The sequence below is a fragment of the Citrobacter sp. Cpo071 genome (assembly GCF_030332765.1).
GTDB lineage: Bacteria > Pseudomonadota > Gammaproteobacteria > Enterobacterales > Enterobacteriaceae > Citrobacter > Citrobacter portucalensis.
Map to the genome: position 1 here is coordinate 1 of NZ_JAOWHE010000065.1, position 57,318 is coordinate 57,318.

General features: G+C 50.9%; 56 protein-coding genes. 24 read left to right on the forward strand and 32 right to left on the reverse strand.

The genetic code is table 11. The features are described from left to right. Positions 1-245: 245 nt before the first annotated feature. The 5 genes from yqaB (at position 246) to OGY09_RS03165 (ending at position 5,251) form a co-directional block, all read left to right on the forward strand. Complete coding sequence (gene yqaB, locus OGY09_RS03145) at positions 246-812, forward strand: fructose-1-phosphate/6-phosphogluconate phosphatase (protein WP_150388443.1); 567 nt, start codon at positions 246-248, stop codon at positions 810-812. After that, a complete protein-coding gene (locus tag OGY09_RS03150) occupies positions 809-1,237 on the forward strand; it encodes a YqaA family protein (protein ID WP_003825961.1) in 429 nt (142 codons plus the stop codon). The genes yqaB and OGY09_RS03150 overlap by 4 nt, the downstream gene beginning before the upstream one ends. Before the next feature lie 77 nt (positions 1,238-1,314). After that, positions 1,315-2,871, forward strand: coding sequence for a glutamate--cysteine ligase (gene gshA, locus OGY09_RS03155; RefSeq protein ID WP_032944711.1), 1,557 nt, complete (start codon positions 1,315-1,317; stop codon positions 2,869-2,871). A 148-nt stretch (positions 2,872-3,019) separates the two neighbouring features. Further along, positions 3,020-3,535, forward strand: coding sequence for an S-ribosylhomocysteine lyase (gene luxS / locus OGY09_RS03160; RefSeq protein ID WP_003037312.1), 516 nt, complete (start codon positions 3,020-3,022; stop codon positions 3,533-3,535). A 345-nt stretch (positions 3,536-3,880) separates the two neighbouring features. After that, positions 3,881-5,251 (forward strand): carbohydrate porin, encoded by a 1,371-nt coding sequence (locus OGY09_RS03165; protein WP_032945484.1) that lies wholly within the window; start codon positions 3,881-3,883, stop codon positions 5,249-5,251. Between the two features lie 48 nt (positions 5,252-5,299). Here the strand turns inward: OGY09_RS03165 and emrB are convergent, their stop codons facing one another. The 14 genes from emrB to OGY09_RS03235 form a co-directional block, all read right to left on the reverse strand. After that, complete coding sequence (gene emrB / locus OGY09_RS03170; protein WP_003825966.1) at positions 5,300-6,838, reverse strand: multidrug efflux MFS transporter permease subunit EmrB; 1,539 nt, start codon at positions 6,836-6,838, stop codon at positions 5,300-5,302. A gap of 16 nt (positions 6,839-6,854) precedes the next feature. Further along, positions 6,855-8,027, reverse strand: a complete 1,173-nt coding sequence (emrA, locus tag OGY09_RS03175; protein ID WP_003825968.1) for a multidrug efflux MFS transporter periplasmic adaptor subunit EmrA — start codon at positions 8,025-8,027, stop codon at positions 6,855-6,857. Between the two features lie 129 nt (positions 8,028-8,156). After that, the gene (gene emrR, locus OGY09_RS03180) at positions 8,157-8,687 is read right to left on the reverse strand and encodes a multidrug efflux transporter EmrAB transcriptional repressor EmrR (protein WP_003037300.1); all 531 of its coding nucleotides are present in this window, start codon (positions 8,685-8,687) and stop codon (positions 8,157-8,159) included. 90 nt (positions 8,688-8,777) lie between these two features. Continuing rightward, a complete protein-coding gene (ygaH, locus tag OGY09_RS03185) occupies positions 8,778-9,113 on the reverse strand; it encodes an L-valine transporter subunit YgaH (RefSeq protein WP_003825969.1) in 336 nt (111 codons plus the stop codon). Then, the gene (locus tag OGY09_RS03190) at positions 9,103-9,840 is read right to left on the reverse strand and encodes an AzlC family ABC transporter permease (RefSeq protein WP_032944708.1); all 738 of its coding nucleotides are present in this window, start codon (positions 9,838-9,840) and stop codon (positions 9,103-9,105) included. Before OGY09_RS03190 ends, ygaH begins: the two co-directional genes overlap by 11 nt. A gap of 122 nt (positions 9,841-9,962) precedes the next feature. Then, entirely contained in the window at positions 9,963-11,147 is a 1,185-nt protein-coding gene (locus OGY09_RS03195) for an MFS transporter (RefSeq protein ID WP_032944707.1), read from the reverse strand. A gap of 190 nt (positions 11,148-11,337) precedes the next feature. Next, positions 11,338-12,333 carry a glycine betaine/L-proline ABC transporter substrate-binding protein ProX gene (proX, locus tag OGY09_RS03200; protein WP_003825976.1) on the reverse strand — a complete coding sequence of 332 codons (996 nt, stop codon included), beginning with the start codon at positions 12,331-12,333 and terminating at the stop codon, positions 11,338-11,340. Between the two features lie 189 nt (positions 12,334-12,522). Then, positions 12,523-13,587, reverse strand: coding sequence for a glycine betaine/L-proline ABC transporter permease ProW (gene proW, locus OGY09_RS03205; protein ID WP_032944705.1), 1,065 nt, complete (start codon positions 13,585-13,587; stop codon positions 12,523-12,525). Then, on the reverse strand, positions 13,580-14,782 hold the full coding sequence (proV, locus tag OGY09_RS03210; protein WP_003825980.1) for a glycine betaine/L-proline ABC transporter ATP-binding protein ProV: 1,203 nt from the start codon (positions 14,780-14,782) through the stop codon (positions 13,580-13,582). The genes proW and proV overlap by 8 nt, the downstream gene beginning before the upstream one ends. A 354-nt stretch (positions 14,783-15,136) precedes the next feature. Continuing rightward, complete coding sequence (gene nrdF / locus OGY09_RS03215; RefSeq protein WP_032944704.1) at positions 15,137-16,096, reverse strand: class 1b ribonucleoside-diphosphate reductase subunit beta; 960 nt, start codon at positions 16,094-16,096, stop codon at positions 15,137-15,139. 10 nt (positions 16,097-16,106) lie between these two features. Further along, positions 16,107-18,251: a class 1b ribonucleoside-diphosphate reductase subunit alpha gene (gene nrdE, locus OGY09_RS03220; protein ID WP_032944703.1), complete on the reverse strand. Its 2,145-nt coding sequence runs from the start codon at positions 18,249-18,251 to the stop codon at positions 16,107-16,109. After that, the gene (nrdI, locus tag OGY09_RS03225; protein WP_003825987.1) at positions 18,224-18,634 is read right to left on the reverse strand and encodes a class Ib ribonucleoside-diphosphate reductase assembly flavoprotein NrdI; all 411 of its coding nucleotides are present in this window, start codon (positions 18,632-18,634) and stop codon (positions 18,224-18,226) included. Before nrdI ends, nrdE begins: the two co-directional genes overlap by 28 nt. Next, entirely contained in the window at positions 18,631-18,876 is a 246-nt protein-coding gene (gene nrdH / locus OGY09_RS03230) for a glutaredoxin-like protein NrdH (protein WP_032944700.1), read from the reverse strand. The genes nrdI and nrdH overlap by 4 nt, the downstream gene beginning before the upstream one ends. A gap of 281 nt (positions 18,877-19,157) precedes the next feature. Then, positions 19,158-19,589 carry a carboxymuconolactone decarboxylase family protein gene (locus tag OGY09_RS03235; RefSeq protein ID WP_003825991.1) on the reverse strand — a complete coding sequence of 144 codons (432 nt, stop codon included), beginning with the start codon at positions 19,587-19,589 and terminating at the stop codon, positions 19,158-19,160. Positions 19,590-19,679: 90 nt separating this feature from the next. On the opposite strand from OGY09_RS03235, the gene pdxR reads away from it, so the two are divergent. Further along, positions 19,680-21,014, forward strand: coding sequence for a MocR-like pyridoxine biosynthesis transcription factor PdxR (pdxR, locus tag OGY09_RS03240; protein ID WP_032944698.1), 1,335 nt, complete (start codon positions 19,680-19,682; stop codon positions 21,012-21,014). 123 nt (positions 21,015-21,137) lie between these two features. Further along, entirely contained in the window at positions 21,138-21,488 is a 351-nt protein-coding gene (locus OGY09_RS03245; protein WP_003037262.1) for a DUF2002 family protein, read from the forward strand. 36 nt (positions 21,489-21,524) lie between these two features. On the opposite strand, the gene alaE is transcribed toward OGY09_RS03245, so the two are convergent. Further along, positions 21,525-21,974 carry an L-alanine exporter AlaE gene (gene alaE, locus OGY09_RS03250; RefSeq protein WP_003037259.1) on the reverse strand — a complete coding sequence of 150 codons (450 nt, stop codon included), beginning with the start codon at positions 21,972-21,974 and terminating at the stop codon, positions 21,525-21,527. 557 nt (positions 21,975-22,531) lie between these two features. On the opposite strand from alaE, the gene stpA reads away from it, so the two are divergent. After that, a complete protein-coding gene (stpA, locus tag OGY09_RS03255; RefSeq protein ID WP_032944695.1) occupies positions 22,532-22,933 on the forward strand; it encodes a DNA-binding protein StpA in 402 nt (133 codons plus the stop codon). A 36-nt stretch (positions 22,934-22,969) separates the two neighbouring features. On the opposite strand, the gene OGY09_RS03260 is transcribed toward stpA, so the two are convergent. From OGY09_RS03260 to OGY09_RS03270, 3 genes are all read right to left on the reverse strand, one after another. Continuing rightward, the gene (locus OGY09_RS03260; protein ID WP_003825999.1) at positions 22,970-23,149 is read right to left on the reverse strand and encodes a GDFGVC terminal motif YodC-like protein; all 180 of its coding nucleotides are present in this window, start codon (positions 23,147-23,149) and stop codon (positions 22,970-22,972) included. 90 nt (positions 23,150-23,239) lie between these two features. After that, positions 23,240-23,767 (reverse strand): rhodanese family protein, encoded by a 528-nt coding sequence (locus OGY09_RS03265; RefSeq protein ID WP_032944694.1) that lies wholly within the window; start codon positions 23,765-23,767, stop codon positions 23,240-23,242. 9 nt (positions 23,768-23,776) lie between these two features. Beyond that, the gene (locus OGY09_RS03270; RefSeq protein ID WP_003037247.1) at positions 23,777-24,076 is read right to left on the reverse strand and encodes an ArsR/SmtB family transcription factor; all 300 of its coding nucleotides are present in this window, start codon (positions 24,074-24,076) and stop codon (positions 23,777-23,779) included. 183 nt (positions 24,077-24,259) lie between these two features. Here OGY09_RS03270 and OGY09_RS03275 point away from each other — a divergent pair, with 183 nt between their 5' ends. Continuing rightward, entirely contained in the window at positions 24,260-24,418 is a 159-nt protein-coding gene (locus tag OGY09_RS03275; RefSeq protein WP_003037242.1) for a YqaE/Pmp3 family membrane protein, read from the forward strand. A gap of 95 nt (positions 24,419-24,513) precedes the next feature. Then, positions 24,514-24,963, forward strand: a complete 450-nt coding sequence (lysM, locus tag OGY09_RS03280) for a peptidoglycan-binding protein LysM (RefSeq protein WP_003037241.1) — start codon at positions 24,514-24,516, stop codon at positions 24,961-24,963. A gap of 12 nt (positions 24,964-24,975) precedes the next feature. Here the strand turns inward: lysM and csiR are convergent, their stop codons facing one another. The 7 genes from csiR to OGY09_RS03315 form a co-directional block, all read right to left on the reverse strand. Further along, positions 24,976-25,662, reverse strand: a complete 687-nt coding sequence (gene csiR, locus OGY09_RS03285; RefSeq protein ID WP_032944692.1) for a DNA-binding transcriptional regulator CsiR — start codon at positions 25,660-25,662, stop codon at positions 24,976-24,978. 45 nt (positions 25,663-25,707) lie between these two features. Further along, positions 25,708-27,108 (reverse strand): GABA permease, encoded by a 1,401-nt coding sequence (gene gabP, locus OGY09_RS03290; protein ID WP_032944690.1) that lies wholly within the window; start codon positions 27,106-27,108, stop codon positions 25,708-25,710. 147 nt (positions 27,109-27,255) lie between these two features. Further along, complete coding sequence (gabT, locus tag OGY09_RS03295; RefSeq protein WP_008785600.1) at positions 27,256-28,539, reverse strand: 4-aminobutyrate--2-oxoglutarate transaminase; 1,284 nt, start codon at positions 28,537-28,539, stop codon at positions 27,256-27,258. A gap of 25 nt (positions 28,540-28,564) precedes the next feature. After that, the gene (gene gabD / locus OGY09_RS03300; RefSeq protein WP_032944689.1) at positions 28,565-30,013 is read right to left on the reverse strand and encodes an NADP-dependent succinate-semialdehyde dehydrogenase; all 1,449 of its coding nucleotides are present in this window, start codon (positions 30,011-30,013) and stop codon (positions 28,565-28,567) included. Between the two features lie 23 nt (positions 30,014-30,036). After that, positions 30,037-31,305, reverse strand: a complete 1,269-nt coding sequence (gene lhgD, locus OGY09_RS03305; RefSeq protein WP_032944687.1) for an L-2-hydroxyglutarate dehydrogenase — start codon at positions 31,303-31,305, stop codon at positions 30,037-30,039. A gap of 17 nt (positions 31,306-31,322) precedes the next feature. Then, positions 31,323-32,300 (reverse strand): glutarate dioxygenase GlaH, encoded by a 978-nt coding sequence (glaH, locus tag OGY09_RS03310; protein ID WP_003826020.1) that lies wholly within the window; start codon positions 32,298-32,300, stop codon positions 31,323-31,325. Positions 32,301-32,548: 248 nt separating this feature from the next. Then, positions 32,549-33,151, reverse strand: a complete 603-nt coding sequence (locus OGY09_RS03315; RefSeq protein ID WP_032944684.1) for a short chain dehydrogenase — start codon at positions 33,149-33,151, stop codon at positions 32,549-32,551. A 98-nt stretch (positions 33,152-33,249) separates the two neighbouring features. Between OGY09_RS03315 and OGY09_RS03320 the strand changes: the two genes are divergently transcribed. Beyond that, complete coding sequence (locus OGY09_RS03320) at positions 33,250-34,146, forward strand: LysR substrate-binding domain-containing protein (protein WP_286589937.1); 897 nt, start codon at positions 33,250-33,252, stop codon at positions 34,144-34,146. Between the two features lie 91 nt (positions 34,147-34,237). On the opposite strand, the gene OGY09_RS03325 is transcribed toward OGY09_RS03320, so the two are convergent. From OGY09_RS03325 to OGY09_RS03335, 3 genes are read right to left on the reverse strand one after another with little or no spacing between them, the layout of a single operon-like run. Then, positions 34,238-35,752: a tripartite tricarboxylate transporter permease gene (locus tag OGY09_RS03325; RefSeq protein ID WP_003826025.1), complete on the reverse strand. Its 1,515-nt coding sequence runs from the start codon at positions 35,750-35,752 to the stop codon at positions 34,238-34,240. 10 nt (positions 35,753-35,762) lie between these two features. Beyond that, positions 35,763-36,197 carry a tripartite tricarboxylate transporter TctB family protein gene (locus OGY09_RS03330; RefSeq protein WP_095533105.1) on the reverse strand — a complete coding sequence of 145 codons (435 nt, stop codon included), beginning with the start codon at positions 36,195-36,197 and terminating at the stop codon, positions 35,763-35,765. Between the two features lie 14 nt (positions 36,198-36,211). Next, complete coding sequence (locus tag OGY09_RS03335) at positions 36,212-37,189, reverse strand: Bug family tripartite tricarboxylate transporter substrate binding protein (protein WP_008785593.1); 978 nt, start codon at positions 37,187-37,189, stop codon at positions 36,212-36,214. Between the two features lie 153 nt (positions 37,190-37,342). Between OGY09_RS03335 and tctD the strand changes: the two genes are divergently transcribed. The 13 genes from tctD (at position 37,343) to OGY09_RS03400 (ending at position 52,995) form a co-directional block, all read left to right on the forward strand. Further along, a complete protein-coding gene (tctD, locus tag OGY09_RS03340; protein ID WP_003826032.1) occupies positions 37,343-38,017 on the forward strand; it encodes a transcriptional regulator TctD in 675 nt (224 codons plus the stop codon). Next, positions 38,004-39,416, forward strand: a complete 1,413-nt coding sequence (locus OGY09_RS03345) for a sensor histidine kinase (RefSeq protein WP_032944678.1) — start codon at positions 38,004-38,006, stop codon at positions 39,414-39,416. The genes tctD and OGY09_RS03345 overlap by 14 nt, the downstream gene beginning before the upstream one ends. A gap of 454 nt (positions 39,417-39,870) precedes the next feature. Next, a complete protein-coding gene (locus tag OGY09_RS03350; protein WP_008785590.1) occupies positions 39,871-41,286 on the forward strand; it encodes an undecaprenyl-phosphate glucose phosphotransferase in 1,416 nt (471 codons plus the stop codon). Continuing rightward, complete coding sequence (locus OGY09_RS03355; protein WP_032944676.1) at positions 41,276-42,562, forward strand: outer membrane beta-barrel protein; 1,287 nt, start codon at positions 41,276-41,278, stop codon at positions 42,560-42,562. Before OGY09_RS03350 ends, OGY09_RS03355 begins: the two co-directional genes overlap by 11 nt. Before the next feature lies 1 nt (position 42,563). Further along, entirely contained in the window at positions 42,564-43,121 is a 558-nt protein-coding gene (locus OGY09_RS03360) for a polysaccharide biosynthesis/export family protein (RefSeq protein ID WP_003826038.1), read from the forward strand. Between the two features lie 2 nt (positions 43,122-43,123). Beyond that, complete coding sequence (locus OGY09_RS03365; RefSeq protein ID WP_032944675.1) at positions 43,124-45,253, forward strand: GumC family protein; 2,130 nt, start codon at positions 43,124-43,126, stop codon at positions 45,251-45,253. After that, positions 45,250-46,461 (forward strand): lipopolysaccharide biosynthesis protein, encoded by a 1,212-nt coding sequence (locus OGY09_RS03370; protein WP_032944673.1) that lies wholly within the window; start codon positions 45,250-45,252, stop codon positions 46,459-46,461. The genes OGY09_RS03365 and OGY09_RS03370 overlap by 4 nt, the downstream gene beginning before the upstream one ends. After that, positions 46,458-47,828, forward strand: a complete 1,371-nt coding sequence (locus OGY09_RS03375) for a hypothetical protein (RefSeq protein WP_008785587.1) — start codon at positions 46,458-46,460, stop codon at positions 47,826-47,828. The genes OGY09_RS03370 and OGY09_RS03375 overlap by 4 nt, the downstream gene beginning before the upstream one ends. 4 nt (positions 47,829-47,832) lie before the next feature. Then, positions 47,833-48,822 (forward strand): glycosyltransferase family 2 protein, encoded by a 990-nt coding sequence (locus OGY09_RS03380; RefSeq protein WP_008785586.1) that lies wholly within the window; start codon positions 47,833-47,835, stop codon positions 48,820-48,822. Between the two features lie 14 nt (positions 48,823-48,836). Continuing rightward, positions 48,837-50,048 (forward strand): glycosyltransferase family 4 protein, encoded by a 1,212-nt coding sequence (locus OGY09_RS03385; protein WP_008785585.1) that lies wholly within the window; start codon positions 48,837-48,839, stop codon positions 50,046-50,048. 1 nt (position 50,049) lies between these two features. Next, complete coding sequence (locus OGY09_RS03390) at positions 50,050-51,162, forward strand: glycosyltransferase family 4 protein (protein ID WP_032944672.1); 1,113 nt, start codon at positions 50,050-50,052, stop codon at positions 51,160-51,162. Positions 51,163-51,164: 2 nt separating this feature from the next. After that, entirely contained in the window at positions 51,165-51,572 is a 408-nt protein-coding gene (locus OGY09_RS03395) for a hypothetical protein (RefSeq protein WP_032944671.1), read from the forward strand. A gap of 31 nt (positions 51,573-51,603) precedes the next feature. Next, complete coding sequence (locus OGY09_RS03400) at positions 51,604-52,995, forward strand: DUF4832 domain-containing protein (RefSeq protein ID WP_032944669.1); 1,392 nt, start codon at positions 51,604-51,606, stop codon at positions 52,993-52,995. Between the two features lie 46 nt (positions 52,996-53,041). On the opposite strand, the gene galE is transcribed toward OGY09_RS03400, so the two are convergent. The 4 genes from galE to OGY09_RS03420 all read right to left on the reverse strand — a co-directional run bounded on the left by galE (position 53,042) and on the right by OGY09_RS03420 (position 57,219). Beyond that, positions 53,042-54,058: a UDP-glucose 4-epimerase GalE gene (galE, locus tag OGY09_RS03405; RefSeq protein ID WP_032944667.1), complete on the reverse strand. Its 1,017-nt coding sequence runs from the start codon at positions 54,056-54,058 to the stop codon at positions 53,042-53,044. Positions 54,059-54,110: 52 nt separating this feature from the next. Beyond that, complete coding sequence (locus OGY09_RS03410; RefSeq protein WP_032944665.1) at positions 54,111-55,049, reverse strand: glucosamine inositolphosphorylceramide transferase family protein; 939 nt, start codon at positions 55,047-55,049, stop codon at positions 54,111-54,113. Between the two features lie 207 nt (positions 55,050-55,256). After that, positions 55,257-55,892 (reverse strand): carbonic anhydrase, encoded by a 636-nt coding sequence (locus tag OGY09_RS03415; RefSeq protein WP_003826059.1) that lies wholly within the window; start codon positions 55,890-55,892, stop codon positions 55,257-55,259. Between the two features lie 154 nt (positions 55,893-56,046). Then, the gene (locus tag OGY09_RS03420) at positions 56,047-57,219 is read right to left on the reverse strand and encodes a MalY/PatB family protein (RefSeq protein WP_032944664.1); all 1,173 of its coding nucleotides are present in this window, start codon (positions 57,217-57,219) and stop codon (positions 56,047-56,049) included. Positions 57,220-57,318: the final 99 nt, after the last annotated feature.

Genomic DNA, 57,318 nt, shown 5'->3' on the forward strand with positions numbered 1-57,318 from the left:
AGCTCAGCTGGATAGAGTACTCGGCTACGAACCGAGCGGTCGGAGGTTCGAATCCTCCCGGATGCACCATCTTCTCCGAGATAACAGCGAAACTGTTTTTTCATGGTCTGCGAGATAATCGGCAGCACCATCTCCCCCTCAAATCATTTCCACATACTCTCTGAACACCCCTCAATTCGCTGTCAGCGACAAAATCAATCAATTACGATAAAATAACGTCTGGTCACTCGGCTTGTGAGAAGACGATGTACGAACGTTATGCGGGTTTGATTTTTGATATGGATGGTACCATCCTGGATACCGAGCCTACGCATCGTAAGGCGTGGCATGAGGTATTGGTGCATTATGGACTACGGTTTGATGAACATGCCATGGTCGCCCTCAATGGCTCCCCAACGTGGCGTATTGCGCAGTCGGTAATTGAATTGAACCATGCCGATCTTGATCCTCATGCACTGGCACGTGAAAAAACCGACAAGGTGAGAAGCATGCTGCTGGATAGCGTCCAGCCTTTGCCGTTGGTTGATGTCGTGAAAGCCTGGCATGGTCGTCGTCCTATGTCGGTAGGTACGGGTAGTGAAAGCGCAATTGCAGAAGCGCTGCTCGCTCACCTTGGTCTGCGTCGCTATTTTGATGCTGTAGTCGCAGCAGATCACGTACAACACCATAAACCGGCTCCTGATACGTTTTTGCTTTGTGCCGAACGTATGGGGGTTGTTCCGGCTCGTTGCGTCGTGTTTGAAGATGCCGATTTTGGAATACAGGCGGCGCATGCCGCGGGAATGGATGCCGTGGATGTCCGGTTATTGTGAGTGATGGACTGTCGCTCCTGTCACTGTTTGCCAGCAGTTTTCTCAGTGCCACGCTATTACCCGGCAATTCTGAAGTTGTTCTGGTTGCTTTGTTGGTTTCCGGGGTCAGTCATCCCTGGGTCTTAGTCTTAACAGCAACAATGGGTAATAGCCTTGGAGGGTTAACTAACGTTATCCTTGGGCGTTTCTTTCCATTGCGTAAAACATCGCGCTGGCAAGAAAAAGCCACAGGCTGGTTGCGGCGCTATGGCGCTGTCACACTATTATTAAGCTGGATGCCGGTTGTGGGGGATTTGCTGTGCCTGTTAGCCGGGTGGATGCGCATCTCGTGGGGCCCAGTTCTCTTTTTCTTATGCCTTGGCAAGGCGCTGCGCTATGTTGTTGTCGCAGCGGTTACGACACAAGGCATTATGTGGTGGCACTAATTGTGTTGTGGGATAGCCTTCAGGGTAACCAATACCATTATGCTAATTAAAACGATTTTGACAGGCGGGAGGTCAATTTGATCCCGGACGTATCACAGGCGCTGGCCTGGCTGGAAAACCATCCTCAGGCGTTAAAGGGGATTCAACGTGGTCTGGAGCGCGAAACGCTGCGTGTTAATGCAGATGGGTCATTAGCAACAACAGGCCATCCTGAGGTGTTAGGCTCAGCGCTAACGCATAAGTGGATAACCACTGACTTTGCCGAAGCATTGCTGGAGTTCATTACTCCACCCGGTGACGACATTGAGAAAATGCTCACGTTCATGCGCGACTTACATCGTTATACCGCCAGAAACCTTGGCGACGAGCGTATGTGGCCGTTGAGCATGCCTTGCTATATTGCCGAAGGTCAGGATATCGAACTGGCACAGTATGGTACGTCGAATACCGGTCGCCTGAAGACGCTGTACCGTGAAGGCCTCAAAAACCGCTATGGCGCGTTGATGCAGACAATCTCGGGCGTACACTACAACTTCTCGCTGCCTATGGCTTTCTGGCAGGCGAAATGCGGTGTAACCGAAGGTGAGGATGCAAAAGAGAAAATCTCCGCGGGCTACTTCCGTCTGATCCGCAACTACTACCGTTTTGGTTGGGTGATTCCGTATTTGTTTGGTGCCTCCCCGGCCATTTGTTCCTCATTCCTGCAAGGAAAACCAACAACTCTGCCGTTTGAAAAAACCGACTGTGGGATGTATTACCTGCCGTACGCAACGTCGCTGCGTCTGAGTGATTTGGGCTATACCAATAAGTCGCAAAGCAATCTCGGAATTACGTTTAACGATTTGCATGAGTATGTGGCAGGATTAAAGCGCGCGATTAAGACGCCTTCCGAGGAGTACGCGGCGATCGGTCTGGAGAAAGACGGTAAGCGTCTGCAAATTAACAGCAATGTTCTGCAGATTGAAAATGAGCTGTATGCGCCTATTCGCCCGAAACGCGTCACTCGTCGTGGAGAAACGCCATCAGATGCGCTTCTGCGTGGCGGTATCGAGTACATCGAAGTACGCTCGCTGGATATCAACCCGTTCTCGCCTATCGGCGTGGATGAGCAGCAGGTGCGCTTCCTCGATCTGTTTATGGTCTGGTGTGCGCTGGCTGATGCCCCGGAAATGAGCAGCGATGAATTGCTGTGTACGCGTAAAAACTGGAATCGCGTGATTCTCGAAGGGCGTAAGCCTGGGCTGACGTTAGGTATTGGCTGTGAAACAGCCCAGTTCCCGCTGCCGAAGGTTGGGAAAGATTTGTTCCGCGATCTGAAACGCGTGGCACAAACGCTGGACAGCATCGATGGGGGAGAGGAGTATCAGAAGGTCTGTGATGAACTGGTTGCCTGTTTTGACAATCCTGAACTGACTTTCTCTGCCCGGATCCTACGGTCTATGATTGATGAAGGCATTGGCGGCACGGGCAAAGCGTTGGGTGAGGCTTACCGAAATCTGCTGCGTGAAGAGCCGTTAGAAATAGTGCAGGAAGCTGAATTTATTGCTGAAACCGAGGCTTCAAAGCGTCGTCAGCAGGAGATCGAAGCGGCTGATACTGAGCCGTTTAGCGTGTGGCTGGAAAAGCACGCTTGATACAAAAGAAAAAGGCCACTCGGGAGTGGCCAAAATTTCATCTCTGAAAACAGGGATGATGATAACAAATGCGCGTCTTTCATATACTCAGACTCGCCCCGGAACAAAGAGTTCAGATTATTTTTAAAAATTTATCGGAGGTGGCTAAATGCCGTTGTTAGATAGTTTTACTGTCGATCACACCCGGATGGAAGCTCCCGCGGTCCGGGTTGCAAAAACGATGAACACCCCGCATGGCGACGCAATCACCGTGTTTGATCTGCGTTTCTGCATTCCGAACAAAGAAGTGATGCCTGAGAAAGGTATCCATACGCTGGAACACCTGTTTGCAGGTTTTATGCGTAACCACCTTAACGGTAACGGCGTTGAGATTATCGATATCTCTCCGATGGGATGCCGTACCGGCTTCTACATGAGCCTGATTGGTACGCCGGACGAACAGCGCGTAGCCGACGCGTGGAAAGCGGCAATGGCGGACGTGCTGAAAGTACAGGATCAGAACCAGATCCCGGAGCTGAACGTTTACCAGTGCGGTACGTATCAGATGCACTCTCTTAGCGAAGCACAGGATATCGCGCGTCATATTCTGGAGCGTGATGTACGCGTGAACAGCAATGAAGAGCTGGCGCTACCGAAAGAGAAACTGCAGGAACTGCATATTTAGTCTTATTGATTAGCTGTTCCAGTATTTAAATTAACCCCGGTTTATGTCCGGGGTTTTTTATTGCTTAATATAATGTGTGTTTATTATATTTGCGGCGAGAATATATTTTAATTTAAATGATGCCTGACCTGTTAAATAATAAAATGTGATCTGGCAAGCAGAAAGCGGTGGATAATTAACGATGCCAGAGTGTATTGATCACATAAACTAAAAAACATAAATAATTAATAGAAAAACATAATGGAATGCGCCAGATATCCGGGTAATAACAAGACTCTTTTAATAGCCGGTAGATAGGGTTTTTATCAAATCTTATCTGGTATACATTAAACTTTAGGGATGAAAATGAAGGCTAAATATTTGGCGCTGATGATCGGTGCTTGCTTTTCTCATAACCTTTGGGCAGCAAATAATATCACTATTGAGCAGCGTCTGGCTGAACTGGAGCAACGTGTTGTTAATGCCGAAAAACGGGCATCCGATGCTGAGGCGCAAATTCGCTCGCTGAAGCAGCAGCAGGTCGCCGCTACGCCGACGGTGAATGTCCAGTCTGCCGAACCGATTGCAGCAGGTGAAACTCCGCCTAAGCTGACATTATCTGGCTTCAGCGATATTAAGTTCTATGGCGATGTCGAATTTAATATGGATGCGGCAAGCCGTTCCGGTAGCCTGACATCGACGAGAACGTCAGCGAATAAAGATTGGGCACCAGGAACCAATGAACGCTGGGATATTAACGGACGCCTGTTGCTGGGCTTTGATGGCTACCAGCGGCGGGACAACGGTAATTTTGCAGGGTTCTCGGTACAGCCTCTGGCGGACCTGACCGGAAAAATGAACCTCGATGATGCCGTTTTCTTCTTTGGTCGTGAGAATGACTGGAAAATTAAGGTTGGTCGTTTTGAAGCCTACGATATGTTCCCGCTGAATCAGGATACGTTTGTTGAATATTCGGGGAATACAGCGAACGATCTCTACAGTGACGGTTACGGCTATATCTATATGATGAAAGAAGGACGGGGACGTAGCGATAGCGGGGGTAACTTCCTGCTGAGCAAAACCATCGACAACTGGTATTTCGAAGTTAACACATTGCTGGAAAATGGCAGTACGTTATATACCGAGAAGCAGTACCACGGAATGGATTTAACCAACGATAAAAACGTGGTTTACGTCCGTCCGGTTATCGCCTGGCAAAACGGGCGTTTTTCAACGGCGATAGCGATGGAAAGTAACGTCGTTAACAACGCCTACGGTTATTACCAAAATGGGACGTGGATCGATCAGTCAGATCGTACGGGCTATGGTTTTACCATGACCTGGAATGGTCAAAAAACGGACCCGGAAGATGGCGCAGTGATTAACCTGAATACCGCCTATATGGATGCGACCGATGAGACAGATTTTACCGCTGGGGTGAATGCGTTGTGGCATCGATTTGAACTGGGTTATATCTATGCGCATAACAAAATCGAAGCCTTCAATGCTACCAATATCGATGCCGTTTGTGAGGACGATTGCTGGCTCACCGATCCCGGCAATTATGACATTCACACTATTCATGCCTCATATTTATTCCCCAATGTGATGGATATGAAAAACTTTAACATCTACCTCGGTGCCTATGCTTCATGGGTAGAGGCCAATCCGAATAATGGTGATAACAGCGAAGATGCGCGTTACGGCGGGCGTCTGAGATTCAAATATTACTTCTGATTGTAGGTCTAATAAAAAAGGGATCCGCAGATCCCTTTTATCAGATAGTTAGTGTGCGCCACCGCCGCCACCGCCCGCACCGAAGGGCGGTTTGGCGAACCACACCAGGCCAAGCAGGACCAGGAAGATCCCCGCCGACATCCAGAAGATTTCGTTAGCGGAAATAATCAGCCCCTGATTGGTGATCTGCTGAGCTATCCAACCTGAAGCCTGCTGGTGCGTCATCCCTAAATCTTGCAGCTTATCGTACATAGCCTGTGCATTTGGGTTGTAGGGGTTAACAGATTCCGTTAGCTGCGCATGATGCAGCGACTCGCGGTTTGTCCACATTGTCGTCGTAATCGATGTGCCAATGGAACCTGCCAGCGTTCGCGTAAAGTTCGACAAGCTGGATGCCGCCGCCAGACGCTCTGGCGGTAAGCCGGACAACGTAATGGTGGTTAGCGGCATAAAGAAGCAGGCTACCGCGAACCCCTGAATAAACTGCGGCCAGGCCGATGCGCCAAAGTCCATACCCGGCTCGAACGTCCACGCACGCCAGTAGAAACAGACGGCGTACATAATAAAACTGAACGTTACCAACCGACGCATATCCAGCTTATGCGCGAAGCGGCCGATAATCGGAGACAGGATCACCGGAATCACCCCAACCGGCGCTGACGCCAGACCAGCCCAGGTTGCCGTATAGCCGTATACCTCCTGCAACAGCTGCGGCAGCAGGACGATTGCGCCGAAGTAGAGCATATAGGCCAGACTGATACACAGACAGCCGATGGTAAAGTTGCGCGACTTAAACAGCGAGAGATCGACAATGGGGTGCTCGTCGGTAAGCTCCCAGACGATCAGGAAGCTGATAGCGACAACGGCGACCACCGTCAGGATGATAATCTCCTGCGAGGCGAACCAGTCCAGCTCTTTGCCGCGGTCTAGCATAATCTGCAAACTGCCGATACCGATGACCAGCAGTGCCAGACCAATGGCGTCAATGCGCCGCTGCTCGGTTTTGGTTTCCCGACCGCGCAGGGTTTGCAGGGTCATCAATACCACCACAGCCCCGATTGGCACGTTGATAAAAAATATCCACCCCCAGTGATAGTTGTCGCTGATATAGCCCCCAAGAATAGGACCACATATCGGGGCAACAATCACCGTCATCGACCATAGCGCGAGGGCGATGGAACGCTTGGCGGGTGGATAGTTATTCAGCAACAGGCTCTGTGACAGCGGAATTAATGGACCGGCGACAATACCCTGGATTACGCGGAAGAAAATCAGCATGTTCAGGCTGGTGGACATCCCGCATGCCCATGACGCAATGACGAAGGCGATAGTTGACCACATAAAGAGTCTTACTTCGCCAAAGCGTTTTGCCAGCCAGCCGGTGATCGGAATAGAGATAGCGTTCGCCACCCCGAATGAGGTGATCACCCAGGTTCCCTGGCTCAGTGAAGAGCCGAGGTTCCCGGCGATAGTGGGGATCGCCACGTTAGCAATGGTGGAGTCCAGCACCTGCATGAATGTCGCCAGGGACAGCGCGATCGTCATAATGACGAGCTGCGCGCCTTCCAGCGGTTTTTGCTGTTGCATCACACGCACCTTTGAATTAGCCCGCGTTGGCCCGCACGATCTCTTCGATCATCTTATTGACCGGAGCAAGGTTGATTTCACGTGCATTACTTTCTGATACCGGCGTGGTACGAACCTGGCTTGCCAGAATTTGTCCGTCACGATTTGAGGTATCTACCGTAACCAGCGTAGACAAACCAATACGTAATGGATGCTGTGCCAGTTGCTGCGCATCCAGTTCGATACGTACCGGCAGACGCTGGACGACTTTGATCCAGTTGCCGGTTGCGTTTTGCGCCGGCAGCAGGGAGAAGGCGCTGCCCGTACCCATATCGAGACCGACAACTTTACCGGTATATTTTACGTCATCGCCGTAAATATCGCTGATAACGGTCGCCGGTTGGCCGATACGCATGTGTGCGAGCTGTGTTTCTTTGAAGTTGGCATCTACCCACAGGTTAGTGGCCGGAACAACCGCCATCAGCGGCGTGGTTGGGCTAATTTGTGCACCAGGCTGTACGGCGCGACGGGATACATAACCGGTCATTGGGCTGACAATTCTGGTACGTTCCAGCGCCAGCCAGGCATTGCGCACTTCGGTGGCAGCCTGTTGCACAGCGGGCTGATCTTCCAGCTTGCTACCCAGAATCATCGCCTGGTTAGCATTATATTGTTGGATCGCGACATCAAGCTGGGCCTGAGCGCTGGCGACGGCATCACGAGCGTGTTGCAGCTCTTCGCGGCCAATCAGGTTGGCATTGCCCAGCGGGACTCGGCGATTAAAGTCGCTTTGTGCCTGCGCCAGTGCGGTTTTCTGCACTTCAATGCTTGCCTGTAACTGCTTGCTGTTGATCATCAACTGGTGCGTCTGACGCACGCTGGAAGCCAGCGCAGTTTTGGCTTTTTCAAATGCCTGCTTTGCGTCTGTCTGGTCGAGGGTGACCAGCACATCGCCTTGTTTTACAAAGTCAGTGTTATCAGCCCAGACTTTCGTCACGCTGCCTGATACCTGAGCCATGATTTGAACCTGGTTCCCTGCCACGTACGCATCGTCTGTCTCTTCGACATGACGAAGTACTAAAAACCAATAAATCCCATATGCCACGGCAATGATAATAAAGAGCAAGGTCAGAAGGAGTAGCATACTTTTACGTTTGCCATTCTTCTTGACCGGTTGCTGCGGGGTTTGAGTCTCCGCATTTGCGCTCATGTTGTTCTCCACGATCTTATTTTTTTCACATCGGCTGAGCCGACCTGTTTATCAGACAGGCCAGCAGTATGCGTGCTGGCCTGTCGGTTTTTTCATTTATAAATCTGGATTTCTGAGCGAGTCAGCGCGTTAGCGCAGCGCTTCTAACACCGCGCCATCCTGCTCCATCTGATCAAGACGGGTCAGAAGTTTACGGGTAATTTGCTCAAGCTGATCTTTTTCGGTGGTGCTAAGAGACGACCAGAGCTGATGCAGGCAGTTATGCTGAGGCGGTAACACCTCTTGCAAAAAAGCATGGCCTTTCTCGGTCAATTGCAGATGCAGACAGCGGCGATCGTTATCGCTTTCACGACGTTCGATCCAGCCACGTTTTTCTAACTCATCCGCAATGCGGGTAGCGTTAGTGCGTGACGAGCCAAGCGCGCAACTCAGTTCAGAAGGCTGAATACTGTGGTTTTCCTGAGACTCCAGCGTAATCAACGCCATAAACAATGTCTCGTTAATCCCTTGAGCTTTCAGCATCTTATTGCGGTTTTCCAGCAACTTGCCCTGCATGTGCATACAGAGGCGAGTCAGAAGCACTTCCTGATAAGGGAACTCTTCGTAGCGGCTGGCGCGAAATTTTAGCATTTGTTCAATGGGCGTAAACGAACTATCCATTTGGGTATAACCTCATTAATTTCAGCCGATATAGTAACGACAGTGACAAATAAAGTAAATGTATTATTTCTTTAAAATGATTGTTTTTATCTATAAGCCAACAAGCATTTTCCAGGCTAATCCATAGCCCAGAGCACTCAGTAACGTTGGAATGATGATGCTGCGGGTCTTATAGAAGCTTGCGCCCAGTATGACAAACCCCACCAGCGTAGGCACGAACCGACGAGCGTCGTGCATAACTTCTGGTGCGGTAGACACCACCAGCAGGGCGCAAATAGATGCAATGCCAATAGTGTCGAGTAGTATGCCCGTCGCTCCGCGCTTCGTCGGGCGAACATTGCCTACCCCAAGACGGAGTGGCAAATAGCGAAAACAGTAATTAACGCAGCCGACCAACAGGCCAAGTAGCAGAACCTCATAGCTCATCAGGACCTCCCTGCCAAAATGACTGGATGAGCGCCGTCAGGCATCCGCAGACAATACCTGCAAGGATAGCGGCAGGTATGGAAAACAGCATGACGCTAGCCAGCGCCCCAGCCAGGGAGGCAGTCACGCAGAGCGCTTGTTTACGTTGGAATGACGCGAGCAGGAAGCTCATAAACAGCGCCGGGAGCATGAATCCCAGTGCCGCTTCAACCGCCGGGTAATCCTTGAGTAAACCACTGCCGGAAAACGCGCCGATCACCGTACCAAACACCCAGGAGGCCCAGGAGCACAGTGCGATGCCGATCATCCAGTTTTCACTCCAGCGCCGATTATCCCGGACCAGTTTTGCCGTTGCAGCGGCAAAGACTTCATCGGTAAGGCCAAAAGCCCACAGTGCACTTTTGGGTTTACTCAGTCGCTGGGCTATTCGGCTGCGCAGGGAAGGGCCGTACAAAACATGACGGACATCCATGGCCATGACGGTAAGGGCGGCGACCCACAGCGAACTGCCCGCAGCGAGCATGGTGGTAATGACAAACTGGCTGGCTCCCGCATAGATAATGCAGGAGAAAAAGACGCTTTCAACCGGCGTAAAGCCAAGGCGAGTGGCATTGAGACCAAATGCAAAAGCGACCGGAATATAGCTGATGACTATTGGCAGGCTGTCTTTGAATCCTTCCGTTAACGTTGCCGAACAGGATTCAGACTGGGGTACAGGGCTTTCCATAGGGTTATAGGTTTCATTACCGAAATTAATATAACTTGGTTCAATGAGTTATAACCTTAGCAGACTGATGGGCTCCTTAACACCCTGTGGAGCCCAATCAGCGGTAAACATGCGCTATACGCTTAATTTACGGCTTCCTGACGGTGAAAACCTCGCCACCAGACCACCAGGTTGAGTACGGCAACGGTCGTACCCGCCAGACAAACGCCAGCCCACCCGGCATGCTGCCAGGCAGAGGCTGAAATTAGCGAACCTGCCGCTCCGCCAATAAAATAGCTGGTCATGTATCCGGCGGTCAGGCGATTACGCGCATCCGGATGAATGCGATAGATAACCGTCTGGTTGGTGATGTGTACTCCCTGAACGGTGAGGTCCAACACCAGAATACCGATAATCAGCATGGGGACGGAAGCGTGCCCAAGCCAAATAGCAAGCCAGGAGAGCAGCAGTAATAGCAGCCCCATGGTTGTGGTCAGGTGGGATTTACCTTTATCGGCAAAACCGCCCGCAGGACGTGCACCTAACGCCCCTGCGGCACCCGCCAGACCGAACAGACCAATCATTCCTTCCGAATAGTTAAACGGCGGCGCGGCGAGCAAAAACGCCATCGAGGTCCACAGGATACTGAAATTGGCAAAAGTCAGGCAGCCCAGCATCGCGCGGGTACGCAGCAATTTATCGTGAATAAACAGGCTGAATACCGAGCCTAACAGCTGAGGATAGTTAAGATGAGTATCGGATTTCATCTTCGGCAGGCCGCGCCACAGAGCAACCGCCATCAGCGCCATTAATACTGATGCGACCCAAAATACGGTGCGCCAGCCGCCAAGATTCGCCAGTAATCCCGCCACGGTGCGCGCCAGCAGAATACCCAGCAGCAGGCCGCTCATAATCGTGCCGACAACCTTCCCGCGCTTGTCCGGTGTGGCAAGCGTTGCCGCCAGCGGAACCAAAATCTGTGCCACTACCGAGAACAGTCCGGTCAGGGCAGTACCGAGAATCAGCATACCCAGCGACTGGCTGCTGGCGGTGATCAGCATGCCGCCAGCCGCGAGCAATGTCATGGAGACAATCAGCATCCGACGTTCAAACATATCGCCAAGCGGCACTAAGAACAGCAGGCCGGCAGCGTAGCCGAGTTGGGCCGCAGTGACGATAAACCCTGCGGTACTGGCAGATAGCGAAAAGTTGCGCGCGATGGTGTCGAGCAGCGGCTGCGCATAATAGTTACTGGCGACGGCGAGGCCGGTGGCAATAGACATTAACAGGATCAGCGAAGGGCTAAGTCCCTGAGTAGTTTTCGTCATTGTTTTCAACTGAGTAATGGGTTGCAGAAAACAATCATAACGGAAGTGATTAAATGTTGCTGATTTGTTGAGTGATGGATTGTGCGATTGGGGGAAGGAGGATAGGCCGGATTAGGTGCATCGCGCCACCATCCGGCATTTATGCGGTTACAGGCCTGATGGCGCTACACTCATCAGGCCTGCGAGTGGGTTATTTCTGCGCGGCCAGCGCTTCGTTCACCCAGCCGTCAAACTGCTGCTGGTGGGCTTTAATCCAGCCGTCAACGTGACCCTGTACGTCGGCTTCAGACGCTTTCCCGTCGTGCATCATTGCGTTCTGCGCGTTGATATCCGCCAGCGGCAGCTTCATGATGGCAAACAGTTTCGCCGCAGCCGGGTTTTTCTCCGCCCAGGCTTTATTGGCGACAATATGCATAGTGTTCACCGGGAAGCCGTAGTTGGCGCCGTTTGGCAGTTTGGTATCAATATCTTTCTGCTCGCCTGGCAGGGAAGAGAACGGCACCTGCAGCCAGACCACATCTTTACCTGGTTTCATTACGTCGCTCACCCAGTACGGTGTCCAGGTGTAGTAAAGAATGGGTTTACCTTCTTTGAAGCGGGTAATGGTGTCGGCCATCATCGCCGCATAGTTACCGTGGCTGACCTCGACGGTTTTTTCCAGATCGAAAGCTTTGTTCTGGTGGTTGATTACTGCTTCACAGCCCCAGCCCGGTGAACAGCCCATCATATCGGCTTTTCCGTCACCGTTGGTGTCAAAGATTTTGGCGATCTTCGGATCTTTTAACTGGGCGATATTGGTGATTTTATACTGCTCAGCGGTTTTCTTGTCGATCAGATAACCCTGCGCGGCACCCGTAACGAATACCCCCTCGCGATAAAACTTTTTGTCTCCGCCCGCAGCGGCGTACATATCATCATGCAGCGGCTGCCAGTTCACGGCGGTAAAAGTTGCATCGCCAGAGGCAATGGAGGTATAGCCGACGTTGTAGTCAACTTCGCTGGTTTTGTTAACGGTGTAACCCAGTTTCTCCAGCGCACGGGCGACTAACTGCGTCTGGAAGGATTCTTCAGAGATAGTGCTCTGGATTGGCTGTACGGTGATGCCTTTGCCCGGCAGGTCGGCAGCGAAAGTGCTGGTGGAGACAAGGGTGGCAAACGCTGTGGCAATAATTACTTTCTGTCGCATCGTTGTTCCTTATTACACTTCATCCTTCAAGCTGCCTCTTTGTTGGCTGCACTCATGCACTCCAGTCACGTACTACTTGTACGCTCCTGGGGATACATTCGTTTGCCGCCGCGATGCAACTTGAATGATTTTGTGCAAGTTAATGAATTGTAGGCCCGGTAAGCAATGCGCCACCGGGCAACGGGTGAATTACTTCGTGAAAGGGCGAGTGATAAGCCCAACGGGACCGGTGGTGTACCAGCGACGGTTGCCACGACTACGCGAGTCGCGACCGACGGCCTGCGTCAGGCGGTCGAGAATGATAGCGAGGATCACAATCCCAACCCCGCCGACGGTGGCAAGCCCCATATCCAGACGACCGATTCCGCGCAGAACCATCTGGCCCAGTCCGCCGACGGCAATCATCGACGCGATGACGACCATTGAGAGCGCCAGCATCAGCGTCTGGTTAACCCCGGCCATAATGGTGGGCATTGCCAGCGGGAGCTGCACTTTAAACAGCATCTGACGCGGGCTGGCACCAAACGAGCGCGAAGCTTCAATCAGATCGGCTGGCACCTGGTTAATCCCCAGAATAGTCAGACGCACGATTGGCGGCAGGGCGAAGATAATCGTCACCACTACGCCCGGGACGTTACCAATACCAAACAGCATGACAATCGGCACCAGATAGACAAACGCGGGCGTGGTTTGCATGGCGTCCAGCAGCGGGCGAACAATTTTTGCTGCTCGTGGACTGCGCGCCAACCAGATCCCCATCGGCAGACCGATCACCACGCAGAACAGCAGCGCGGTCAACACCAGCGCCAGGGTTATCATGGCCTGCGACCACGCGCCGATGGCACCGATAGCAATCAAGGAAATCAGCGTCGCAACGCCCATCCCCACGCCGGAAATCTGCCAGGCAATCAGCGCGAACAGGATAATCGCCACGGGCGCTGGCATACCTAACAGCAGCTGTTGAAAGCCGTTGAGAATGTAATCCACCGGGACACGAATGCCCTGGAAGACCGGACGGAAATGGGTAACGACCCAGTCGATCCCCTCTGTGACCCAACTGTCAAGCGGGATCAGCGTTTTATGGAACGGATCCATAATATTGAAATGCTCTGGTGCCGGCGCGGGTGCGCTGGTCAGCCAGTCCGCGCCACCACCGTCAGTGGGTGCGCCTGATGGCGTACTCCAGGCATCAGCATTTTGTGCGGCACTGTCGGCCGCTGGTGTGGTGTCCCACGGATTAGTTTGATCAGCCATTGTTTACCCCCTCACGATCTAAAGCCTGTAACAGCATGCGTTTTGAAATGACGCCCACATACTGCTGTTCCTCATCTACAACCGGCACCGCGCACGGGGCCTGACCGACATGAGAAAGCAACTCGCTGAGAGGGGTTTGTGCATCTACGGCTAACGGCTCATCGATCAATGCCGCTTCAATACCTTGCGCCTGACTTAACGCTGTTTTTAATGAGTCGATAGAGACAACGCCAACGAATTTATTGCCGCGTTCGATCACGTAACCATATTCGCGATCTTTGTCCTGCAATAATTGCAGCGCAGAACGTGGACCCACCCCGGGGTTTTTACGAATCAAACCTTCGGGACTACGGCGTGAAATATCTTTCGCGCTAAAGACCTGGCTAATATCGACACCACGGAAGAAGGTGCGTACATAATCATTGGCCGGATTATTCAGGATTTCATCTGGCGTGCCGACCTGGACCACTTCACCGTTTTGCATAATGGCAATTCTGTCGCCAATACGCATGGCTTCGTCGAGGTCATGCGATATAAAGACCACGGTGCGTTGATGCTTCGCCTGTAGTTTTACCAGTTCATCCTGCATCTCAGTACGAATTAATGGATCGAGGGCTGAGAAGGCCTCATCCATTAATAAGATGTCAGGGTTAATGGCTAATGCGCGGGCGAGGCCTACACGCTGGCGCATCCCCCCGGAAAGTTCATCCGGGTAGCCGTGAGCATAATTCTCCAGGCCAACCTGACGCAGTGCATCTAACGCTTTTTCACGACGTTCATCCGCACCAACACCGGCTAATTCCATGCCGAATGCCGTATTGTCGAGAACCGTCATGTGCGGCATCAGGGCAAAGGACTGGAACACCATCGCAATCTTTTTTCTGCGCACCTCGCGAAGCTCAGCATCGGATATCCGGGCGATGTCTACGCCGTCAATCAATACCTGTCCGCGGGTGGGTTCAATCAGGCGATTGAGAAGGCGTACCATTGTGGATTTACCCGAACCGGATAATCCCATGATGACAAATATCTCGCCTTCTTCAATGGCCAGACTGGCGTTCTTAACGCCAAGCGATAGCCCCGTTTTATCCAGAATCTGCTCTTTTGAAAGTCCTTTTTCAATATATTTGAAGGCTCTCTGGGGATGCTCTCCAAATATCTTATAGAGATTTTTAACTTCTAATTTAATTGCCATGCAATAGAATGATTCCTGTTATTTGTTTATATCGATATATTACCTGATGGAAATAGTGACCTTTTTCTACCCTAACATACTGAGAATCTGAGACAACCCTGAATTTGGTTGTGGCATGAATATTGCCAAAGGCCAGATGGCGGGACTTCCCGTGATATAAGGGCTGAGCGCGAATGTGAACGGGTTAATATTTTTTGTAAATGGCAATGAAAAATCGCCTGAATTGCTGGAATGCAGGCGAATAATGCGGCTGATATTGAGTGTAGATCACACAATTATATTTGCACGACAAAAGTGTGATCCTGTTAAAATATTTCCGCGAAAAATGTACGGTATTTTCCGTGAAAATGAGCGCTAGAAATTCCAGTCGTCATCTTCGGTTTCGACCGCTTTTCCCATCACATAAGATGAGCCGGAACCCGAGAAGAAATCGTGGTTTTCGTCAGCGTTGGGCGACAGTGCGGCAAGGATTGCCGGGTTAACCTCCGCCATTTCAGGCGGGAATAGCGCCTCATATCCCAAATTCATTAATGCCTTATTGGCGTTGTAACAAAGGAAGGCTTTGACGTCATCCACCCAGCCGGTTTCTGCATACAACTCTTCAGTATAACGCGCTTCGTTATCATACAATTCCATCAGCAGGTCAAAGGCAAAATTCTTTAACTCCTCGCGTGCGGATTCGCAAATATGCTCCAGACCTTTTTGATATTTATAACCAATGTAATACCCATGAACCGCTTCATCACGAATGATCAGACGAATGAGATCGGCGGTATTGGTCAATTTGCCGCGGCTGGAAAAATACATTGGCAACCAGAAGCCAGAATAGAACAGGAAGGATTCCAGAAACACGCTGGCTATTTTTTTCTTCAGCGGTTCGTCGCTGGCGTAATGTGTCAAAACGATCTGCGCTTTGCGCTGGAGTGGGGTATTTTCTTCACTCCAGGCGTAGGCAGCATCCACGTCTTTGGTCTGGCAAAGGGTAGAGAATATAGAGCTGTATGAACGGGCGTGCACCGCCTCCATAAAGCTGATATTCGACAGCACCGCCTCTTCATGCGGCGTTAACGAATCAGCCATTAACGCTGGTGCTCCGGCAACATTCTGAATGGTGTCGAGCAGCGTCAGCCCGGTAAAAACGCGGATTGTTAGCTGCTGTTCGGCGGCGTTCAACGTTTGCCAGGCCGGAATGTCATTGGAGAGCGGGACCTTTTCCGGGAGCCAGAAGTTACTGGTCAGACGGTTCCATACCTCAAGATCTTTATCATCCTCAATCTTGTTCCAGTTGATGGCGCTCACGCGGGATAATGTCATTTTCTCCTCCTTACAGCGCGCATGACACGCAGCCTTCGATTTCGGTGCCTTCCAGCGCCAGCTGGCGTAGTCGGATGTAGTACAGGGATTTGATGCCCTTACGCCAGGCGTAAATCTGCGCTTTATTGATATCGCGCGTGGTGGCGGTATCGGGGAAAAAGAGCGTCAGTGAAAGCCCCTGATCGACATGGCGCGTTGCTTCTGCGTAGGTATCAATGATTTTTTGTGGACCGATCTCATAGGCATCCTGATACAAGGCCAAATTCTCATTGGTCATAAACGGGGCAGGGTAGTAAACGCGCCCGGTTTTGCCCTCTTTGCGAATCTCCACTTTCGACACGATCGGGTGAATGCTTGACGTGGCATGATTGATGTAGGAGATAGAACCGGTGGGGGGAACCGCCTGTAAATTCTGGTTATAAATGCCGTAGCGCATCACATCTTCACGCAACTGTGACCACATCTCGCGCGTCGGCAGCGTAATGCCGCTGGCGGCAAACAGCGTGCGAACCTTGGCGGTTTTTGGTTGCCAGTCGCCCTGCAGATACTGGTTAAAATACTCGCCGCTGGCGTAGCGCGACTGTTTGAATCCGGCAAAGGTTTGACCGCGCTCGCGGGCGATCTTCATTGACGTATTCAGCGCATGCCAGGTGATGGTATAGAAATAGAGATTGGTGAAATCCAGCCCTTCCGGCGAACCGTAGGCGATCCCTTCCCGCGCCAGATACCCGTGCAGATTCATCTGCCCAAGACCAATCGCGTGCGACGCGCTGTTTCCGGCCTCAATCGAGGGCACGCTGCGGATATGGCTCATGTCCGAAACGGCGGTTAAGCCACGAATCGCCGTTTCCACGGTACGACCAAAGTCGGGTGAATCCATGGTATGGGCAATGTTTAACGAGCCGAGATTGCAGGAAATATCGTGCCCGGTCTGCGCGTAATTGAGATTTTCATCGTAGGTGGAGGCACTGTTAACCTGCAAAATCTCCGAGCACAGGTTGCTCATATTGATCCGACCGGCAATTGGATTGGCGCTATTCACCGTATCTTCAAACATGATGTAAGGATAGCCAGACTCAAACTGGATCTCGGCCAGACGCTGGAAGAAATCGCGGGCGTTAATGTATTTTTTACGCACACGTTCGTCGGCAAGCAGTTCGTCATAGCGTTCACTGACGGCGATATCGCCGAACGCTTTGCCGTAAATGCGTTCCACGTCATAGGGTGAGAACAGCGCCATGTCGGCATTCTCTTTGGCCAGCTTAAAGGTGATATCCGGGATCACCACGCCAAGCGACAGGGTTTTGATGCGGATTTTCTCGTCGGCGTTTTCACGTTTGGTATCCAGAAAACGTAAAATATCCGGATGGTGTGCGTGCAGGTACACTGCGCCCGCACCCTGACGCGCGCCGAGTTGATTGGCATAAGAAAACGCATCTTCCAGCATTTTCATTACCGGGATTACGCCGGAGGACTGATTCTCAATGCGTTTAATCGGCGCACCTGCTTCGCGCAGGTTAGAGAGCAAAAACGCCACGCCGCCACCGCGCTTGGAGAGCTGAAGTGCGGAGTTGACCGCCCGACCAATAGACTCCATGTTGTCTTCAATACGCAACAGGAAGCAGGAGACCAGCTCACCGCGTTGCTGTTTGCCGCAGTTTAAAAAGGTTGGTGTGGCGGGCTGAAAGCGCCCGGAGAGCATTTCATCGGTCAGTTGCATCGCGAGCGTTTCATCGCCCTGCGACAGCGTGAGCGCCACCATCGTGACCCGATCCTCAAAGTCTTCGAGATAGCGCTTACCGTCGAACGTTTTCAGCGTATAGCTGGTGTAGAACTTCCATGCGCCGAGGAACGTCTGGAAACGGAATCCGCTGGCGTGGGCGTGATCGAATAGCTTCAGCACGAACGCGCGATCGTAGCGGGCTAACACGCTGGCATCGTAATAGCCTTCATCCACCAACGTTTCCAGGCGCTCCTGCTGGCTGGCAAACGCCACCGAGTTTGGGCGGACGTGGGCGGCAAAGAAGGCCTCCACGGCCTGATGGTCTTTGTCGAACTGAATGCGCCCGGCTTTATCGTACAGATTCAGCATGGCGTTCAGGGCGTGATAATCCAGCGTTGGCTGCATTACACGTTCTGCGGTTGTCGTTGCCAAAATTCGCTCACTCCTTTTCGAACGTTGTCGATATCGCTTTGGGTGCCCATCAGCTCAAAGCGATAGAGCCACGGCACGCCGCATTTTTGTGAGATGACATCACCCGCGCGACCGTAGGCGTCACCGAAATTACGATTGCCGGAGGCGATCACCCCACGGATTAACGCCCGGTTGTGCGTATCGTTTAAAAAGCGGATCACCTGTCTTGGGACCGCGCCAGCAGTGCCGCCGCCGCCGTAGGACGGCACGATTAATATGTAAGGTTCGTCTACCCGGATCCGCTCGCGTTCGTTAAGCGGAATGCGGATGGCTGGCAGCCCCAGACGCTGCATAAAGCGGTGCGTATTTTCGGAGCTGCTGGAGAAGTAGACGAGCTGACTCATGCGCTGGCCACACGGTGTTCTGGATGCAGACGGTTGATCATGTCCGGGCGAAACCCTGACCAACTGGTTTCACCCGCGACCACGACCGGTAGCTGGCGAAACCCTTGATCGCGCAGGCTATCAGCCAAATCGGGCTGTAAATCGACGTTTACCATCTCAAAGTCAAAACCACGGCTTTCCATTGCCCGTTTGGTGGCGTGGCACTGAACACAGTTATTGCGAGTGTAAATAATAATACTCATGATTCGTATTTCCATTTAAAAATAAAGGATCGGCGCGATATAGGGCGTCGGGTTGTGTGTGTTCTGATAGGAAAGATACTAGATGTAGTTTTAAAAAGATTCAACCATACAAGATATGGGAATTTTAGATTGATGATGAGCGGGGTGATGAGCGTGGCGGGGGAAGGCTAACGGGTGGTTATAAATTGCCCGATGGCGCTAAGCTTATCGGGCCTACGGGCAACAGGAGAGCACAACGTAGGCCGGATAAGGCATTTATGCCGCCATCCGGCAGCGCAGAATCACATGCGCATCCCCACCGCCAGACGGTTAAAGCAGTTCATCAGACTAATGGCAAATGTCAGGTCGCTAATTTCTTTCGCGCTGAAATGGTCTAGCAGCGGCAGATAAACGTCATCTTCGGCGTGAGTAGTGGCAATCTGGGTGACCGATTCGGCCCACGCCAGCGCCGCACGTTCCTGTTCGCTGAAGTGGTGACTCACCCGCCAGCCTGCCAGTGCGTCCAGTTTGGCCTGCGCAACACCGGATTTGCGCAGTGCTTTACTGTGCATTTCCAGACAAAAGGCGCAGCCGTTGATTTGCGAGACCCGCAGGTAAATCAGCTCCGTCAACGTAGGTTCCAGCGCGCAGTTTTCCAGCGCTTGGCTTGCCTGAACCAGAGCGTTATAGATTTCAGGACTGAGTTCGTAATAGGGCTGGCGTAACATTGTCATGGTATTTCTCCTCGTTTGGATGACCCGCAATGTAGCACTATAATGGACTGCAACAGAGAGCCATATTGTTGCCAAAAAAGCAGACCATAAATGCCACGTTATCAGCAAATCGCCCGTCAGTTAAAAAACGCAATTGAGAAAGGCGAACTCAAGCCTGGTACCAGATTGCCCTCCAGCCGGACCTGGGCCCAGGAGCTGGGAGTATCACGCTCGACGGTGGAAAATGCCTATGCCGAGCTGGTGGCGCAGGGCTGGCTCGCGCGGCGTGGACAGGCAGGGACGTTTGTCAGTGAGCAACTGCGACCAGAAAGGGCGCCTGCATCGCCTGCCATCTTCGCCGGAGAAAATCCCAGACCGCAACCTTTTCAGATGGGATTACCCGCACTCGATCTTTTTCCGCGTGAAGTCTGGGCACGGGTGATGGGACGGCGTTTACGCACCCAAACGCGTTTTGATCTGGCGGTGGGGGATGTATGTGGCGAACGGGTGTTACGCCAGGCAATTGTTGATTATCTGCGCGTTTCACGCAGCATTGAATGCCAGCCAGAGCAGATTTTTATCACTCCAGGCTATGCGGCATCAATGACGTTAATCCTGCGCGCTCTGGCGCATCCCGGTGAGGGAATGTGGGTCGAAGATCCCGGTTTTCCGCTGATCCGGCCCGTGGTGGCTCAGGAACGCATTGAGTTGATGCCGGTAGTGGTGGATGCCGATGGTCTGGATGTCAGCGCCGGGATCCGCGACTACCCGCAGGCGCGTTTTGTACTGCTCACTCCCGCTCATCAAAGCCCTCTGGGGGTAGCACTGTCTTTGGACCGTCGCCACCAGTTGCTGGAGTGGGCGACTCGTGCGCAGGCGTGGGTAATCGAAGATGACTATGACAGTGAATTTCGTTACCACGGTAAGCCGTTGCCGCCGCTAAAAAGTCTGGATGCGCCTCAGCGGGTGATTTATGCCGGAACGTTCAGCAAATCGATGTTTCCGGCTTTGCGTACGGCATGGCTGGTGGTGCCTCTGACCCAGGTTGAACGCTTTCGCCAACAAGCGGCGCTAACGGCCTGTAGCGTTCCGGTTCTATGGCAGCAAACGCTGGCGGATTTCATGCGAGACGGCTACTTCTGGCGACACTTAAAACGTATGCGACAGCATTATGCCGAACGACGACAATGGATGGAAAACGCCCTGACCGAACAAGGGTTTAGCGTCATTCCTCAGGAAGGTGGGATTCAACTGGTGATGAGTGTAGACGGAGATGATACTGCGCTGGTGCGCAAAGCGAATCAGGCCGGGTTAGCGGTTCAGGCGCTAAGCCGCTGGCGAATAACGTCAGAAGGAAAGGGGGGAATATTGCTGTCATTTACTAATATCAGCTCGGCGGAAATGGCGCAACAGGCGGCCTACCAACTGAGGTTGGCGCTGACATAAATCTGTACGTTACTTAAGATATTCGTCTCATCGTGTTCACTCGTTTATGGACTTTTCTGAAAGCGTTGCTAATGCTGAATCAGGTAAGGTAAGCCCGCAGTAAAAGATAACGAGGAAAATAATATGTATTTACGACCTGATGAGGTGGCGCGCGTACTTGAAAAAGTGGGCTTTACCGTTGATGTAGTGACGCAGAAAACGTACGGCTATCGGCGTGGCGAAAATTATGTGTATGTTAATCGTGAAGCTCGCATGGGGCGTACCGCATTAATTATCCATCCCACGTTGAAAGAGCGTAGCTCTTCGCTGGCGGAACCGGCAACGGATATTAAAACTTGCGATCATTACCAGCAATTCCCGCTGTATTTAGCCGGAGAGACTCATGAGCATTATGGTATTCCGCACGGCTTTAGCTCGCGTATTGCGCTTGAACGTTATCTGAGCGGGCTGTTTGGCGACGTTAATTCTAACTAATAACGCGACTGGCAGTGCCAGTCGCGAAGAAGCGTGTCAGGCTTTAGCCTGATGATAGCTGCTGACCTTAAACAAGCGGCGGCAATAATCAAGAAAGTAGCCATAGACAGCGCCCATCAGCATTGACACCACGATGTTCGAACTTACTGCAGCCGTAATCTGATGCCAGTCTGCGCCAACCGTCAGCAGAATAATCACATACACCGGCGACTGGAAGGTGACATAAGCCAGCACATCCGCCAGATTTTTTGCCCATCCTGCCTGCGTGGCTTTACGGGCCGCGCGCATGAACAAATCACGATACATGCCGTATGGCCACGCGATCAGTATGTTGACAGGGATAGCGACTAATCTGGAATACAGCGACTGTTCGAAGCTCATTCCAGAAAGGAATATTTCGATCAACATGTTCACGACAGAACAATAAACAACCATCGCGAACGTGTCTGCTACTGCATGACGCAAGCGTGACTGCGGAGAGAACATGTTAATGCTCCTTGTAAAAAGGGGAAAAAAGGTTTTGAATACCTTAACTGCTAGTGATTTGTCTTGCTGCTTTCGCGTTTTAATAGGATATCTGCCTGGATAATAACTAGCAACTAGCTGAAAATTTTTATTTATTGTCTTTTTGTCGATAAAATGCTCTGTAATGGTTTGTTTTTTGTTCGTTTTGGTGTTTTCGTTGCTGTGTTAATTAAAATCTTTTTAGATCAAGGAGTTATTGTTGCTTGTTTTTCTGAATTTTTTGCGCTCCTTTTCTGAATGTTGACTGATGTGCATTATGTATACTCGTTGGTTCCACGAGATGCCGTGGCTTGTTTCTTAAGTGACGCGTTGAGATACCTTGCAGGTATATTCAAAGCTGCAATCAGGGTAATAGAATATATTGTCTGGGCGATAGCAGAATGGATGCTATAAATATCAGAGTTGGCTATTTGTTTAATGATAAACGAATAAATTAGACTGGAAATATAATAATTGGTTGCATACAATATTTAGCGTAATACCGTTTTTATGTTTTACGTTAAAGAGGTTTTGTTAATATGAGCTCAATGTTAAAAAACTTAAATAATATCCGCTCGCTGCGTGCAATGGCTCGTGAATTTTCCGTTGATGTACTGGAAGATATGCTTGAAAAATTCAGGGTAGTGACCAAAGAACGGCGCGATGAAGAAGAACAGCTACAGCGCCAACGTGCAGAACAGCAGGCAAAAATTAATGCCTTGCTGGCGCAGATGCAGGCAGACGGGATCAGCCCGGAGGAGCTGCTGAGCATAACACCTGCGACGGCACGTTCAGTTAAAAAACGCGAACCGCGCCCGGCGAAATATCGTTTTATCGATCTCAATGGTGAAACGAAAACATGGACCGGACAAGGTCGCACACCGAAGCCAATTGCCCAGGCGCTGGCTGCCGGTAAATCTCTTGATGACTTTTTGATCTAATTGCGAAGGCGGTGAGGAGATCCTCACCGCTTATTTTCAGCAAACGCCGAAATCACCCTCTTCGGTATATCGCGTGACATCAGCTGCTTTCAGCGTGAATTTATCACCGCTTTCATTACTGGCTTGTACCGCCACAATTTGATCGTCATTGACTTCAACAACCTTCAGTTTTGGACCGCCCATACGCGGTTGAACCAGATCGCCAGGTTTAAACATATTGTTGCGCTCCTTTATTTATCATTTATCGCAGAACTCACCATAGATCACGTCAACCGGCGGGTACAGTGCTGTTTCAATGATTACCGCTTAATGAGTACGTCGGTTCCAGGGCATGATGTCCAGTAATCGCGCCATACCGCAAAAGCCGGTTACGCCAGCGAGTATCAGCCCGGCGCCCACAAAACCGCTCAGCAGGAAGAAGGCGCTGCTAACGCTATAGCCCAGAATAACGCCGAGTAGGGCAAGACTGCCTGCGGCTATCTGCACCTGACGCATCAGCGGTAACGGTTGTGAACTGTCTTTCGCCACCGGCAACCCTGCGGCTTTCCAGCCGTCAATTCCACCTTCCAGCAACCAGACCTGCGCGGGTGCGGCGATGGCGCTCAGTTTTGTTGCCGCATTTTGTGTACGTTTGCCTGACTGGCAGTGAAAAATCACCTGCTCGGCGCGTAAATTCGCTGGCAGCGATCCCTGCTCAAGCGCGGGTAATGGCGCCAGATGTGCCTCAGGAATATGCTCGTGCAGATACTCGTCAGCATCGCGGATATCAATCAGTTTTGCACCCTGCGCGACCAGTGTCTGCGCCTCGCGTGGGGAAATCGTCCCAATAGTCATGATGGCTCCTTATGGGCAATACAGTGTTTTTAATGTGGCGATCAGCGAATTCACGGCCGCATTTTTAATGGAGTAGAGGATGCGCTGGGCATCGCGCTGGCTTTCTATCAGACCTTCTTCACGCATACGCGCCAGATGCTGGGATGTGGCGGAAGGACTAAGGCCGGTAACACGGGCTAACTCACCCGCGCTGGTACCGGGTGAACCACAGAGCATGCACAAAATCAGCAACCGTTTCGGGTTACTCATCGCTTTTAGCAGGGCGGCAGCCTGTTCAGCGCTGGCCTGGAGTTGTTCAAGTTCAGTCATATGTATTTAAGCATTGTCTAAATTAAGTGCATTCTAAAATAAACAGCCAACGTACGCCAGCGTAAAGAGCGTAAAGGAGGGTAAAACAGCAGGGCGAGACGGGAGGAGTTAGCTACACTGATTAATCTTAGAGATAAAATCTCTTTTTAAACAATGATTAATTTTTGCTTGTAGGGAGTGTGTATGGGTTTCTGGAGAATCGTTTTTACTATTATTCTGCCCCCGCTTGGCGTGCTGCTGGGGAAGGGATTCGGCTGGGCATTTATCCTCAATATCGTTCTGACGCTGCTGGGCTACATTCCTGGTTTGATCCATGCCTTCTGGATACAGACGCGTAATTAATTCCTTTCTACTACGGCGCTTTGGCGCCGTTTTCTTTGTGCCCCTTTCTCCTCTGCTACACTTTTGGGTGTTGATTGTTAATTACCGAGGTGGATATGGGACTCTTCAATTTTGTAAAAGATGCAGGTGAAAAACTGTGGGATGCGGTCACTGGAAACCATGACACAGCCGATCTGGCAAAAAAAGTGCAGGAACACCTGAACAAAACCGGCATCCCTGATGCGGATAAAGTGGACGTGCAAATTAACGAAGGCAAAGCCACGGTTTCTGGTGATGGATTAAGTCAGGAAGCAAAAGAAAAAATTCTGATCGCGATTGGTAATATCTCTGGTATCGCCAGCGTAGATGATCAGGTTAAAACCTCTGCACCCGCGAGCGAAAGCCAGTTTTATACCGTGAAATCTGGGGATACCCTGAGCGCTATTGCCAAACAGGTTTACGGTAATGCCAACCTATATAACCAGATATTTGAAGCGAATAAACCAATGCTAAAAAGCCCGGATAAAATCTATCCTGGGCAGGTTTTACGTATTCCGGAACAGTAATGTTATTCAGGCTTATTGCGTCAGTAATTTACCGGACATAGCCTGTTGAATAATCGGAATCGGCGTCAGCAAGTGCTGGCGCATTAATTCGCTGGCGCACGTGGCATCACGTGCCAGAATCGCTTCGGTCAGCGTCTTGTGCTGATCGTGTTTGTCTTCCAGCATTTCAACCGACAGCACCGTTTTACGTAGCCAGATAAACCGGTAGCGCGCCGCCAGAGAGAACAGCCGTTCGCGCATTTGCAGCAGATATTGTGAACCACAGCCAGCGACAATCGCCGAGTGAAATGCCTGATGGCGCTGATCCCACTCGTCGAGCATCTGTTCGCTGGCGTCAATGGCTTCAAGCTTACTGAGCATATGCGCGCGCGCCAGAATTTCAGCTTCCCAGGCGTCGTCGCCGCGTTCAATGGCCAGCGCGACCAGCATGGCTTCCATATTGGCGCGGGCATCGAAAATATCGAGCAACTCCTGCTCTGACATCGGGGCGACACGATACCCTTTCTGATTAACCACCGTCACTAACCGCTCGGCAACTAACTGCGAAAGCGCTTCGCGCAGCGGTCCCACGCCTAGCTCATAGCGTGAGGTTAGCAGACTCATACGCAGTTTTTCATCAGGCTGATACACACCGCGGATGATGTCGTTTTTCAGCCAGCGGTATCCATCAATGGCCGTCGGTTGGGGAATGGCGGTCATGGTCATACTCCTGAAAGGATTTCCCGGCCTGCGCCGGGAACAGGTTTAATGCGTATTTTGCAATGGTGCTTTTTGCCACGATAGCAGTTTTTTCCAGCGTGACATAATGGGCACGGTGCAAATAATTCCTATGGCTAACAACCCGGTAGAGATAACTTCCAGCTGTTGGGCCGGGCGAAACAGCATGACCACCAACACAAAGATAATAAACGCGATGACCAGCCAGGTAAGCCACGGATAGAGCCACATTTTCAGTTTAATTTCACCGCCTCGCGCCAGCAGGATTTTGCGCATCCGCAGTTGAGAAACGGCAATGACCAGATACACCAGCAGCGCGATGGCACCGGAGCTGTCGATCAGGAATTTAAACACCTTGGCCGGGGCGTAATAGTTGACGATGACGGTGAGGAACGCAGCACCTGTCGACAGTAACACCGCCACATAAGGCGTTTTGCTGCGGTTCGTTTTACCCATAAAGGCGGGGGCATCGCCACGGCGGCTAAGGGAGTAGAGCATACGCGATGACGTATACAGCGCGGAGTTAAGACAGCTGGTCACCGACAGTAAAATGACGCAGTCCATGATCAATTTCGCGTGCGGGATATGCAGTAGCTCCAGCACCGAGCGATAAGAACCGACTTCTTTCAGGCCCGGCATGTTCCACGGGATCAGCGCCACCACCACAAAAATAGAGCACAGATAGAAGATAGAGATACGCCAGATAACCGAGTTGGTGGCGCGAACGATATGTTTATCCGGGGTATCGGATTCGGCGGCGGCGATGGTAACTATCTCTGCGCCCATAAAGGAGAACATGGTGATCAACATCGCGCTGATCACGGCGCCAAAACCGTTGGGCATAAAGCCGCCCTGATCCCACAGGCGTGAAACTCCGCTAACCTCGGCATAAGGGTAGAAACCGCTAATCGCCGCCGCACCGAGGGTAATAAACGCCAGAATGGCAACCACTTTGCACAGCGCCAGCCAGAACTCGAACTCACCGTAATTTTTGACGCTCAGCAAATTACTGCCGGTTAACGCCAGCGTGATAACCAGAGAAAACAGCCAGATAGGAATACCTGGTACCCAGGAGTGCAGAATGATGGCGGCGATATTCGCTTCCAGAGGGATAACTAACACCCAGAACCACCAGTACAGCCAGCCGATGGTATAACCTGCCCACGGGCCAATGGCCTTATCGGCGTAAGTGGAAAAAGAACCGGTATCCGGGGTGGCAACGGCCATTTCGGCCAGCATGCGCATAATCATCACCACCAGCAATCCGGCGAACAGATAGGCTAATAATACTGCGGGACCGGCTTCTGCAATCGCCACACTTGAACCGACGAACAGACTTGCGCCGATTACCCCGGCAATAGACAGCATGGTGACGTGGCGTGATTTCAGCCCGCCCCCTAAATCATGTGATTGTGACACTTGCCCCATCTTTAAACCTCGTTATTGTTATTGACGTCGCTTCCTGCACCTTACCCGTAGGCCCGGTAAGCGTAGCGCCACCGGGCATCACAACATTGCCGGATGGCAGCGCTTGCGCTTTATCCGGCCTACAATTTCCCGTTTTTACTCGGGGGTTTAACCCTGCTTTGCCTCGGCAAAACACTGGGCGATAATGTCCAGCCCCTGGCGGATTTGCGCATCTTCAATAGTCAGCGGGACAAGAATGCGCAGCACGTTGTAGTAAGGTCCGCAGGAGAGCAGGATCAGTCCTTTCTCGCGTGCACGCGCCACCACTTCCGCAGTCAGTTTGGCGTCTGGTTTCGTGTGGTCGCCGTTTTCGAACAGTTCGATAGCAATCATCGCGCCCAGCCCGCGTACGTCGCCAATCTCGCGATGGGTTTCCGCGATAGCCAGCAGGCCTTCGCGCAGGGTTTGTCCCAGTTCGTTGGCTTTTTGCAGCAGATTTTCCTGTTCAAAAATGTTCAGTACCGCCAGCGCGGCGGCGCAGGCAATTGGGTTACCGGCATAGGTACCGCCCAGACCGCCCGGTGGGATTGCGTCCATGACTTCGGCGCGTCCGGTCACGCCCGCCAGCGGGAAGCCTCCGGCGATGGATTTGGCGAAGGTGGTGAGATCGGGCGCAACGCCCATCTGCTCCATGGCAAACAGCGTACCGGTACGGCCCGCACCGCTCTGTACTTCATCGGCAATCAGCATGATCCCGTGTTCGTCACAAATGGCGCGCAGCCGTTGCATAAAGGAAGGAGAGGCTGCGTAAAAGCCGCCTTCGCCCTGAACGGGTTCAATCACGATGGCGGCGACGTCTTCTGGCGCGGCATCGTTTTTGAAAATGCGGTGAATGCTGGCGATAGCATCATCTTCACTGATGCCGTGCAGAGGGCAAGGATAAAGCGCGCGATAGACGTGACCCGGCATCAGCCCCATTCCGGCGGAGTACGGATTGACTTTCCCGGTCAGTGACAGGGTGTAGTGGGTACGACCGTGGTAAGCGCCGCTAAAGGCGATAGTCCCCGTACGCTTGGTGGCGGCGCGGGCGATTTTCACCGCGTTTTCTACCGCTTCAGAACCGGTGGTCACCAGCAGGGTTTTCTTGGCGAAATCACCCGGCACTTTCTTATTCATGATTTCACACAGCTCCAGGTACGGCTCATAGGCCAGCACCTGGAAACAGGTATGGGACAGCTTTTTCAACTGCGCTTCTACCGCAGAGACGATCTGCGGATGCAGGTGACCGGTGTTCAGCACCGCAATACCGCCAGCAAAGTCGAGGAATTCCCGGCCTTCAACGTCCCAGACCCGACAGTTTTCTGCCCGCTCGGCAAAAATAGGGTGGATCTGTCCTACGCCACGGGGAACGGCGTTGCTGCGACGTTGCATAAGTTCTTTGTTGGTGCTCATCAGGTGTTCTCCAGTATTTGTTTTATTAAAGGCCGATGCACATATATTTGATTTCTAAGTAGTCTTCGATGCCGTATTTCGATCCTTCACGGCCAAGACCGGAGGCTTTTATCCCCCCAAACGGGGCGACTTCGTTGGAGATAATGCCGGTGTTAATCCCGACGATGCCGTACTCCAGCGCTTCGCCAACGCGGAAGACGCGGCTTAAATCACGGGCGTAGAAATAGGCGGCCAGACCAAACTCGGTGTCGTTGGCCTGAGCGATGACGTCAGCTTCGTCTTTAAAACGAAACAGCGGAGCCAGCGGGCCGAAGGTTTCCTCTTTGGCGACCTTCGCGTTATCAGGCACATCTACCAGAATGGTGGGCTGGAAGAAGTTACCGCCGAGCGCATGAGGTTTACCGCCCGCGATAATGCGTGCGCCTTTATCCAGAGCATCGGCGATGTGTTCCTGCACTTTGGCAACCGCTTTCTCGTCGATCAGCGGTCCGGTGGTGACGTCAGGTTGCAGACCATCGCCGAGATGCAGCTTGCTCACCGCCTGCTGGAGTTTTTCAGCAAAGCGCTCATACACGCCGTCCTGCACGTACAGGCGGTTGGCGCAGACGCAGGTTTGACCAGCGTTACGGAACTTCGATGCCAGCGCGCCTTCCACGGCTTTATCAAGATCGGCATCGTCAAAGACGATAAACGGCGCATTGCCGCCCAGCTCCAGCGATACTTTTTTGATGTCTTTGGCGCACTGCTGCATTAACTGACGGCCGATTTCGGTCGAGCCGGTAAATGACAGCTTGCGTACCAGCGGGTTGCCTGTTAGCTCGTTGCCGACCGCGCTCGCAGAACCAGTCACCACGCTGAAAACGCCAGCCGGGATCCCGGCGCGATTAGCCAGTTCTGCCAGCGCCAGTGCGGAGTAGGGGGTTTGACTGGCGGGTTTAAGCACCATCGTACAGCCTGCTGCCAGCGCCGGACCGGCTTTACGGGTGATCATCGCTGAGGGGAAGTTCCACGGCGTAATCGCGGCGGTAACGCCGATCGGCTGCTTAATGACGATCAGGCGTTTATCAGCCTGATGGCCAGGGATCGTATCGCCATAGATGCGTTTGCCCTCTTCGGCAAACCACTCAATAAATGAGGCTGCATAGGTGATTTCGCCTTTGGCCTCCGCCAGCGGTTTACCCTGTTCCAGGGTCATCAAGCGGGCGAGATCGTCCTGATGCTCAATCATCAGGTTGAACCAGCGGCGCAGGATATTGGCTCGCTCTTTGGCGGTCAGCGCACGCCAGGCCGGCAGGGCGCGGTTAGCGGCGTTAATCGCTTCGCGGGTTTCATCTGCCCCCATTTTAGGTACGCTACCCAATTGCTGACCGTTGGCGGGATTGGTCACCGCGATGGTCTCGCCGCTGTTGGCGTCACGCCAGTTGCCGTCGATCAGTGCCTGCTGGCGAAATAATGTTGGATCGTTAAGTTGCATGATTGCTTCCTGTCTTAATCGGTTTAACGGGTAAATGCGGCGTGTAATGTCTCCACGCTACGTGCCGCACGCAGCGTGCGTCCGGGGTTACTCTGGTTCTCCAGCAGCGCATGTACTTTGCTGACAATATGTGCGCCGATAGGGATCGCCGACGTTGCTGCCGGAGAAGGGGCGTTACAGGTGTGAATTGAGCGTGGCGTGGTGACAAACAGAAAATCGTCGATAAGCTTGCCATCAGGTGACACCGCCTGTGCCCGTACGCCCGCAGGCCAAGGTTGCAGATCCTTAAGCGTCAGGCTCGGGCAGTACTTTTGTACCAGCCGCAGATAACCGCTTTTGCACAGCGAATTCTTCATTTCGCCAAGCCCTGAGCGCAGGTTGTTTTGCAGCACGCGGCGAATACCAGAAGAGCCGAGGATCTCCAGCGTATCGCTGAGCGAGAAGTCACGTTTACGATAGCCTTCACGTTTAAATGCCAGTACCGCGTTGGGGCCGACGGTGACGCTGCCGTCAATCATCCGGGTCAAATGAACGCCGAGAAACGGCATCGCCGGGTCGGGGATGGGGTAGATCAAATGGTTAACTATCTGATTATGTTCTGGCGCCAGGCGGAAATATTCGCCCCGGAACGGACAGATGATAAAGCCAGGTTCAACGCCGAGCATTTTTACCAGTCGGTCCGCCATCAGGCCAGAACAGCTAATCAGCGTCGCGCCTTCATATTCCTGGCCCTGACGGGTACGGACAATCACGCCTGCAGCATGCTCTTTCAGCGCGCTGACCTCGGCGTTGTAAATAATTTCACCGCCTTTGGCCTGGAAAATCTTCGCCATCGCGGCGGTGACTTCGCGGTAGCTGACAATCCCGCTCGACGGGACAAAAATGCCGCCCAGTCCGGTGATATTGGGTTCACGCTCGCGAAGTTCCTGCGCATTTAGCCATTCGCGCTCCAGACCGTTAGCGGCGGTGCGATCCCAAAGCGCGCGCATGCGCTCCATTTCCAGAGCGGAGGTGGCAACCAGCATTTTTCCGCAGACGTCGTAGCGGATGCCGTTTTGGTCGCAAAAGGCTTTTGTGGCGCGATTTCCGGCCAGGCAAAATTGTGCCTTCAGGCTGCCGGGGGTGTAATAGACCCCGGCATGAATGACGCCGCTGTTGTGGCCCGTCTGGTGGCAGGCCGGGCCGGACTCTTTTTCCAGTAGCGCGATTTTGGCGTCCGGATAGACATCAATCAGCTGCATGGCGGTCGACATGCCGATAATGCCGCCGCCAATAATCACAAAATCATACATCCGCTTTTCCTTCGCGCTTACTGATGGGTCTGGTAGTGGTTGGTCGCGTACGCAAAATAACCACGCTGGCGCATCAGTTCGCGGCGCAAGTCCGGATGCGAAGTGAAGCGATCGCGCCCGTGCAGCCAGAACAGGTTGTTGATCAGCAGGAATTTACCCACTGAAACCGGAACGGAAATAATGCTCTTGCTGGTTTCCAGCGCATCGGACAGGTCACTCAGCCAGACGCCTTCTTCATAGTCTTTTGGCTGGACGAACTGGTCGATGTAGCGCATTACCGGGCGGCCCTGCTGGTCAACGTCAAATACCGGATGGAACACTTCCTGACTGACGTTTTTGCTTGGCGGTGCGGCAAAGCGCATGGCGCGACGTGCCAGAGGATGGGTAAAGTACTGCTCCAGATGCTCCCAGTCGTCGAGGTGCAGCAGCAGCGAGTTACCGCCGGTCATGTTCTGCTCGTCGATCTTCATCATCAGCACGTAATCGGTGATTTCCTCGAGGTAGGTTCCGTCGTTGTGCAATTCCATTACTCGGTGAGGCTGGCGCAGATAGCTGTCTGAGTTATCGACGTTTTTCACCACAAAACGAGCGTAATATTGACCGCTCATCGCATCAAAATTAGAGCGTCCGATGAGGTGCGCTACCGCCGTTGCCAGCTTGACCATCTCTTCCGCCTGCGCCACGTCGTCTACGCCAACGGCATTGATTAGCAGTGCGCCTTCGGCACGATCGAGCAGGGTTTTCAGCAGCAGGGGCTGTAACTGATTGCCGCACAGGTCGTCGAGGATCTTGCCCACTTTGAAGCGCAAGAAGGATTTGTATTCCAGCGCCTGAACCGGCCACTGCGCGACGGCCTGCAGAAATTGCTCAGTGGTCTCAGCAGAAAAAGTCAGCTCCAGCAGGCGTGGGGATTGGGCTGACGGTTTCAGCGTGAAACCGCTGTAGTGCTGGGCTGGATCTTCAGCGTTCGGTTTTACGGCAGTCAGTGCGTTCATCAAATCGTTCCTCTCAGTAGATTGTCAGGGAGATATGGCGCAGCTCGTTTCGTAGCCATAAATTAAAAATATCTACATTTTTGAAAAACGCGCACAGAATGAGCTTGTTTGTTTATTATTTGTGATCAAAAACAACAAATATTTAACATTATGAAGGGTGTGGGTTAATGCGAGGGAAAAGATAAAGTATTTTAAAACAGTGGGTTAATCACGCTGCCGTTGGTGATGTGTCAGCGGCAGCGGCAAAGTCAGTAACCAACTTTATAAATACGCCCGGTTTGGATGCCTTCCACACTGCGGCGGTAGGCGTTGGCGACGGCGGTGGCGGGCACGCTTTCAAAGCCCGGGAAGAAACTGTCGTAAGCTTCGGCGGACTCACTCAGCACGGTCGGACTTATCAGGTTAATGCGTTGACCATGGCCTAGTTCACAGGCCGCGGCGCGAACAAACCCTTCCAGCCCGGCATTGATCGTTGCGGCGTTTGTCCCCTGGGCGATGGGCTCGTGGGCGATAATGCCGCTAATTAACGTTATCGATCCGCCATCATTCAGGAAATGCTGCCCGGTTAATGCCAGGCGTATCTGGCCTAATAGTTTATCCTGAAGCCCCTGATTAAAGTCCTGGTCGGTCATTGTCGACAGCGGCCCAAAGAACAGATTACCGGTGGCGGAAACGATCGCATCTACCCGACCGACTTTTTCAAACAAGGCCTTGACACTCTCCTGCGAGGTGATATCGACCTGGTAATCACCCTGAGTGCGACCCACGCGGACCACCTCATGTTTACGGCTCAATGCTTGCGTAACTGCGCGACCCACTGTACCACTGGCACCAATAATGACGATTTTCATAACCACCTCCGCAATAGTGTGAGCCGCTATTCTTTAATGAAAATGAAATCAGATAAACTGGCTAAAAGTTAGATGATTACTAACCAGGGGTTTGTAATATGGATAAACTGCGCAGCATGGAAACGTTTGTCGCCGTGGTGGAGAGTGGGAGCTTTACTTCTGCGGCGACGAGGCTCGAAATGTCTGCGGTGATGGTGGGAAAATATATCACCCAACTGGAAGCGCAGCTCGGCACGCGTTTGCTGGAGCGTAATACGCGCCGCCAGAGTCTGACCGATGCCGGACGCGTCTATTTTGAAGAAGCCCGTCGCGTGCTGGAGCAGGTATCGATAGCCGAACGTTCGGTAGAGCGTCTGCGGCTGGCACCTGCGGGGACGCTGCGCATTAGCGCGCCCACTTCTTTTGGCGCTTGCGTGATCTCGCCGCTGGCCGCTGCGTTTTTACAGACCTGGCCAGAGGTGCGCATTGAACTGGATCTCACCAACCGGATGGTTGATCTGGTGAATGAAGGTGTCGATCTGGCGATCCGCATTGGCGATATCCATCAGACTGACGTGGTGGCGAAATACCTGTGTCCCTACCGTATGGCAATTTGTGCTTCGCCAGATTATCTTGCTCGCCATGGCACCCCCCGGACGCCCGCGGATCTGGTGGATCATCTGTGCCTGTCTCATACCGTGTGGACGGCTCGAAACGAGTGGATACTGCCTGGCGTGACGGGGGAGGTCAGATGGAAGCGCGATGCGATCCTGCGCTGTAACGATGGTCATGGCCTGCGTATGGCGGCAGTAGCGGGGGCTGGGCTGTTATTGCAACCTGAGGTGCTGCTGGCGCAAGAACTGGCTACGGGGAAATTGATTCGGATCCTGGAAGGGTTTACGCCGCAGCCGCGGCCAATTCATTTGCTGTGGCGACAGGATTTGCGTCCGTTGCCTAAGCTGACACGGTTTGTTGAACATGTGCTGGAAGGAACGCAGGGGCTGCGCGGAAAATAAAAATGCCGGATGGCGTTGCACTTATCCGGCCTACAACCGAGCCAAATTGTAGGCCGGATAGGGCGCAATAGCGCCGCCATCCGGCATATTATTAACCGATATCCACCTGCGGTTTGCTGTTGCGTTTACGGATCATGCGCAGCACCGGCGGGACCACGATAACCAGTACCGCCATCACCAGCAGCACTTTCGCCACGCCGCTGGCCCACAGAATATCCATACTGCCGTTACTGATAGACAACGCCCGGCGCAGGTTCTGCTCCAGCATTTCCCCGAGAACGAAGCCCAGAATCAATGGCGACATTGGGAAGTGCATTTTACGCAGGATGTAGCCCAGCACGCCGAGGGCGACCATCAATACCAAATCGAAGGTGGTGCTGTGAACGGCGTACACGCCAACCGCGGAAACTGCCGCGATAGCCGGTACCAAAAACCACAGCGGGATGGTCAGCATGCGGGTAAACAGACCGATCAGCGGAATGTTCATCACCAGCAGCATTACGTTAGCAATTAGCAGCGCCGCAATCAGCCCCCAAACGATATCCGGCTGCTCGGTAAACATGGCTGGCCCCGGGGTGATGTTGTACAGCGTCAGCGCGCCCATCATCACCGCCGTGGTACCGGAGCCCGGCACGCCGAGCGTCAGCATCGGAATAAAAGAGCCGCAGGCCGAGGCGTTATTGGCGGCTTCTGGCGCCGCTACGCCACGAATATCCCCCTTGCCAAAGCTGTCGCTGTTGCCGCTGAGCTTTTTCTCGGTCATGTAGGTGATGGCACTGGCAATGGTGGCGCCAGCGCCAGGCAGAACGCCGACGAAAAAGCCAATCACTGATGAACGCAGGGTGGCCCCTACGCACTGTGCACCTTCTTTGGCGTTGAACAACATGCGGCCCGTTTTACGCACCAGCGTCTGGCCACTGCTGGTATGTTCCAGCATTAACAATATTTCAGAGACAGAGAACAGCCCAATCACCACCACGATAAACTGCACACCGTCAGAGAGATGGACACTGTCAAAAGTAAAGCGATAAACCCCGGTGTTGGCGTCTACGCCGACGGTCGCAAGTCCGAGACCGATAAGCGCTGCCAGAAATGATTTCAGCGGATTTTGCGCCATCATGCTGCCGAGACAGGCAATGGCGAAAACCATTAAGGCAAAGTATTCCGCCGGACCGAAGGCCAGCGACCATTGGGCTAACGCCGGGGCAAACAGAATGATGCCCCCGATGGCGATAAGCGAACCAAAGAAAGAGCTGACCGCCGAGATAGAGAGCGCCACGCCGCCGCGTCCTTGCTGCGCCATCGGGTAGCCATCCAGCGCGGTCATAATCGCCGCCGCATCGCCAGGAACATTCAGCAGAATGGAGGAGATGCGCCCGCCATATTCACAGCCTATGTAGACTGTAGCCAGCAGGATCAGCGCGGATTCTGCGGGCAGATGCAGCGCAAAGGCCAACGGCAGCAGAATCGCCACGCCGTTGATCGGCCCAAGGCCAGGCAACAAACCCACAATGGTGCCGACAAAACAGCCTATCAAGGCGATGACCAGGTTTTCCGGCGTCATTGCCACCGCGAAACCCTGAGAAAGATAAATCCAGGTATCCATCGTTTCTCCGTTAACCCAGCCAGGCGCCGAGTGGTAAGGTGACGTCAAGCAGTCGGTCGAAGGCAAACCACAGCAGAATGCCGAGCACCGCGCCGGAAATACCCGCAGCCGGGATGGTTGCGCCGAACAGCATGCCAATCACCACGGTGAGAATGGCGGTGGCGATGGGAAAACCGAGCCACTCAAAACCCCAGGCGTACATCAACAGAACAATGACCATCGTCAGCAGCTTTTGCAGCACATGGCGACGGGGCCAACTGATGGTGTCCGGATGGCGCAACAGCAGCGCCACGGCGCAGACCAGCATCAGACTGATAATGCCAAGCGGGAAGGGACGCGGCCCTACGGGTTCATAGCTGTATTCGCTGCTGATTTGCCAGGCCACGAACAGCCCGGCTATACAGAGCAACAGCCAGATACCTGCGAAAATACGATCGCTCATCATCTTTGCCTCTGCGTTTACTTCGCCAGACCGAAGGCTTTCGCCTGCTCACGATAATCCGTGACCTGCTTTTTCACGTAGTCGTCGAGCTGTTTGCCGCTCATGTTGAACTCAAACAGACCGCGCAGATCGCGCTGCTTTTTAAACTCATCGGTCTGCTGGAGTTTGTTAAAGGCATCAACCCACCACTGATACTCGGCGTCGCTGACTTTTGGCCCAACGTAGAAGCCACGAATGATAGGCCACACGAGGTCATAACCCTGCTCTTTAGCGGTTGGTACGTTGGCTAACTGGCCCGGCAGGCGTTCATCAGAGAACACTGCGAGCACGCGGATTTTGTCGCCGCTGAGGTAAGGCACCATCTCACTGAGATCGCCGGAAACCACCTGTACGTGATTTCCCATCAATGCGGTAACCGGTTCGCCACCGCCTTCAAAGGCCACGTAGCGCATCTTGTGCGGATCGACATTGGCTTTTTGCGCCAGCAACGCCGACTTCATCCAGTCCTGGCTACCGATAGAGGCGCCAGCACCAATGACCACGCTGTTGGGATCTTTTTCCATGGCTGTCAGCAGATCTTTCAGCGTCTTCCATGGCGCGTCCTGACGTACGGCAATCATGCCGTAATCGGTACCCACACTGGCCAGCCAGCGGACATCATCCACGCCGTAGCGACCAAACTTGCCCTGTGACAGATTCAGCAAGGAGCCGCCGGAGAAGGCCACCACGGTGCCTGCTTCAGCCGGGCGTTGGGCAACAATCGCGTTATAGGCCACAGCGCCAACGCCGCCGGGCATGTATGTCACGCGCATCGGTTTTTCGATAGCGCCGGTTTCCATCAAACTCACCTGAATCAGCTTACAGGTGAGATCGAAACCACCGCCGGGTTTAGCAGGGGCGATACATTCAGTGCGCGACGGCGCTTGTTCTGCCAGTACAGAGGTACTCATCAGTAAAATGCTTGCAGTAAGGGTACGAAATAACTGTTTTTTCATTGTTTATCCTCACACCGGAAAACCGGATTTTCAGGTACGGAAGAAGATTTTTGTGATTATGTGAGCCGATGTGTAGCAGTTCGGTTGCGTGATTGTTAAAACATTAACCTTTCAATTCCCTTTCAATGCGGCAGAAACTTTACAGGATGTGATATGCGTCTCTTATTAGCGGAAGATAACCGTGAGTTAGCTCACTGGCTGGAGAAAGCGCTAGTGCAAAACGGTTTTGCCGTTGACTGCGTGTTTGATGGCCTGGCAGCCGACCATCTTTTACATAGCGAAACGTATGCGCTGGCGGTGCTGGACATCAATATGCCCGGTCTGGATGGCCTGGAAGTCGTTCAGCGGCTGCGCAAGCGCGGGCAGACGCTTCCTGTCCTGCTGCTGACGGCGCGTAGCGCGGTGGCCGATAGGGTGAAAGGGTTGAACGTCGGAGCCGATGATTATCTGGCAAAGCCGTTTGAAATCGAGGAACTGGATGCCCGGCTGCGGGCCTTGCTGCGTCGCAGTGCGGGACAGGTGCAAGGCATACAGCAACTGGGGGAGCTGGCGTTTCACGATGAAGGCTATTTTCTGTTGCAGGGGCAGCCGTTGGCGCTCACGCCACGTGAACAGGCGCTGTTGACGGTGCTGATGTACCGTCGGTTGCGGCCGGTTTCACGTCAGCAGTTGTTTGAGCAGGTCTTCAGCCTGAGTGATGAGGTTAGTCCCGAAAGCATTGAGCTGTATATCCATCGCTTACGTAAAAAGCTACAGGGAAGCGATGTGCGTATTGCTACGCTGCGTGGTCTGGGCTATGTGCTGGAGCGTAGCGATGAAGTGGGTTAAACCCCAATCGTTGTACCTGCAACTGCTGATGTTTCTGGGCCTGCCGCTAATGTTGCTGTGGGGCCTGTCGGCATTTAACAGCTATGTCAGTGCGCTACAGGCGGCGACCCAGGCGTATGACCGGACACTACTCTCATCCGCCAGGACCGTCTCCGAGCGGCTGGTGGTGCGCAATAAACAGCTGGAAGTGAACGTGCCATGGGTGGTGCTGGACAGCTTTGAACTGAATATGAACGACCGACTGTATTACAAAGTGGTTGATCCGGCGGGGAAGGTTATCTCGGGTTATGACGATTTACCGGCGATGCCGCCTGCCACCTCGCGCACGCGTCTTTACCCGGCGCTGGCATGGTTTTATCACACCGAATATCGCGGTGAGGCAATCCGCGTGGCACGTCTTCTGCAGCCCGTCAATGAAGGCGGTATTGTCGGCATGGCGGAGATTTATGTTGCCGAAACGCTGCAATCGCGGCGTTATCTGGCGCGACAGCTGCTGTTTTCCTCGTGGGTTTCGCAAGGGTTGCTGGTGCTACTGACTCTGGTGCTGGTTGGCTGGCTGCTGCGCCGGGTGCTACGCCCGATGCGCCAGCTGTCATCGCTGATGGTGCGTCGTGAGCCAGGCCTGCTGACGCCGCTGCCGGAGCTGCTGCCATGGTCGGAAACCCGTCTGCTGATTGTGGCTTTCAACCGTTATCTGGACCGACTTCGCGGTCTAATCTCTCGTCAGGAGCGCTTCAGCGCGGATGCTTCCCATCAGCTCAAAACGCCGTTGGCGGTACTGAAAACTCAGGCATCGGTGGCTCTCGCCAGCGCCGAACCGCGGCAATGGTATGAGAGTTTACAAGCCATGAGTAGCACACTCGATAATACCATTCAACTGACGGAGAGGCTGTTGCAGTTGTCTGCGGTGAAGCGCAAGGAGCAGGGGGAAAGGCATTTCTCGCCGGTTAATCTGTATGAGGTGGTGCAAACCAGCTGTTTTACCCGACTGGCGCAGTCGCGTAGTAAAGGGATCGATCTGGGCTATGAAGGGGAACAGGACGCGGTGTGGGTTGAGGGAGATGAAGTTCTGCTCGGTGAACTGTGTGGGAATCTGCTGGATAACGCACTGAAATACACGCCGTCGCAGGGGATGGTGACCGCCCGGCTGCAACGAGAAGGAGAGGCCGTGGTGCTGGTGGTCGAAGATAGCGGGCCGGGCATAGATGAGCAGATGGTTCATCAGGCTCTGCTACCGTTTCATCGTCTTGATAACGTAGGCAATGTCCCAGGCGCCGGGATCGGCCTGGCGCTGGTCAATGATATTGCTCGTCTGCATCGCACGCATCCTCAGCTAACGCGTAGTGAGACATTAGGTGGGCTGAGGGTTCGGGTACGCTTTTTAAGCGTTACCGTATGAGGTATTCATGGTGATGATATTTGTTGTTTAATTATAATAAAAAGTAATTAATTGTATTATTAATATCATTTGAAATGTTGTCTTAAGGCAGCTGTTTTTATTTTAATTACTGTATTAAACAGCAACTCTAAGGTGATTCAACGTCACTGAAACAATACTTTTGTGCAATTTATCATACATAAAACACTTTTTCATAGACCATGGGATGTTATCTGTCAATAGCGAAAATGTTGTTAAAGGTTATCTTTTTTGCTGAGGTAGATAAAACTTCTATTGATATCATCTGCATTAAAATCATATAGATACGATTTCACTGGGGAGTGTTGTCACAGTAATGAGTATTATTTTTTACATTTACTGACAATGTACCATTGCGTTTTTTAGACTTGTGATATAATTAGCAACATGAAATGAGAAAAAAACAATTAAAGATCAATAAATAATGGGCTGAGATATGCTTAAAAAATCGCTAAAGATTAGCAGCCAAGGATATCCAGTCTTTTTAAAACTGGTCGATTTCATTGTTATCAATGTGACGTTAATTTTTAGCGCCCATCTGCTGGGTTTGGTGCCCTTTAACACCATTGCCATTTTGAGTCTTCTCTTCTCAATCTTTTTCTTGCTGTTTGCTGAATACATTAAAATGTACCAGCAAAAGATTAAGACGATCGGTTTACGTAATCAAAAGCGCTTGGTTTTTTGTACGCTGCTGGCGATTTTTTTTAACGAACTGGTCAGTATGACGGTGGCTGAACCTGAGTCACTGGGCTACTTAGACAGACTGCCTTCCCCTTTTTATTCAGCCATTATTTACTGGTACTTCATTCCATTACCTTTTCTTTACTACATTCGTTTTTTTATTTTTAAGTATTCAACGAAAAAGAGTATCCGTGTGGCGATTATTGGTCTGACCGACAATGGTCTGGCCGCAGAAACCGCGCTAATGAATGAATACGCCAATATCACATTAGATCTGGCCTTTTATGATGAGCGCGCCTTATCTCGCTGTGGCGATGTCGTTGATAAGGTTAAAAGCCCCTTTCGTGGTCCGGTGATCAATCTGGTCGAGGAAGCCAAGAAGGGAAACATAGACGAAATCTATATTGCTTTACCGATGGTTGCTTTACATCGCATTCGTCACTTTTTGGCCATGATGTCAGACACCACCGTAGATACCTATATTGTCCCTGACTTTTATACCTACAGTAACAACATGTCCAAGTTACGCTCCATCCACAATCTGCAAACTATCGGTATTTTCAGTTCACCATTCGAAGGGGCGGGCTCGTTTATTAAGCGGGCGGAAGATTTGGTTCTTGGCAGCATCATTATGGTGATGATTTCCTCCCTGATGCTGGCGATTGCCATTGGTATCAAACTCACGTCCCGTGGGCCGGTTTTTTTCAAACAGGACCGCTATGGCTTGAGTGGGCAAAAAATTAAGGTCTGGAAGTTTCGTTCTATGCGCGTCATGGAGAATTCCGATACGGTTATTCAGGCCACTAAAAACGATCCGCGGGTAACCAAATTCGGGAGCTTTTTGCGCCGCACTTCGCTGGATGAACTTCCGCAATTTATTAATGTTTTGCAGGGAAGTATGTCGATTGTCGGTCCCAGACCTCATGCGGTTACGCATAATGAGCAGTACCGCAAACAGGTCGAAAATTACATGATTCGCCATAAAGTTAAGCCAGGGATCACTGGGCTTGCGCAGATCAACGGGTTCCGCGGGGAGATCGATGCGCTTTATAAGATGGAAAAAAGGGTTCAGTACGATATTGAGTACATTCAAAACTGGTCGTTATGGCTGGATATAAAAATTATTATTAAAACTATTTTCAAAGGATTTGTCGGTAAGAATGCATACTAAATTACTCGTTATTACCGGAATCGTGATATCGCAGTCCGCATGGGCTGATTTAACACCGAAATCACACATTGGCTTTGCGGGGATAGACTTCCAGGGCAAGGTCGCTGTGGACTATGGTTATAATGATAACGTGTCTTATCAGCCACATAGCAACGATGCTATCGGTTCATCGTTTCAGAGTGCGGCGCCCGTTCTGAGTATGATTGGAGAGCGTGGTCAGGATAAGTATTTGCTGATGTACTCTGGGGATTATCGTAACTACTCAAGCGATTCTGCTGATAACTACAACGATCATTTTTTCCGTTTTAACGGTGCCTGGCGGTATGGGCTCAAGCATGGCTTAACCCTCAATCTGGAGGATTCGCTTGGGCATGAATCCCGCGGTCGTGACATCACCGAGGGTTTTTTACCTAGTCAGTTCGAGCAGTATGGGATTAAATCTCCGCTGACGACGAATTTTATCAATAGTGAATTACGCTACAGCTACGGTGCGCCTGATGGTCGCGGCAAAGCGGAACTGGCGTTGTTATACAAAAAACTGACTTTCGGTAACACCTCTGATGTTCGGGACAGCAGTGAGGACTTCTACAATTATATTCAGGAACAGGAATGGCATGAAAATAGCCTGATAGCGGAAGTTTTTGACCAATACTCATCCAGAACGCGCTTTCGCTATAGCTTTATTACTAACCAGCGTCGCTATGATAACAACTCAGAAAAAGACACTAATGAGTATTATTTACTGTATGGCCTGAAGTCGCAGTTGACGGGGAAAACCAATGTCGACATGAATATTTCATGGTTGTATAAAACATTTGAAAACAACGCAAACTCGCATGATTTTAATGGTCTAAACTGGGACATAAAAGCGGAGTGGAAGCCGTTACAACAGTCTGTTTTCACGGCCCACTCTGCGCAAAGCATTAAAGACCCATCGGAAGTTGGGGGATATATTTTAGTGACCCAGTATGGCCTTTCTTACCAGCATTTCTGGTTAGGCACTCGTTTTTCTACTTTATTGGACTACTCATTCACTTCGGAAGACTATAAAAAACAGAACAAGGATCGACATGATAAAGATGGCGTGTTTAGCGTCACCATGAGCTATGACTACACGCCGTCGGTTAATTTTGAGATTAAATATCAGATAGATACATTAAATTCGAATAAGGATACTGACTCGTTTTATATCGGTCCCAACGACAATCAGGAAGTCATTAGAACGTTGGGTTATGATAATTCTATGATTATGCTTAAAGCTAAGGTTCAGATCTAAAATGAAAATAATAGAACTGTGCGCGGTTTTGCTATTCAGTATCCTGTTGGTCGGATGCACAGCGTCCAGCCCGCGATTAATGGACGATCCTGCTACTGTTCAGCAGGATTACCGACTTGGGGCGGGGGATACGGTCAATATCGCTGTTCATGGTCAACCCGATATGACGATGCGGTTTATTTTGGATAAGAGCGGGGAAATTAATTTCCCGTTTGTTGGTGCTCTTAAATTACAAGATAAAACCGTTGATCAAGTGACTAAAGAATTAACTCAACGCCTGACCGGAGATTATTTTACATCTCCAATGGTGACGGTGAGTATTGCCGAGTTCCGCAAATACTATGTTTCAGGTGAGGTAAAAAGTCCAAATGGCTTCGCTTATGAGCCAGGGCTTACCGTCGAGAAATCTATTGCGCAGGCGGGTGGATTTACAGATCGTGCTGACCGAAAAGATATCAACATTCGCCTGTCAGGGAGCAATCAGCTGCTTGAGAATGTCGATTTAACGCACTCTGTTCATCCTGGGGATGTCGTGATTATTGGCATGGGGTTCTTCTGACGATGAAACTATCAATAGTGGAAAACGGCAAAAAACGAGAAAGCAGTGTCGAATTCTCCCGTTTTGCCAAAGAGCTGAAAAAGAACGCCTGGAAAATCGCGCTGGCCGGTATCGTTGCCGGGGTCGTCGCGTATCCGTTAATCAGCATGATGTCCTCAAAGTATGTTTCAACGGCGACGGTGCTGATTAAGGCGCAGGCTGATAACGTTTCTCCGTTTCCACAGGTTGATGGTTTCGATTCAACACGCAGTGGTTACTACGAAACACAATATGCGTTGATGCATTCACGTATTGTGCTGGAGCAAGCCGTACGTGATATGAAGCTGGATGAAAACCCGGAGTTTACCGGGGAAAAAGCCGGTGCTCAGGGGGCTGATAGCAATGAAAGTCGGCAACTGAGAATGGAGCAAGCGCTGAAAACGTTATCGAAAAACCTGAATGTCATCGGTATTCGCACGACGAACCTGGCTTCCATTACCTATGAATCAACTTCGCCTCAGGTTGCGGCTGATATTGCCAACGGCGTCGCGCAGGCTTTCATCAACTATACGGTGGAGCAGAAACGTCTGAAGGTGGAGAAAGCTCGCGAACTGAATTTTGAAAAAATGGAAGAGATTCAGAAGTCGATAGCTAAGCAAAAAGACGAGATGGACAGCTATCTGAAAAATGCCGGGCTGCTGACCTTCCGCGGTATCGATGGTTTTGAAACCGAGCAGTTAAGTATCGTAACTAATCGCCTGGCCGATGCGACCCAGCGTCGGGTTGCCGCTGAATCCGTCTATAACGAGGTGAACGGGGGAGGTAAGTCCCTTGAGAGCGTTATCTCGCTGCCTTCGGTCTCTAACCACGCTCAGATCCAGGATTTGCGCATCGCGTTGATTCAGGCGCAACGAACGTTGTCCGAACAGCGTAAAGTCTATGGGCCAAAAAATCCCGCCATTTTAAAAGCAGAAGCCGATGTTCAGTCGATCCAAAGCCAGACCGGGCGGGTATTGGGCGAGCTGAAAGTCGGTTTACGTCAGCAATATCTGGCGGCGCTGGCGGACGAAAAAAACTATCAACAGCAAGTGATTGAGCAGAAAGAGATCTTCCAGAAAATGGCGTCAAAACGGGATGCCTGGAACAGTCAAAAGCTGTCGTTAGATAAAATGGAAGACCTGTATAAATCGCTTTATCAACGTACTCAGGAGTTGTCGCTGTCCGGCGTGAATGCCGATGCGGTGTTATACGACCCTGCGGTACCCGCGTTAAAACCGGCGAAACCGAATAAATCTTTATTGTTGCTGATGGTGGTCATGCTGGTGGTGGTGTTCAGCATCATGTATTTCATTGTCAAAGCGGCAATGGATAACTCAATCGGTACCCTCAGTCGCATGAAAAAACGGCTCAATGTTGTTCCGTTGGGTGAAATTCGTCGTTTTAGCGGAACCTCAGGGCGCGCACAGGTGCGAGACATGATCATGAAGAACCCGCTTAATGCCGATATTGTGCACGGTATCCGTACCCGGATTATGCTGGATAATCGACCTTTACAGACGCTCGCTATGGCGTCGACGGAGCACGGCGATGGGCGTTCTTTGTTGGCGAATCTGTTAGCGAACTCTTTTAGTTTCGACCAGAAAACACTGCTTATTGATGCAGATTTCTTTAACACTGGTGGGCTCACATCCGAGCTGGCGTCAGCTACATCCGCAGGCTTAGCGGAACTGCTGCGCGGGGAGACAGAGCTTGAACAGGCGAGGATCAAACTCAGTGATAACCTCGACTTTATTCCACACGGCAAGAACACCATCTCATCTTTACTGATGCTGTCGTCGGAGCATGTTGAACTCTTAATGCGCGAGTTGAAATCGCATTATCAGCGCATCATTATTGATGTTGCTGCCGTGAATCAGAGCCAGGATGTTCAACTGATCAAACGTGCCGTCGATGGCGTTGTTTTCATTGTGAAAGCCGGGGCGGGGTCCGCGGGACAAATCGCCAACGCGCTGGATAAGATCGAGGAAAATAACGGCGTGGTGATTGGTGCGGTGCTCAATGCAGTTGAAGAAAAGGATCTTGAGACGCAAGAGGGTCTGCGTTCACTGAACTTCAGTACCGATCAACTGATGGCAACGCCAGGCCGCGTATGAGTCTACTGAAGAGCGCTTCCACGATAGCCGGTTCATCAGTCATCTCGCAGTTGATTGGTGCACTGTCTATTTGGTTGATTTCACACAAGTACGATATGGCTGAAGTGGGACTTTATGCGCTCAACTACAGCATCGCCGTGGTGGGCGCTCAGGTGTGTACCTTTGCATCACAGCTGTTAATTCCTAAACAGCAGGATGACGAACTGGTGCAGAATGTTGTGTTTTGCCTGATCCAAAGCACGATCATTGCCTTACCGTATGCTGTGCTGACCGCGTGGCTGTTTCACCAGAACATTCTGTTTCTCTATTTGCTGACGCTGGCAACGGCGTGGGTTTTAATCTCGGAAAACCTGTCGCTACGCACGGCCAACTTTCGTTTTCTGATTTTCCAGCGTATTTCTGTCTCTGTGGTGGTATTACTTTCGGTTCTGGTTACGCACCATGTACAACTATTTTATTGGTCGTGGGCCTGCACGACGATGGTGCTGACCATAAGCTGTATTTTGCATTCGTTTGATATTCGTTCGGTGGCGGCCAGACATCTGCGGCCCACCAGTAATTGGCATTTTTTCAAACAGAATATTCATCACATTACCAAAGTGGGCAGCGCGGAAGTGCTGGCGATGGCCAGCAGCAATTTGCCTATTATGCTGATTAACTTTTGGTTCTCGGCGCTGACGGCGGGTTATTTTTCCGTGGTTAGCCGCTTTTGCCTGGCGCCGGTGGTGATCATCGGGAATGCGGTGCGCAATACTATTTTTTCCAAATGGTCTATCGACTTCAGAAATAATACCTTTAACTATCAGGAGTATACCAAGGTACGTATGCTATTGCTGGTACTAGGGGTTATCTGTACCCTTGGGGTTTTTATTTTCTATCCGATTGTGATGCGCCTCGGCTTTAGCGAAGACTGGATAAACTCCATTGAGACGTCACGCTACATGTTGCCCTATTTATTCCCGGCGCTGGCGATAAGCCCTCTGACGGTGATAGAGCTTATTTTTGGTTCCCATCGCTATTTTCTGCGTATCCAACTGGAACAGCTGGCGATTGTACTCTTCGCTTTTGTTGTGACGCCCTATTTTTATAAAGATTATGCAACGTCGGTCATCTTGTTTTCTTCACTGACATTTATTCGCTACGCCTTCATTTATCTGAAAATGAATAAGCGAGCCAATCTCCTGAAAGACAAGCCGGTGATACTATGACGCTGAATACCGGATACTATTTACAGGTTTATACCTTTGTCACGCTGATCCTGTGTGGCCTGGTGCAATACTTTACCGGCATGCAGTCAGTGCTGTGGATACCTTTTTTCCTGACCCTGTTGATGGTGGGATTATTGGTGATGCAGACGCGTGATGGCTCCTTACATCTCGATGCCCAGGAGACGATTGTCCTGGCGTTGTACTTTTCGTTTCTGGTGCTGGCTGGAGCATCGACGCTGATTCAGGGCGGTATCACCGTCGCGATTGTGGCATTTAAAAACGAAATTGCGCTGTCGCTGGTGATGATCTGTTTGCTGCTGGGCTTTTGCCGGGAATCACAGATTTACCGCGCAACGCGCTATCTGTATTGGGTGTTTTACGCGCAGATTCCGGTAATGATTTATCAGGTTTTACTGGTCGTTCCCCAGCGTGTTGCGGTGCGCGGCGAAGATGAGAAATGGGACTCCGTGGTTGGCACGTTTGGCGGTGACCCTATGGGAGGCGGGAATACTGCCGCAATGGGTTTGTTTTGCCTGTTAATTATGTTGTTAAAAGTCTCCGAATATAAGCATGGGCTCACCACGTTCAAGTCCATGGCGCTGCATATTGTTCTCGGTATCGGGTTATGCATCATTGGTGAAGTGAAGTTTGTCATCCTGCTATCGCCTATATTCCTGGCGTGGGTGTGGCTTTCACCGAGCTACGTCAAAGACGTTAGTAAGGTCAATCTGAAGACGTTGTTGGTTATTGTGGCGGGAATGCTGTTGCTTATTAGCCTGTCGATTGTGATCCTCGCGTACTATTATTCTACGGCGTTCGGCGGCGATCCGTCGAAAAGCTCGTTAAGTATTTTTATCGACTCCTTAAGCTATATCTTTGATCCGAACTATATTATGTCTACCGGTGAATTAGGGCGCTTTACGACGTTCCTGTTCTGGTTGAAAAATAACGATCTGTGGGGGCTTTCAGGAACGTTATTTGGCTACGGACTCAATGCAACTAACAGTGGTAGTACGGTGTCGCCGGGCTTTTTGAATATTATCTACAACTTAATTCTCGACTCGACTTCCCTGAGTATGCTGCTGTGGGAAGTTGGGGTGATCGGCACGTTACTCTTTATTAGCTTATTCATTTATATCCTGAAAGTTTGTCAGCCAAAGCCATTACTGACGCTTGAACAACTGGACCAGCAGGATCTCCAGTTATTGAGCTTTGCACCGGCGTTTAACGCTTTTGCTATCAGTTGCTTAATTAGCTTACCTTACAGCCAGATACTGATGATTACACCGATGTTACAATTCCTGTTCTATTTATCACTAGGATCAAGTTTAGTGATTCGTCGAACCGTCCTTCGCTGTGTAGGGTAATTGTATGGACCAAAAACCGTTTATTTCAGTGAGTATTAAAACACTCAATGAATCTAAATGTATTGAGAAGACGATTGACAGTATCCGTAAGCAGCTTATTGATTATCCACACAAAATTATTGTGGCAGATAGTCTGTCAACGGATAACACCCAACAGCTTGCGATCGATAAAGGGGTGACCGTAGTGTCCTTAACTGACCCTGGCGATCGCTGCTGTGGCGTCGGGCACCAGTTAGGTTATCTGTATAGTGAAGGGGAATATCTGTTGTTGATGGACGGCGATATGGAGCTGGAGGAGGGCTTTGTGGATCAGGCCGTCGCGTTTTTGCAGGCCGAACCAGAATATGCAGGCGTTGCGGGAACCGTTGAAATGGATGATGCCGTAAACTATGAATTTAAATCGCGTAAGCAACGCATTAATAAAATCTATCCACTCGGGGATAGCGATCATCTGGGTGGCGGTGGGCTGTATCGTCGGTCGGCAATTGAAAAAATTGGTTATCTGACTAACCGTAATTTGCACGCGTATGAAGAGGCTGAACTGGGCCTGCGTTTAATCGAAGCAGGCTATAAACTGCGGCGTCTGGATATTCCTTACTTCAGCCATACGTCACATACGCTGCCGACGTTTAAGATGCTGGCGCGGCGCTGGACCAGCGGTTATTACCAGGCACCGGGTGAACTTTTGCGTTGTAGTTGGGGGAAGCCCTGGTTTTCCCAGTCATTCAACATCGTGAAGAATGAGGCGGTATTTGCGCTCTACCTTATTCTCTTATTTGTGGCGATGCTCAGTTTAAATATCAATGTGTTTGCCGTTGCGCTTCTACCATTACTGGCGTTTGCTTTGTTGAAGATTGTGCAAAACCGCTCGTTAACAGATGGGCTGCAAAGCGTTATTAATTTAATCGTACGCTCAGCGGGGCTGATCAAAGGTATTTTTTATCCGGTACGCGATCCGCTGACTCCGCCTAACAGTAAAATCATTCATGAATAACCGGGGCAGGCGCCATGAAAGTATTATTGGTTAACAAGTTTTTTTTCATCAAAGGCGGCGCAGAAACAGTTTATTTTCAAGAGCGCGATATGCTGAAACAGGCCGGAGTGCAGGTTATTGATTTCTCTATGCAGCATGAGAATAATTTCCCCTCGGACTATACGGATTATTTCGTCAGTAATGTGGACTACCACAAAGCGAGCAATCTGCTGGGTGGTATCAAAACGGCGGTTAACTTTATTCATAATTCGCAGGCCTGTAAAAAAATGCTGGCGCTATTAGAAAAAGAGCGCCCGGATATCGTCCACTTTCACAACATCTACCATCAGTTAACACCGGCGTTGATTAAAGTTGCGCGCAATTTTGGCTGCAAAACGGTGCTGACTGCGCATGACTATAAGATTGTGTGCCCCGCGTATTCCATGCTGCGCGACGGCAAAGTGTGTGATTCTTGTATTACCGGAACGGTTTTCAATGCCTTCAGGTATCGTTGTCAGGAAGGTTCAGCCTCAAAAAGTCTTCTGCTCTCTTTGGAGGCAACCTGGCAGTACATTGCACAAAACTATCAGGCACTGGATGTGATTGTTTCACCAAGCGTTTTTTTACGCGGTGTCTTGCTGCGCACGCTGCCAAATTCGCGCATTGATGTCATCGTCAATGGCGTTGATGACAGCCGTCCCCTGGCTGAAGTGAGCGATGAGGGCTATATGCTGTACTTTGGCCGTCTGAGCCGTGAAAAGGGCGTGGCAACGTTGTTGGCAGCGCATAAAAAAATGCAGAACAAAGCGCCGCTGAAAGTTGTAGGGCACGGTCCGTTGCATGATGAATTAGCCGCCAAATACCCTGATGTTGAGTTTTTAGGTTATGTGCAACAAGGGGAAGCGCTCGATAAGCTTATTAAGCATGCGCGAGCGGTGATCCTGCCTTCAGAATGCTATGAAAACTGTTCAATGGCGATATTAGAGGCGATGTCCTTAGGCAAGCCGGTTATCGGGTCGCGCATCGGCGGTATACCGGAACAAATTCGTGACGGTATCGAAGGGATTTTATTCGAACCGGGTAATGTGCATGAGTTAGCCAATGCGATGGACGCTCTGGCCGACTCGCCTGAGAAGGCGAGGAATATGGGTTTACATGGACGTGCACGGTTGAGTGAAAAATATGCGCTGAGTAAACATATGGATACCCTACAGGCGCTGTATAAAGAACTGCTGAGCAGGCCATAGTATGAGTAAAAAAATAACGGTTTTTGGAACGCGTGGTATTCCCGATGTATTGGGCGGTGTGGAGACACACTGTCAGAATCTTTATCCTGCCATTAAGCAGCAGTTCGACGTGGATATTTGCGTGATCGCTCGCTCGCCATATGTAAATTACAAACGATCTGTATATAAAAAAGTCGAAACCTACGCGCTGTGGGCACCCAAAAAGCGCTCGCTGGAAGCGATTGTCCATTCCGTTTTAGCGGCGTTTAGGACACGTATCGACCATTCAGATATTGTGCATGTCCATGCTATCGGCCCTGGCCTTGTGATCCCATTATTACGCGTGTTAGGGAAGAAGGTGGTTTTTACCCACCACGGGCCCGATTACGATCGCCAGAAATGGGGATTTGTAGCCAAAAAAATATTGTTGCTGGGTGAGCGTTGGGCGGTGAGATATGCCAACGAGGTGATTGTGATTTCTGAAGTTATTAATCAATTGATCCAGAAAAAACACGGTCGCTATGATGCGCATTTAATTCACAATGGCGTGAACGAGCCGCGGTTATTATCACAGCTCACCATCGACAATACGCTCTCCCGCTTTGGGCTGCAGCCGAAAAACTACCTCGTGGTGGTTGGGCGGTTTGTGGAAGAAAAAGGGATGCATGATGCCATCGCCGCTTATCAACACAGCGGTTTGACCATACCGTTAGTGTTAATTGGCGATGCGGATCATCCGACCGAATACAGCGTGCGCCTCAAAAAGCTTGCCGCCGACACGCCAGGTGTTGTGATGACTGGTTTTTTACGTGGTGACGAACTTCAGGCGGTGTTTTCGCAGGCTAAATTGTTTGTGATGCCCTCATACCATGAAGGATTGCCTATTGCGCTGCTGGAGGCAATGTCATTTTCTCTTCCGGCCGTCGTCAGTGATATTCCGGCTAACCTTGAAGTTCAACTGCCCGCCGAGGCCTATTTTAAGGTGGGAGATGTAACCGGTCTGGCTGAAAAATTAGGCCAAGGGGCAACAGCAAATAGCGTGGACTATGGTGTATATTTGCAAAACTACAATTGGCATGAAATCGCCAAAAAGACGGTTAACGTCTACCACTCCATTGATAAAGATATAGGTTAATTTTGACCAGTCCTCAAAATCGTCCTCCTGCCATCGAACGGTTTTACGCTCACCTTGATGAGCGGATATCGGAGGAATTGACCCCTGAACAAAAAGAAGGGGTGGAAAAAGCGCTCCTTGCTACAACCCTGACTTCGCGGCATCAGATCGATATTCGCAGAAGCTTTCCTTTTTTCAGTAAGCGTTATTATCTGGTTTTTTTGTTTGGCAGAGATTTACGCCGCCAGCATCGCCAGGAATCAACCCTGTCGAGAATATTGCTCACTTTTTTGCTGCTGATTGCCGTGCTATTCGTCACCTGCTGCATATTGCTGACGCTGTATATGATCAAATCCGCGTTAGGTATTGATGTGTTCCAAAATTTTCACGTAGGTATCTGGGACTGGTGGTTAAGCCTGAAAGACCGCTAGCGTTAACAAATTGGTGGAGGACGTCATTGCGATGAAGCGTAAATGGGTTTGTGCGTTGTTGTGCATGTTTTTCCCGCTGACGGTTATGGCCGCATTGACGACCGTTACCCCCAAAGCATTGACGGGCCCGTTAACCAATCCGGGGATTGGCGTGGCAAGTTTTCATCAGGGATATGGTGAAACGCTGGGGCTGGCGGACTATCCCAATACCGGATTTGAATACGAGCGTTTTTACTGGCGGGACCTGGAGCCAGTCGAAGGCCAGTACAATTTTGCGTTGGTGGATGATGCCTTCAAATACGCGGCGGCACATCGCCCTGCGATGAATGTCGGGCTACGATTTATGGCTCTGGCAGAGCCGGAAAGCGGTTCGCAAATTCCTGACTGGCTGATTAAAAAAGGCGTGAAAGGAACCTGGACGCCGGATAAAAAGACATTTGCCCCGGATTTAGACGATCCTCTGTTTATTCAATACAGCCAGCGTCTGTTGAACGCATTTGGTAAGCGCTACGATGGTAATGAGAATCTCGCGTTTGTTGATATTGGCATGGTGGGATCGTGGGGAGAATGGCATAACAGCAACTTCCCTAACCTGAAGCCATTACTGGAGCGATACACCACGGCGCAACTGGATCGCTACGTCGCGATGCACTTTTCTGCTTTTCCGGTGACGCCAAAAACCATGCTGATAAGCGGCGGTCAAAGTCTGGCGAATGCGGTGGCGCGTGGGGCTGGGTGGCGTGCGGACTGTTGGGGGGACCTGCGCGTATTTTCGGACTCCTGGAACCATATGGCTGATGATTACCCCCAGCGATTGCTGGCTGCGCAGCAGAGTTATTCAGGGTTTAACGATGCCTGGAAACGTGCGCCGGTGAGTCTGGAGATCTGCTCGTATATGCAGGACTGGAAGAACACCTTTCACTATACACGTTCTGAAGTGCAGGGGATTTTTGACTGGGCGGTCAAGCAGCACGCCAGTACGATTAACCTGAAATCGAGAACGATACCCAGCGACTATCGACCGATTGTCGACAATGCGCTGACCAAATTGGGCTATCGATTTCGCCTTGCGTCCCTGAGCCATGAGTCCGTGTGGGACAGCGGACAAACGCTGACATTAAACAGTACCTGGTACAATGAGGGTATCGCACCGATTTATCTGCCTTACATGCTGGCATTCCGGGTCGTAGACAGCGCCAATAAGGTGGTGGCACAGGGGAATTCCGCGGAGGATATTCGCCGCTGGCTCCCCGGTAAGTATCAGGTCAGTTATGCGTTATCTATGCCAGGCCGACTGGCGAAAGGGCAATACGCGATTGAGGTTGCGATGCTGGATAAGTCGGGTGCGGCGAGAATTAACTTTGCCAATGAAGGAAAGCAGAGCAGCGGCTGGTACCGGGTATCAACAATAACGGTACGCTAGTCAGACACAGCAGCGAGCCTGACGGTCAGGCTCGCTGCTGAGAACATTAAATTTGATACCCATTCGGGTTATTTTTTTGCCAGTTCCAGGTGTCACGCATCATTTCATCAAGGTTGTAGATGGCCTTCCAACCTAGCTCTTTGTATGCCAGCGATGGGTCAGACCAACATTCGGCAATATCACCCGGTCTTCTGTCGACAAACTGATAGTTTATTTTTGTCTGCGCTGCTTTTTCAAATGCCTCAATCAGATTAATCACGGAATAACCAACACCGGTACCGAGATTAATCACTTTGTAAGCCGCGCCTTTGTTCTGGCAATCCAGCGCGGCTAAATGACCGGTCGCCAGATCCATGACGTGAATATAATCACGCACACCGGTACCATCAGGGGTTGGATAATCATTACCGTACACCGACACGGTTTCCAGCTTACCAATCGCGACCTGGGAGATATACGGAACCAGGTTATTAGGGATACCGTTAGGATCTTCACCAATCCGACCCGATGGATGGGCGCCAACCGGGTTGAAATAGCGCAGGCAGGTAATGCGAAAATCGGGTTGTGCACGTGAGAAGTCGGCCAGAATTTGTTCGACCATCAACTTAGAGGTGCCGTACGGATTAGTGGTGCCGCCCGTAGGTGATTGCTCGCTCAGCGGCACGCTTTCTGGATTACCATATACCGTGGCAGATGAGCTAAAAATGAAACGATTAACGCCTGCAGCCAGCATTTCATCCAGCAAAACCAGCGTACCGGTGACGTTGTTTTCATAGTAGGCGAGGGGCTCTTTTATCGACTCTGAAACCGATTTGAGTCCCGCAAAATGAATGACATCGGTGATGTTATGGTCGGCGAAAATGTTTTTTAATGCCTGCCTGTCGAGAACATCGGCGATATAGACAATGGGCTCTCTTCCGGTGAGTTCCGCGACCCTGTCCAGCGAGATTCTGCTGGCGTTCGCCAGATTATCGATGACTACGACATCATCGCCTCTTTCCAGTAGCGTTAACACAGTATGTGAACCAATATAACCTGCACCACCAGTGACAAGAATTGCCATACAGACTCCAGATAAACGGGGATTGATTCACGCCAGTACCATAGAGAACGCGTTATTGGTTACGTTTGGTAAGGTAATAGTTGCGATACCTCACCATGCATTTATAAGATATTTTTTTAAGTATAGATAAAAAGCTGAATTTATTTATTTTTGTATCATAAACAATATAGTTATTTGAGAAGTTCAGCGTGTGGACGCCGTCACTGTGGTTGATCGACGAATTGATTTGTTCGATCAGAGCTTCAGCAAAATTAGCGTCATTCAGCGTCACTAATTCTTTGATATAGATTGATTTTCCATAAGTTTCCGGCGTGCATTCCTGAGTAAGGAAGTATATTTTGTTATCAACATGATAAGGGGCACCCGCTCCCCGATGATGAGGATTGCTCACCTTCAATGAGGGGGTAATCCGCTGCCATTGTCCATAAATATGATCTGCTGAATGAATAATTATTTCGTTATCCATCGTGGTGGACAACAGATAACAGGTTTCATTAATTGAGATAAATACGTTGTCGGTTAATTTGGTATCAGAGATTAAAACTTTAACTTGCTTCCAGCGTGCAGGGAACTCAATTGACTGAAACAGTATTACCTCTTTTCTTTCTGAAGACTCGGGGATCATGAACAGTTGATCGTTGATATGTATCAGATAAGGGAATGACAAATGACACTTTAAGTCGTCAAAGCCTTCAAGCCTAATATCTTCAAGTTCAACCAGTTCACGGTCTAGAACGCGACATCGTAGCGTGCCTTTTGAGTTGCGGAAGCTAAGAGCTTCATAGAAAACATACAGTTTATCGTCTTTTTCAATCAGAAAAGGATCGGCCTGAAATGTATATTTCTTTTTTAACTGCTGCGCAGTGGATTTGCTTAATATCTCCAGAGTGTTGTCGGGGAATGAGTGTGTACCATTATCCTTAATAAGCATGATGTCCCACGACTCATGATAAAATAACTTATCCATTATTCTTTTTATTTTTTTTTGCATCTGCACCTGCTCCTTTTTATCGCCTGCACCATGTATGAACAGCTGTTTGCGACTCAGTGAATGAGCCTGTCGCAATGTTGTATAAATGTGCGAAAACCGATGTGGAACACCAGTGGCTACTTTAAAACTAGTCGCGAGCCCGTTTTTTGTCCACTAACAGAAATAGGGAGAGGAGATGTCCAGAGCATCCTTGCTCCAGTGGGGGAATTACTCGAAATGCACCTGCGGGTTATCTGCAAGGGAAACGTAGGTTTTGCTGTTTTTATCCAGGGTACGGATTTCACCGCTTTCGATGTCATACACCCAACCGTGCAGACGAAGCGCATTATTGCGCAGCCCAACCGCGACACAAGGATGCGTTTTAATGTTGTTAAGCTGTGCGATAACGTTCTCTTCCACCATGGCGTTAACTTTATCGATTGGGTTATCCCAGGTTTTTTTATCGACCACGGCTTTCGCGGCATCGGCATAGTGCAGCCAGTGAGCGACAGCGGGCATCGGATCCAGGGGCTGGCTATCGGCAATAGCTTTCATCGCGCCACAATTAGAGTGACCGCAGATGACGATATCCGTTACGCCAAGTGCGACAACCGCGTATTCGATGGTTGCGGATACACCACCCGGTTCCGGACCAAATGACGGTACGATATTACCGGCGTTGCGGATAACGAAAAGCTGTCCTGGATCTTGCTGAGTAACGAGTTCTGGTACCAGGCGGCTATCGGAACAGGAGATGAAAAGTGCCTTAGGATTCTGGCTGGATGCCAGGCTGCGGAAGAGTTCCTTGCGTTGAGGGAAAATCTCTTTTTGGAAGTTGAGGAAGCCCTCGATGATATGTTGCATAGCAGTGTCTCTTGTCTCTGTTTAAGCAGGTTATGATGAAGATCACACTTTCCAGTTTAACACCAGCCGACAGAAGGGAAAGACTTTATAGCACTTCAGCAACATCTTTGGATAATTTTGCCCCACCGTGGCAGGGCAAATCGTGTGATGTACGCTATGCGTTCTGCCATTTCTGGTATGCCGCTTTTAGCCTGTTCATCGCTTCTACCAGTACCGGGCGGGGGCAGCCAACGTTGAGTCTCATGTGCCCCTCTCCACCGGGACCGTATTGCGCCCCAGGTGACAGGCCAAGCCTGGCGTCATGCACAAAAAAAGCGCTTAGCTGCTCATCGCTGAGATCCATTTTTTCCGCATTCAGAAATAACAGATACGACGCGCCGCCATACACTATTGAGATCAAAGGACAGTGCTTTTCAATTTCACTTTTCACAAACGCTACATTGTCGGCCAGATAGGCCAATAATTTCTGGTGCCAGTCGGCGCAATGGGTAAAAGCGCTATAAATGGCCGCCTGCTGTAATGAATGCGTCTCGGCAAGGTAGCAGTTATCCAGAAAGTGGTAGAACTGATGGCGTAATTCATCATTCTTAATAATGGCGATTCCGCCCTGGATCGCCGCCGTATTGAAGGTCTTGCTGATGGAAGTAAGCACGATTGACCGACTATCTGGTGCTTCATCAACAGTAAAAAACGGCAAATGGCGCTTTCCTGGCAGGGTTAAATCACTATGCACTTCATCAGACAGAATGATGACGCCAGCCTGCTGGCAATAGTGGCTTATTTTTTCCAACGTTTCCCGCGACCACACCATTCCACCTGGATTATGCGGTGAAGGGAACAAAAACATTTTGCACTGCTTGAGTTTCTCGCTGAAATCATGCCAGTCAAATTCATAGTGCCCGTTTTTCTCAATGAGGCGCGTCTGAATCAAATTCCTACCGCTGGTGTTTACCAGATTAGGATAGGGATCATAGATTGGCGTACAGGTTAAAATATTATCGCCTGGACGGGTAAGCGCCATTAAAGAGAGTACGATAGTTTTTATAACACCGGGAATAAAATGTAACCAGTGTGCCTTGATATCGGCATCATACTGTTGTGCATACCAATGAATAACAGATTCTTTCCATTGTGGATAATCCAGGTTATAGCCTTGCACAGGCTGCGACACCACCGAACGCAGCGTGCTCATGATTGGCTCTGGTGTCGCAAAATCCATATCTGCAATCCACAGCGGTAATACATCGGTGGTACCGTACATCTGTTGTAATTGCCCGTATTTACGACAATTAACATCCCTTGTGACAATATCATCAAACAAAGACATTGTTGACTCCTGGAAAGTCTCTGAAAATAGTGTAAGCAACGCAAAAGCGAAGAATGTTTATGTATATCTAATGGATATGTTTAATTTACCCTGGTGATA

What these genes read in the sequence shown, in the direction of transcription:
- ygaH (WP_003825969.1), bottom strand. Translation starts at nt 9,113, where the DNA reads ATGAGCTATGAGGTTCTGCTACTTGGCCTGTTGGTCGGCTGCGTTAAT.
- OGY09_RS03195 (WP_032944707.1), bottom strand. Translation starts at nt 11,147, where the DNA reads ATGACGAAAACTACTCAGGGACTTAGCCCTTCGCTGATCCTGTTAATG.
- nrdI (WP_003825987.1), bottom strand. Translation starts at nt 18,634, where the DNA reads ATGAGTCAGCTCGTCTACTTCTCCAGCAGCTCCGAAAATACGCACCGC.
- OGY09_RS03410 (WP_032944665.1), bottom strand. Translation starts at nt 55,049, where the DNA reads ATGCAAAAAAAAATAAAAAGAATAATGGATAAGTTATTTTATCATGAG.
- pdxR (WP_032944698.1), top strand. Translation starts at nt 19,680, where the DNA reads ATGCCACGTTATCAGCAAATCGCCCGTCAGTTAAAAAACGCAATTGAG.
- OGY09_RS03390 (WP_032944672.1), top strand. Translation starts at nt 50,050, where the DNA reads ATGAGTAAAAAAATAACGGTTTTTGGAACGCGTGGTATTCCCGATGTA.
- OGY09_RS03355 (WP_032944676.1), top strand. Translation starts at nt 41,276, where the DNA reads ATGCATACTAAATTACTCGTTATTACCGGAATCGTGATATCGCAGTCC.
- OGY09_RS03385 (WP_008785585.1), top strand. Translation starts at nt 48,837, where the DNA reads ATGAAAGTATTATTGGTTAACAAGTTTTTTTTCATCAAAGGCGGCGCA.
- OGY09_RS03315 (WP_032944684.1), bottom strand. Translation starts at nt 33,151, where the DNA reads ATGAAAATCGTCATTATTGGTGCCAGTGGTACAGTGGGTCGCGCAGTT.
- lhgD (WP_032944687.1), bottom strand. Translation starts at nt 31,305, where the DNA reads ATGTATGATTTTGTGATTATTGGCGGCGGCATTATCGGCATGTCGACC.
- gabD (WP_032944689.1), bottom strand. Translation starts at nt 30,013, where the DNA reads ATGCAACTTAACGATCCAACATTATTTCGCCAGCAGGCACTGATCGAC.
- nrdH (WP_032944700.1), bottom strand. Translation starts at nt 18,876, where the DNA reads ATGAGTATTATTATTTACACTCGCAATAACTGTGTTCAGTGCCACGCC.
- OGY09_RS03190 (WP_032944708.1), bottom strand. Translation starts at nt 9,840, where the DNA reads ATGGAAAGCCCTGTACCCCAGTCTGAATCCTGTTCGGCAACGTTAACG.
- glaH (WP_003826020.1), bottom strand. Translation starts at nt 32,300, where the DNA reads ATGAACGCACTGACTGCCGTAAAACCGAACGCTGAAGATCCAGCCCAG.
- OGY09_RS03365 (WP_032944675.1), top strand. Translation starts at nt 43,124, where the DNA reads ATGAAACTATCAATAGTGGAAAACGGCAAAAAACGAGAAAGCAGTGTC.
- OGY09_RS03415 (WP_003826059.1), bottom strand. Translation starts at nt 55,892, where the DNA reads ATGCAACATATCATCGAGGGCTTCCTCAACTTCCAAAAAGAGATTTTC.
- OGY09_RS03270 (WP_003037247.1), bottom strand. Translation starts at nt 24,076, where the DNA reads ATGACTGAACTTGAACAACTCCAGGCCAGCGCTGAACAGGCTGCCGCC.
- csiR (WP_032944692.1), bottom strand. Translation starts at nt 25,662, where the DNA reads ATGACCGCCATTCCCCAACCGACGGCCATTGATGGATACCGCTGGCTG.
- OGY09_RS03360 (WP_003826038.1), top strand. Translation starts at nt 42,564, where the DNA reads ATGAAAATAATAGAACTGTGCGCGGTTTTGCTATTCAGTATCCTGTTG.
- gabP (WP_032944690.1), bottom strand. Translation starts at nt 27,108, where the DNA reads ATGGGGCAAGTGTCACAATCACATGATTTAGGGGGCGGGCTGAAATCA.
- proX (WP_003825976.1), bottom strand. Translation starts at nt 12,333, where the DNA reads ATGCGACAGAAAGTAATTATTGCCACAGCGTTTGCCACCCTTGTCTCC.
- OGY09_RS03260 (WP_003825999.1), bottom strand. Translation starts at nt 23,149, where the DNA reads ATGTTTAAACCTGGCGATCTGGTTCAACCGCGTATGGGCGGTCCAAAA.
- OGY09_RS03370 (WP_032944673.1), top strand. Translation starts at nt 45,250, where the DNA reads ATGAGTCTACTGAAGAGCGCTTCCACGATAGCCGGTTCATCAGTCATC.
- OGY09_RS03325 (WP_003826025.1), bottom strand. Translation starts at nt 35,752, where the DNA reads ATGGATACCTGGATTTATCTTTCTCAGGGTTTCGCGGTGGCAATGACG.
- OGY09_RS03350 (WP_008785590.1), top strand. Translation starts at nt 39,871, where the DNA reads ATGCTTAAAAAATCGCTAAAGATTAGCAGCCAAGGATATCCAGTCTTT.
- OGY09_RS03335 (WP_008785593.1), bottom strand. Translation starts at nt 37,189, where the DNA reads ATGAAAAAACAGTTATTTCGTACCCTTACTGCAAGCATTTTACTGATG.
- OGY09_RS03420 (WP_032944664.1), bottom strand. Translation starts at nt 57,219, where the DNA reads ATGTCTTTGTTTGATGATATTGTCACAAGGGATGTTAATTGTCGTAAA.
- alaE (WP_003037259.1), bottom strand. Translation starts at nt 21,974, where the DNA reads ATGTTCTCTCCGCAGTCACGCTTGCGTCATGCAGTAGCAGACACGTTC.
- OGY09_RS03245 (WP_003037262.1), top strand. Translation starts at nt 21,138, where the DNA reads ATGTATTTACGACCTGATGAGGTGGCGCGCGTACTTGAAAAAGTGGGC.
- proV (WP_003825980.1), bottom strand. Translation starts at nt 14,782, where the DNA reads ATGGCAATTAAATTAGAAGTTAAAAATCTCTATAAGATATTTGGAGAG.
- proW (WP_032944705.1), bottom strand. Translation starts at nt 13,587, where the DNA reads ATGGCTGATCAAACTAATCCGTGGGACACCACACCAGCGGCCGACAGT.
- tctD (WP_003826032.1), top strand. Translation starts at nt 37,343, where the DNA reads ATGCGTCTCTTATTAGCGGAAGATAACCGTGAGTTAGCTCACTGGCTG.
- OGY09_RS03165 (WP_032945484.1), top strand. Translation starts at nt 3,881, where the DNA reads ATGAAGGCTAAATATTTGGCGCTGATGATCGGTGCTTGCTTTTCTCAT.
- OGY09_RS03400 (WP_032944669.1), top strand. Translation starts at nt 51,604, where the DNA reads ATGAAGCGTAAATGGGTTTGTGCGTTGTTGTGCATGTTTTTCCCGCTG.
- emrR (WP_003037300.1), bottom strand. Translation starts at nt 8,687, where the DNA reads ATGGATAGTTCGTTTACGCCCATTGAACAAATGCTAAAATTTCGCGCC.
- OGY09_RS03375 (WP_008785587.1), top strand. Translation starts at nt 46,458, where the DNA reads ATGACGCTGAATACCGGATACTATTTACAGGTTTATACCTTTGTCACG.
- OGY09_RS03380 (WP_008785586.1), top strand. Translation starts at nt 47,833, where the DNA reads ATGGACCAAAAACCGTTTATTTCAGTGAGTATTAAAACACTCAATGAA.
- nrdF (WP_032944704.1), bottom strand. Translation starts at nt 16,096, where the DNA reads ATGACATTATCCCGCGTGAGCGCCATCAACTGGAACAAGATTGAGGAT.
- OGY09_RS03275 (WP_003037242.1), top strand. Translation starts at nt 24,260, where the DNA reads ATGGGTTTCTGGAGAATCGTTTTTACTATTATTCTGCCCCCGCTTGGC.
- stpA (WP_032944695.1), top strand. Translation starts at nt 22,532, where the DNA reads ATGAGCTCAATGTTAAAAAACTTAAATAATATCCGCTCGCTGCGTGCA.
- galE (WP_032944667.1), bottom strand. Translation starts at nt 54,058, where the DNA reads ATGGCAATTCTTGTCACTGGTGGTGCAGGTTATATTGGTTCACATACT.
- OGY09_RS03235 (WP_003825991.1), bottom strand. Translation starts at nt 19,589, where the DNA reads ATGACAATGTTACGCCAGCCCTATTACGAACTCAGTCCTGAAATCTAT.
- lysM (WP_003037241.1), top strand. Translation starts at nt 24,514, where the DNA reads ATGGGACTCTTCAATTTTGTAAAAGATGCAGGTGAAAAACTGTGGGAT.
- OGY09_RS03330 (WP_095533105.1), bottom strand. Translation starts at nt 36,197, where the DNA reads ATGATGAGCGATCGTATTTTCGCAGGTATCTGGCTGTTGCTCTGTATA.
- yqaB (WP_150388443.1), top strand. Translation starts at nt 246, where the DNA reads ATGTACGAACGTTATGCGGGTTTGATTTTTGATATGGATGGTACCATC.
- emrB (WP_003825966.1), bottom strand. Translation starts at nt 6,838, where the DNA reads ATGCAACAGCAAAAACCGCTGGAAGGCGCGCAGCTCGTCATTATGACG.
- emrA (WP_003825968.1), bottom strand. Translation starts at nt 8,027, where the DNA reads ATGAGCGCAAATGCGGAGACTCAAACCCCGCAGCAACCGGTCAAGAAG.
- OGY09_RS03345 (WP_032944678.1), top strand. Translation starts at nt 38,004, where the DNA reads ATGAAGTGGGTTAAACCCCAATCGTTGTACCTGCAACTGCTGATGTTT.
- OGY09_RS03265 (WP_032944694.1), bottom strand. Translation starts at nt 23,767, where the DNA reads ATGACTATTGGGACGATTTCCCCACGCGAGGCGCAGACACTGGTCGCG.
- luxS (WP_003037312.1), top strand. Translation starts at nt 3,020, where the DNA reads ATGCCGTTGTTAGATAGTTTTACTGTCGATCACACCCGGATGGAAGCT.
- OGY09_RS03320 (WP_286589937.1), top strand. Translation starts at nt 33,250, where the DNA reads ATGGATAAACTGCGCAGCATGGAAACGTTTGTCGCCGTGGTGGAGAGT.
- gabT (WP_008785600.1), bottom strand. Translation starts at nt 28,539, where the DNA reads ATGAGCACCAACAAAGAACTTATGCAACGTCGCAGCAACGCCGTTCCC.